This window comes from Nonomuraea longispora, from assembly GCF_004348345.1.
Classification (GTDB): domain Bacteria; phylum Actinomycetota; class Actinomycetes; order Streptosporangiales; family Streptosporangiaceae; genus Nonomuraea; species Nonomuraea longispora.
This window is the reverse complement of the sequence record NZ_SMJZ01000031.1, coordinates 1-53296: the sequence shown is the minus strand read 5'-3', so window position 1 is coordinate 53296 and position 53296 is coordinate 1. Positions and strand designations below refer to the sequence as shown.

Annotated in this window: 57 protein-coding genes and 1 pseudogene; 40 read left to right on the top strand and 18 right to left on the bottom strand. The window is 70.1% G+C overall.

The annotated features are described in order from the left end of the window. The 7 genes and pseudogenes from E1267_RS44215 to E1267_RS11260 all read left to right on the top strand — a co-directional run. A pseudogene (locus E1267_RS44215) lies at positions 1-262 on the top strand (hypothetical protein); the annotation flags it as partial. Between the two features lie 88 nt (positions 263-350). Further along, positions 351-719 carry a hypothetical protein gene (locus E1267_RS11285; RefSeq protein WP_132332374.1) on the top strand — a complete coding sequence of 123 codons (369 nt, stop codon included), beginning with the start codon at positions 351-353 and terminating at the stop codon, positions 717-719. Further along, entirely contained in the window at positions 716-1168 is a 453-nt protein-coding gene (dut, locus tag E1267_RS11280) for a dUTP diphosphatase (RefSeq protein ID WP_132332373.1), read from the top strand. Before E1267_RS11285 ends, dut begins: the two co-directional genes overlap by 4 nt. A 74-nt stretch (positions 1169-1242) precedes the next feature. Continuing rightward, entirely contained in the window at positions 1243-1881 is a 639-nt protein-coding gene (locus E1267_RS11275; protein ID WP_132332372.1) for a DUF3710 domain-containing protein, read from the top strand. Between the two features lie 29 nt (positions 1882-1910). Beyond that, positions 1911-2297, top strand: a complete 387-nt coding sequence (locus E1267_RS11270; protein WP_132332371.1) for an OB-fold nucleic acid binding domain-containing protein — start codon at positions 1911-1913, stop codon at positions 2295-2297. 4 nt (positions 2298-2301) lie between these two features. After that, positions 2302-2970, top strand: coding sequence for a DUF3159 domain-containing protein (locus E1267_RS11265; protein ID WP_246063727.1), 669 nt, complete (start codon positions 2302-2304; stop codon positions 2968-2970). 110 nt (positions 2971-3080) lie between these two features. Beyond that, positions 3081-3614, top strand: coding sequence for an NUDIX domain-containing protein (locus E1267_RS11260; RefSeq protein ID WP_132332370.1), 534 nt, complete (start codon positions 3081-3083; stop codon positions 3612-3614). Between the two features lie 52 nt (positions 3615-3666). Here E1267_RS11260 and E1267_RS11255 read toward each other — a convergent pair whose 3' ends face one another. Then, complete coding sequence (locus E1267_RS11255) at positions 3667-4689, bottom strand: LLM class flavin-dependent oxidoreductase (RefSeq protein ID WP_132332369.1); 1023 nt, start codon at positions 4687-4689, stop codon at positions 3667-3669. A gap of 50 nt (positions 4690-4739) precedes the next feature. Further along, on the bottom strand, positions 4740-5807 hold the full coding sequence (locus E1267_RS11250; RefSeq protein WP_132332368.1) for a methyltransferase: 1068 nt from the start codon (positions 5805-5807) through the stop codon (positions 4740-4742). Positions 5808-6281: 474 nt separating this feature from the next. Between E1267_RS11250 and E1267_RS11245 the strand changes: the two genes are divergently transcribed. Beyond that, positions 6282-6749 (top strand): hypothetical protein, encoded by a 468-nt coding sequence (locus E1267_RS11245; RefSeq protein WP_132332367.1) that lies wholly within the window; start codon positions 6282-6284, stop codon positions 6747-6749. Between the two features lie 116 nt (positions 6750-6865). Here the strand turns inward: E1267_RS11245 and E1267_RS11240 are convergent, their stop codons facing one another. Continuing rightward, a complete protein-coding gene (locus tag E1267_RS11240) occupies positions 6866-7663 on the bottom strand; it encodes an SDR family NAD(P)-dependent oxidoreductase (protein WP_132332366.1) in 798 nt (265 codons plus the stop codon). 189 nt (positions 7664-7852) lie between these two features. Here E1267_RS11240 and E1267_RS11235 point away from each other — a divergent pair, with 189 nt between their 5' ends. The 18 genes from E1267_RS11235 to rfbA are packed head-to-tail and all read left to right on the top strand — an operon-like array spanning position 7853 to position 20298. Further along, positions 7853-9049, top strand: a complete 1197-nt coding sequence (locus E1267_RS11235) for a nucleotide disphospho-sugar-binding domain-containing protein (protein WP_132332365.1) — start codon at positions 7853-7855, stop codon at positions 9047-9049. 58 nt (positions 9050-9107) lie between these two features. Continuing rightward, positions 9108-9446, top strand: coding sequence for a TcmI family type II polyketide cyclase (locus tag E1267_RS11230; RefSeq protein ID WP_132332364.1), 339 nt, complete (start codon positions 9108-9110; stop codon positions 9444-9446). Further along, entirely contained in the window at positions 9439-9897 is a 459-nt protein-coding gene (locus tag E1267_RS11225) for a cupin domain-containing protein (RefSeq protein WP_246063725.1), read from the top strand. The genes E1267_RS11230 and E1267_RS11225 overlap by 8 nt, the downstream gene beginning before the upstream one ends. Next, positions 9894-11159, top strand: a complete 1266-nt coding sequence (locus E1267_RS11220) for a beta-ketoacyl-[acyl-carrier-protein] synthase family protein (protein WP_132332363.1) — start codon at positions 9894-9896, stop codon at positions 11157-11159. The genes E1267_RS11225 and E1267_RS11220 overlap by 4 nt, the downstream gene beginning before the upstream one ends. A 4-nt stretch (positions 11160-11163) precedes the next feature. Further along, on the top strand, positions 11164-12387 hold the full coding sequence (locus E1267_RS11215; protein ID WP_132332362.1) for a ketosynthase chain-length factor: 1224 nt from the start codon (positions 11164-11166) through the stop codon (positions 12385-12387). A gap of 30 nt (positions 12388-12417) precedes the next feature. Further along, positions 12418-12669: an acyl carrier protein gene (locus E1267_RS11210; protein ID WP_246063724.1), complete on the top strand. Its 252-nt coding sequence runs from the start codon at positions 12418-12420 to the stop codon at positions 12667-12669. A gap of 10 nt (positions 12670-12679) precedes the next feature. Then, on the top strand, positions 12680-13147 hold the full coding sequence (locus tag E1267_RS11205; RefSeq protein WP_132332361.1) for an SRPBCC family protein: 468 nt from the start codon (positions 12680-12682) through the stop codon (positions 13145-13147). A gap of 1 nt (position 13148) precedes the next feature. After that, entirely contained in the window at positions 13149-13619 is a 471-nt protein-coding gene (locus tag E1267_RS11200) for an anthrone oxygenase family protein (protein ID WP_220449420.1), read from the top strand. Positions 13620-13629: 10 nt separating this feature from the next. Further along, positions 13630-14361: an SDR family NAD(P)-dependent oxidoreductase gene (locus E1267_RS11195; protein WP_132332360.1), complete on the top strand. Its 732-nt coding sequence runs from the start codon at positions 13630-13632 to the stop codon at positions 14359-14361. 1 nt (position 14362) lies between these two features. Further along, positions 14363-14689 (top strand): antibiotic biosynthesis monooxygenase family protein, encoded by a 327-nt coding sequence (locus E1267_RS11190; RefSeq protein ID WP_132332359.1) that lies wholly within the window; start codon positions 14363-14365, stop codon positions 14687-14689. Then, positions 14686-15027, top strand: a complete 342-nt coding sequence (locus E1267_RS11185; protein WP_132332358.1) for an antibiotic biosynthesis monooxygenase family protein — start codon at positions 14686-14688, stop codon at positions 15025-15027. Before E1267_RS11190 ends, E1267_RS11185 begins: the two co-directional genes overlap by 4 nt. 7 nt (positions 15028-15034) lie before the next feature. Then, a complete protein-coding gene (locus E1267_RS11180; RefSeq protein ID WP_132332357.1) occupies positions 15035-15487 on the top strand; it encodes an anthrone oxygenase family protein in 453 nt (150 codons plus the stop codon). Between the two features lie 24 nt (positions 15488-15511). After that, the gene (locus E1267_RS11175) at positions 15512-16252 is read left to right on the top strand and encodes an SDR family NAD(P)-dependent oxidoreductase (RefSeq protein WP_342774801.1); all 741 of its coding nucleotides are present in this window, start codon (positions 15512-15514) and stop codon (positions 16250-16252) included. Then, a complete protein-coding gene (locus E1267_RS11170) occupies positions 16252-16641 on the top strand; it encodes a SchA/CurD-like domain-containing protein (RefSeq protein WP_132332355.1) in 390 nt (129 codons plus the stop codon). The genes E1267_RS11175 and E1267_RS11170 overlap by 1 nt, the downstream gene beginning before the upstream one ends. Further along, on the top strand, positions 16638-17543 hold the full coding sequence (locus E1267_RS11165) for an NAD(P)-dependent oxidoreductase (RefSeq protein WP_132332354.1): 906 nt from the start codon (positions 16638-16640) through the stop codon (positions 17541-17543). The genes E1267_RS11170 and E1267_RS11165 overlap by 4 nt, the downstream gene beginning before the upstream one ends. Further along, positions 17540-18553, top strand: coding sequence for a methyltransferase (locus tag E1267_RS11160; RefSeq protein WP_132332353.1), 1014 nt, complete (start codon positions 17540-17542; stop codon positions 18551-18553). The genes E1267_RS11165 and E1267_RS11160 overlap by 4 nt, the downstream gene beginning before the upstream one ends. Before the next feature lie 3 nt (positions 18554-18556). Next, positions 18557-19405, top strand: a complete 849-nt coding sequence (locus tag E1267_RS11155; RefSeq protein WP_132332352.1) for an LLM class flavin-dependent oxidoreductase — start codon at positions 18557-18559, stop codon at positions 19403-19405. After that, a complete protein-coding gene (rfbA, locus tag E1267_RS11150) occupies positions 19402-20298 on the top strand; it encodes a glucose-1-phosphate thymidylyltransferase RfbA (RefSeq protein ID WP_132332351.1) in 897 nt (298 codons plus the stop codon). The genes E1267_RS11155 and rfbA overlap by 4 nt, the downstream gene beginning before the upstream one ends. Positions 20299-20477: 179 nt before the next feature. Here the strand turns inward: rfbA and E1267_RS11145 are convergent, their stop codons facing one another. Next, positions 20478-22463: an AfsR/SARP family transcriptional regulator gene (locus tag E1267_RS11145; RefSeq protein WP_132332350.1), complete on the bottom strand. Its 1986-nt coding sequence runs from the start codon at positions 22461-22463 to the stop codon at positions 20478-20480. Positions 22464-23050: 587 nt separating this feature from the next. Next, a complete protein-coding gene (locus E1267_RS11140; RefSeq protein ID WP_132332349.1) occupies positions 23051-24652 on the bottom strand; it encodes a DHA2 family efflux MFS transporter permease subunit in 1602 nt (533 codons plus the stop codon). 129 nt (positions 24653-24781) lie between these two features. On the opposite strand from E1267_RS11140, the gene E1267_RS11135 reads away from it, so the two are divergent. Next, positions 24782-25306 carry a MarR family winged helix-turn-helix transcriptional regulator gene (locus tag E1267_RS11135; protein WP_132332348.1) on the top strand — a complete coding sequence of 175 codons (525 nt, stop codon included), beginning with the start codon at positions 24782-24784 and terminating at the stop codon, positions 25304-25306. Between the two features lie 118 nt (positions 25307-25424). Here the strand turns inward: E1267_RS11135 and E1267_RS11130 are convergent, their stop codons facing one another. The 3 genes from E1267_RS11130 to E1267_RS46255 form a co-directional block, all read right to left on the bottom strand. Then, positions 25425-26393 carry an amidohydrolase family protein gene (locus tag E1267_RS11130; protein ID WP_132332347.1) on the bottom strand — a complete coding sequence of 323 codons (969 nt, stop codon included), beginning with the start codon at positions 26391-26393 and terminating at the stop codon, positions 25425-25427. A gap of 23 nt (positions 26394-26416) precedes the next feature. Next, a complete protein-coding gene (locus tag E1267_RS11125; protein WP_132332346.1) occupies positions 26417-27031 on the bottom strand; it encodes a class I SAM-dependent methyltransferase in 615 nt (204 codons plus the stop codon). A 142-nt stretch (positions 27032-27173) separates the two neighbouring features. Continuing rightward, complete coding sequence (locus E1267_RS46255) at positions 27174-27389, bottom strand: hypothetical protein (protein WP_246063731.1); 216 nt, start codon at positions 27387-27389, stop codon at positions 27174-27176. On the opposite strand from E1267_RS46255, the gene E1267_RS11120 reads away from it, so the two are divergent. Both E1267_RS11120 and E1267_RS11115 read left to right on the top strand, forming a co-directional pair. Continuing rightward, positions 27288-27896, top strand: coding sequence for a dTDP-4-dehydrorhamnose 3,5-epimerase family protein (locus tag E1267_RS11120; RefSeq protein WP_246063729.1), 609 nt, complete (start codon positions 27288-27290; stop codon positions 27894-27896). The genes E1267_RS46255 and E1267_RS11120 overlap by 102 nt on opposite strands. After that, complete coding sequence (locus E1267_RS11115; RefSeq protein WP_132332345.1) at positions 27893-29023, top strand: DegT/DnrJ/EryC1/StrS family aminotransferase; 1131 nt, start codon at positions 27893-27895, stop codon at positions 29021-29023. Before E1267_RS11120 ends, E1267_RS11115 begins: the two co-directional genes overlap by 4 nt. Here E1267_RS11115 and E1267_RS11110 read toward each other — a convergent pair whose 3' ends face one another. Together E1267_RS11110 and E1267_RS11105 are read right to left on the bottom strand one after the other, a co-directional pair. Next, entirely contained in the window at positions 29024-30004 is a 981-nt protein-coding gene (locus E1267_RS11110; protein ID WP_132332344.1) for an NAD-dependent epimerase/dehydratase family protein, read from the bottom strand. A 4-nt stretch (positions 30005-30008) separates the two neighbouring features. Next, a complete protein-coding gene (locus E1267_RS11105) occupies positions 30009-31361 on the bottom strand; it encodes a nucleotide sugar dehydrogenase (protein ID WP_132332343.1) in 1353 nt (450 codons plus the stop codon). A 224-nt stretch (positions 31362-31585) separates the two neighbouring features. Here E1267_RS11105 and E1267_RS11100 point away from each other — a divergent pair, with 224 nt between their 5' ends. From E1267_RS11100 to E1267_RS11075, 6 genes are all read left to right on the top strand, one after another. Continuing rightward, entirely contained in the window at positions 31586-33259 is a 1674-nt protein-coding gene (locus E1267_RS11100; RefSeq protein ID WP_246063722.1) for an acetyl-CoA carboxylase carboxyltransferase subunit alpha, read from the top strand. Next, positions 33256-33738, top strand: a complete 483-nt coding sequence (accB, locus tag E1267_RS11095; RefSeq protein WP_132332342.1) for an acetyl-CoA carboxylase biotin carboxyl carrier protein — start codon at positions 33256-33258, stop codon at positions 33736-33738. The genes E1267_RS11100 and accB overlap by 4 nt, the downstream gene beginning before the upstream one ends. A gap of 13 nt (positions 33739-33751) precedes the next feature. Then, positions 33752-35173 carry an acetyl-CoA carboxylase biotin carboxylase subunit gene (locus E1267_RS11090; protein ID WP_132332341.1) on the top strand — a complete coding sequence of 474 codons (1422 nt, stop codon included), beginning with the start codon at positions 33752-33754 and terminating at the stop codon, positions 35171-35173. A gap of 42 nt (positions 35174-35215) precedes the next feature. Continuing rightward, positions 35216-37234 (top strand): KedN5 family methylcobalamin-dependent radical SAM C-methyltransferase, encoded by a 2019-nt coding sequence (locus tag E1267_RS11085; protein ID WP_132332340.1) that lies wholly within the window; start codon positions 35216-35218, stop codon positions 37232-37234. Positions 37235-37310: 76 nt separating this feature from the next. After that, positions 37311-38795 (top strand): peptide MFS transporter, encoded by a 1485-nt coding sequence (locus tag E1267_RS11080; RefSeq protein WP_165959555.1) that lies wholly within the window; start codon positions 37311-37313, stop codon positions 38793-38795. Then, positions 38792-39481, top strand: a complete 690-nt coding sequence (locus E1267_RS11075; protein ID WP_220449418.1) for an SDR family NAD(P)-dependent oxidoreductase — start codon at positions 38792-38794, stop codon at positions 39479-39481. The genes E1267_RS11080 and E1267_RS11075 overlap by 4 nt, the downstream gene beginning before the upstream one ends. Positions 39482-39540: 59 nt before the next feature. Here E1267_RS11075 and E1267_RS11070 read toward each other — a convergent pair whose 3' ends face one another. After that, positions 39541-40566, bottom strand: coding sequence for a methyltransferase (locus tag E1267_RS11070; RefSeq protein WP_132332338.1), 1026 nt, complete (start codon positions 40564-40566; stop codon positions 39541-39543). Between the two features lie 41 nt (positions 40567-40607). Next, positions 40608-41789, bottom strand: coding sequence for a nucleotide disphospho-sugar-binding domain-containing protein (locus E1267_RS11065; RefSeq protein ID WP_132332337.1), 1182 nt, complete (start codon positions 41787-41789; stop codon positions 40608-40610). A gap of 169 nt (positions 41790-41958) precedes the next feature. Here E1267_RS11065 and E1267_RS11060 point away from each other — a divergent pair, with 169 nt between their 5' ends. The 3 genes from E1267_RS11060 to E1267_RS11050 are packed head-to-tail and all read left to right on the top strand — an operon-like array spanning position 41959 to position 44519. Beyond that, positions 41959-43101 carry a cytochrome P450 gene (locus E1267_RS11060; RefSeq protein ID WP_132332336.1) on the top strand — a complete coding sequence of 381 codons (1143 nt, stop codon included), beginning with the start codon at positions 41959-41961 and terminating at the stop codon, positions 43099-43101. A gap of 24 nt (positions 43102-43125) precedes the next feature. Next, positions 43126-44319 (top strand): cytochrome P450, encoded by a 1194-nt coding sequence (locus E1267_RS11055; RefSeq protein WP_132332335.1) that lies wholly within the window; start codon positions 43126-43128, stop codon positions 44317-44319. A 5-nt stretch (positions 44320-44324) separates the two neighbouring features. Then, a complete protein-coding gene (locus tag E1267_RS11050) occupies positions 44325-44519 on the top strand; it encodes a ferredoxin (RefSeq protein ID WP_132332375.1) in 195 nt (64 codons plus the stop codon). A 6-nt stretch (positions 44520-44525) separates the two neighbouring features. Here E1267_RS11050 and E1267_RS11045 read toward each other — a convergent pair whose 3' ends face one another. The 3 genes from E1267_RS11045 to E1267_RS11035 form a co-directional block, all read right to left on the bottom strand. Further along, positions 44526-44990 (bottom strand): MarR family winged helix-turn-helix transcriptional regulator, encoded by a 465-nt coding sequence (locus E1267_RS11045; protein WP_132332334.1) that lies wholly within the window; start codon positions 44988-44990, stop codon positions 44526-44528. A 9-nt stretch (positions 44991-44999) separates the two neighbouring features. After that, entirely contained in the window at positions 45000-45830 is an 831-nt protein-coding gene (locus tag E1267_RS11040; RefSeq protein ID WP_132332333.1) for an SDR family oxidoreductase, read from the bottom strand. 207 nt (positions 45831-46037) lie between these two features. Beyond that, positions 46038-47768: an HAD-IIB family hydrolase gene (locus E1267_RS11035; protein ID WP_132332332.1), complete on the bottom strand. Its 1731-nt coding sequence runs from the start codon at positions 47766-47768 to the stop codon at positions 46038-46040. A 134-nt stretch (positions 47769-47902) separates the two neighbouring features. Here E1267_RS11035 and E1267_RS11030 point away from each other — a divergent pair, with 134 nt between their 5' ends. Beyond that, a complete protein-coding gene (locus E1267_RS11030; protein ID WP_132332331.1) occupies positions 47903-48124 on the top strand; it encodes a hypothetical protein in 222 nt (73 codons plus the stop codon). Positions 48125-48143: 19 nt separating this feature from the next. Here E1267_RS11030 and E1267_RS11025 read toward each other — a convergent pair whose 3' ends face one another. Continuing rightward, on the bottom strand, positions 48144-48803 hold the full coding sequence (locus E1267_RS11025) for a potassium channel family protein (RefSeq protein WP_132332330.1): 660 nt from the start codon (positions 48801-48803) through the stop codon (positions 48144-48146). Beyond that, positions 48803-49468 carry a potassium channel family protein gene (locus tag E1267_RS11020; RefSeq protein WP_132332329.1) on the bottom strand — a complete coding sequence of 222 codons (666 nt, stop codon included), beginning with the start codon at positions 49466-49468 and terminating at the stop codon, positions 48803-48805. Before E1267_RS11020 ends, E1267_RS11025 begins: the two co-directional genes overlap by 1 nt. 102 nt (positions 49469-49570) lie before the next feature. On the opposite strand from E1267_RS11020, the gene E1267_RS11015 reads away from it, so the two are divergent. After that, entirely contained in the window at positions 49571-51613 is a 2043-nt protein-coding gene (locus tag E1267_RS11015) for an APC family permease (protein WP_132332328.1), read from the top strand. Between the two features lie 14 nt (positions 51614-51627). Here E1267_RS11015 and E1267_RS11010 read toward each other — a convergent pair whose 3' ends face one another. Beyond that, the gene (locus tag E1267_RS11010; RefSeq protein WP_246063720.1) at positions 51628-53265 is read right to left on the bottom strand and encodes an alpha/beta hydrolase; all 1638 of its coding nucleotides are present in this window, start codon (positions 53263-53265) and stop codon (positions 51628-51630) included. Positions 53266-53296 lie beyond the last annotated feature (31 nt).

Here is a 53296-nt window from a genome sequence, read left to right as displayed (position 1 = left end):
ACCCCCGGACGGCACGTCCGTCACCCCGGCCGGACCAGAATCCCCCACTCCGGGCGACACCCCCGGCGACACCTTCGACGCCCGTCCGGCCACCGGCCAGGGTGAGGCCGGAGAGGTCCCCAGACCCAGGGACGGCGACGCCGGCGAGCCGTCCGACGGCACGGAGCCGCGCCACGAAGCCCCCGGCCGGCAGGACCGGACCACCACCAGGCCACGTGGCGAAGACGGGGAACACGGGGACGACACCCGCCCGCGCGACTAGACCGCCGTGACAGGGCCACGGGATGCCGCAGGCCATCGGGCCGTGATGATGACAGCGGATGGCCGGACACGGAGTACCCTCGTCACCCGTGACGCGTTCTCCCCTGACCACCCCGCCGCAGGGCGCGGCCGCGCCCGCGGCGCACCCTGAGGCGCCACCGCCGGAGGTCATCGGGATGTCCGTCTACCTGTTCCGCAAGCCTTATGCGACGGGACGCCTGGATACCGACTATCTCCTCCCCGTCCCCGTGGGCACGACACTCCACCTGCGTGCCTGGTGCAACGGCATCGCGGGCAGAAAGGCGTACCTTGAGGCTGAGGGGCGGATCGGCGCCACCGGCGGACCGGTCGCCGTCCGCGCGGCAGCGCTGTTCATCGAGGTGAACATGGAACACTTCGCCAAGCACGGCGATCTGGCCGCGGTCGCCGCCGAACACGACTACGAGGTGAACCCTTGACCAACGCAGGTGCGGGCCCCGAGGTCCTCATCCACCGGCTCGACGACGGTCTGCCGATGCCGTCCTACGCCCACCCGGGTGACGCGGGCGCGGACCTCTACGCGGTGCGGGACGTCGAGCTGATGCCGGGCGAGCGGGCCGTCGTCGGCACGGGAGTGGCGATCGCCCTTCCCGACGGATACGCGGCGTTCGTTCACCCGCGGTCGGGGCTCGCGTCACGGCACGGTGTCACCCTGGTCAACGCGCCCGGCACGGTCGACGCCGGATACCGCGGCGAGATCAAGGTGACGCTGATCAACACCGACGCCAAGGAGCCGTTCCGCCTCCAGCGGGGCGACCGGATGGCGCAGCTCGTGGTGCAGCGGGTGGAGCGCGCGGCCTTCTACGAGGTCGAACGCCTGCCCGGTTCGGTGCGCGGCGCCAACGGGTTCGGATCGACAGGACGTTGACCGGCGGGCCGCGCCCGCGGCCCTTCGACATGGCGGGCCGCCAGGCGGCCCGGTGAGCAAGGAGAGTGAGGAACGTGTTCCGACGTCGTCGTCGTGAGCAGCCGGAACAGGCGACCGAGCAGGAGGCTGCCGCGCCCACCCGAGAGTCCGGCCCGTGGGACGCCGACGAGCCCCACCCCGACACGGACAGGATCGACCTCGGCGGCCTGCGGCTGCCGCACAATTCCGACTTCGACGTACGGCTGGCGTCGGTCGGCGACCAGCACGTCGGCGTCGTGGCCTTGTACGAAGACAGCTCGCTGCAGTTGCAGGCCCTGGCCGCGCCCCGCAGCTCGGGGTTGTGGGACGAGGTGAAGGCCAAGATCCGGGCCCAGGCCAAGCACCTGGAGGAGCAGGAGGGCCCATTCGGCAGCGAGCTGACCGGCGAGATGAAGGTCGACGGCGCCGCCAGGCCGGCCCGCTACCTCGGCATCGACGGGCCGCGCTGGTTCCTGCTCGCGGTGATCTCCGGCAAGGCGGCCACCGACGAGACGATCGCGACGGCGTACATCGACTTCATCAAGGACGTCGTGGTCGTGCGGGGCGATGAGCCGATGGCCCGCGAGGAGCCGATCCCGCTGCGCCGGCCCAGCGATCCGGGTGCCGAGCAGCAGGAGGACGAGCAGGGGTTCAACCCGTTCAGGAGAGGGCCGGAAATCAGTGAGATTCGCTGACGGCTGACATCACATAGGCTGGCTCCATCATGAGTACGGCAGAGCCCCGGAAACGCAGGGGATTGCGCGGGTTCCTGACTCGGCTGGCGTCGTCCCAGTCCGAGATCGAGGCCCAGGAGCTGCGGGAGGACGCCGATGAGGTCGGCGCCACCCCCATCGCCTCGTGTGGCGGGCGCCGGCGCTTCTGCGTGGCGGGTACGCTACGTACGGTGACACTGCGCCCGAGGGGCGGTGCTCCCGCGCTCGAGGCCGAGCTCTACGACGGGTCGGACGTGATCGACCTGGTCTGGCTCGGCCGTCGCAAGATCGCGGGCATCGAGCCCGGCCGCACGGTCAAGGCCGAGGGCCTGGTCAGCATGCAGGACGGGCGCAAGGTGATGTTCAATCCGCGTTACGAGCTGCGCCCAGGGAGTTGATCGAGTGAGTGCCGAGGCAGAAGAGGTCGCCCACGACACGGTTGAGGCGGCGGTGCGAGCCCAGCTCGCCAAGGCCTTCGGCGGAGTGCGCGGCATCATCGAGGCGGCGGTCCCGACGATCGCCTTCACGGTGTCCTGGATCACCACCGAAGACCTGAAGCTGTCGCTGATCATCAGCGTCGCCCTGTCGGTCCTGCTGCTGGTGGCGCGGATCGTGCAGCGGTCCACGCCGCAGTTCGTGATCAACAGCCTGATCGGCATCGCGATCGGCGCGTTCTTCGCCAGCCGCACGGGCGACGCGAAAGACTACTTCCTGCCCGGCATCCTCTGGAACGCCACCTACATGGTCGCCATGCTGGTGTCGATCGTCACGCGCTGGCCGGTCGTCGGGTTCCTGATCGGCTCGGTCACGGGCGACCCGACGGCCTGGCACAAGGATCCGGGCGTCGTGCGTCTCTGCTCCCGGCTGACGTGGCTGCTCATGTTGCCGTGCGCGGTGCGGGTGGCCGTGCAGGGGCCGGTCTACCTGTTCGGGGGCGGCGACCAGGCGGTGGCGGCGCTCGGCTTCGCCAAGATCGTGATGGGCTGGCCGCTCCAGGTGGCCGCGTTCGCCGCGATGTTGTGGGTGCTGGGGCGCGGCCGCACCCCGATCAAGCCGGTCGCGCCGGCCTGACCCGCTCTCCCGGGAGGACGTGGTTCCATGGTGGACGCCGTGGTGGACGCCGTGGTGGGCCCGCGTGTGCGGGCCGCGGCAGGTCCTGATCCGGCTGCGGGCTGTGCGGCATGAACCATCCCTCGATCCGGCAGGTCTCCACCGAGGTCATCTATTCCAACACCTGGATGACGCTGCGCGAGGACGAGATCGAGCGGCCCGACGGGTCGCGCGGCGTCTACGGTTACCTGGAGCGGCCCAACGCCGTGCTGGTGATCCCGCTGGAGGACGACGGGTTCCATCTCGTCGAGGAATACCGTTATCCGATGCGGCGGCGCTCGTGGAGCTTTCCGCAGGGGTTCGCGCCCGCGCCCACGCTCGAGGAGGCGGCACGTCAGGAGCTCGAACAGGAGACCGGATTATGTCCTGCCGCTCTCACGCTGCTCGGCACCATCGACGTGGCGCACGCCATCAGCACCGAACGATCCAACGTCTACCTCGCGACGGGCCTTGAGCACGGCGCCAGCGCCCGCGAGCACAGTGAACAGGACATGCGCCAGCGCTGGGTGCCACGGGCCGAGTTCGAGCAGATGGTCCGCGCGGGCGCGGTCAGGGACGCCGGTTCGCTGGCCGCCTATACGTTGTTCCTGCTGTCGCGGGCGTGACCCTTGCCCGGAGCCGGTGCCTGTCCACGGGCCCCGCCCCTGGCTGCTCGTCCTAGCGTTCGATGCTCTCGCGGGCGGCGGCCACGGCGTGAAGGATGTCGAGCTGCCCGTCGCCGGTCGTGGCGAAGGGCGAGACGACGAGGGTCGTGGCCCCGCTCTTCAGATAGTCCCGCATCCGGTCGGCTATCCGGGTGACCGGGCCCAGCAGGGAGACACGGTCGACGAACCCGGCGGGTACGGCCGCCCGCGCCCCCTTGAGGTCGCCAGCGGCGTAGCGCTCGTGGACAGCGGCGGCCTCCTGACCGAAGCCCATCCGCCCGGCCAGCTTGCAGTAGAGGTTCCGCCTGCGATCGCCCATGCCGAGGAAGTGCGCGAAGTAGCCGCGCACCGCGTCCACGGCCTGCTCCGGGTCGTCGTTCACGGACACCGGCAGCCCGGGGAGCACCTCGAAGCCGTCGAGGTTCTTTCCGGCTCTGTTCCGGCCGGCCCGCAGGTGGTCCAGGGCCTGCGTGACCGATTCGGGGGTGCAGAAGACGCCCAGCCAGCCGTCGGAGACCTCGCCCGCCAGTTCCATGTTCCGCGGGCCGACCGCCGCCAGGTAGATGGGGATGCGCCGCCGGACCGGCTGGGTGAGCAGCGTGAAGGGCGTCGCGGTGCTCCCCGGGGGCGGCAGCTGGTAGTGCTCGCCTGCGTGGATGACCTGCTCGCGATTGAGGGCGCGTCGCACAATGTCCACATATTCGCGGGTACGTCCCAACGGTCGGTCGAACGGCACGCCGTACCAACCCTCGCTGATGTCGGGGTTGGAGACGCCCAGTCCCAGGCGGAAGCGTCCGTCGGACAGGGCGTCCAGCGTCGATGCCGTCAAGGCGGTGAGCGCCGGGGTCCGGCCTGGGATCTGGAACACACCGGACGCCAGGTCGATGGTCCGCGTGCGCATCGCCACCGTGCCGAGCACGGTGGCGGCGTCGGACCGGTACCCTTCGGGCGCGAGCGCGAGGTCGTAGCCGATCCGCTCGGCCTCCTGTGCCACCCGTACCGCGCTCTGGTAGGTGAGGTTCACACCGAGCCTCATGGCCATGGCTCCTTCCGGGGGCTGACCGGTAGCGGGGAAGGTCACACGGCTCAGGCGGGCCTGCCCTCGACGATGCCGTGCGGCGGAGCAGTCGGATGGATGCCGACCAACTCGAACCCGGAGACCTGCAGCAGCCGGCGCCACTCCTCAGCGGTGCGCTCGGCGCCCTTGTCGTTCACGAGCATGGCGAGGTCCATGAGCTTGCTGTAGTGCCATGCGTTCAACTCGGGCAGCACCCCGTCAATGATCAGCAGCCTCGCCTCCGGCTTGCCGCCGATCGCCTGGCGCACGCGGCGCAGGATGCCTGCGCACTCGGCGTCGCTCCAGTCGTGCATGATCGCCTTGAGGACGTACGCGTCGGCGCCGCTGGGGACGCTCTCGAAGAAGCTGCCCTCCTCACAGTGCACCCGTTCGCCCACACCCTCACGCGCGAGCAACTCGCGGGCGCCCTTGATGGCGGTGGGGATGTCGTACAGGATGCCGCGCACCGCCGGGTGGCGCCGCAGGATCGCCGAGAGCAGTTGCCCCTGCCCGCCACCGATGTCGGCGACCACCGGGAAACGGCCGAAATCGAAGGAGCCGGCGATGCGCGGAGCGCGGGCGTCGTTGAGCGCCGTCATGGACCCGTGGAACACCTCGGCGAATTCCGGCGCGTCCTGCTCGAGGTACTGGAACCAGGTCTTGCCCCCGCGCAGTTTCGGGCCCACGGCCTCGCCGGTGCGGACCGTGTCCATCACGTGGCCCCAGCAGTTCCACACGGTCGTCTCACCGTAGAAGTGGGCGAGGTTGCGCAGGCTCCCGGGGACGTCGCTGCGCAGGTATTGAGCCTTGGGCGTGAGCTCGAAACGGCCGTCGGGTCGCTCGGCGAACACCCCTACGGAGGCCGCCGCGCGCAGGAAACGGTAGAGCGTACGCTCGTGCGCCTCGGTGGCCCCGGCCAGGTCTTCCACGGTGCGCGGCCCGTCGGCCAGCAGGTCGGCGATGCCCAGGCGGGCGACCACGTGCAGCACGCCCGTGATCCACTTGCCCGCCAGCATCAGCAGGACCTGCTCCTGGTCGGGACGGTCGTCGCTGTACGGCGGCGTGCTGAGCGCCATGGGCGAGGGCTCGTTCGTCATGTTCCCTCCATCGGGTGCCGAAGGTCTCCTCGTCGAGGACACCGGAGCTGTTGGGACCGGTGCCGTCGTGATGCTGACAGTCACCGCTGGAGATCTGGTGGTTACCGGATAGAGCCGTCCTCACCACCGCTCGGGAAGGGAGGCGTGCCGCGGTCCTGCGGCCAGCAAGGCTCGACCGAGCTTGGAGAACGGGTTGCCACACTCGCCTGATGACGGTTCGGACGAGGAGGCGGGATATGTCTGACCAGGCGCGTTGGCGGCGTGCGTACGACGTGGTGACCAGGTGGTTGACCGAGGGGCTGGTGCTGACCGGGTTCGCTTTCCTTGATCCGCCGGCTGCGGACCGGGCGCTGTTCGAAGACCAGCGAGGCTCGAGTGATCGCAGAGGCGGCGGTCCTAACCTCCCAGACACTCCCGGGAGGAGACGTCCAGAACAGGCTGGGGGTCACGGGGTGGATTCACGTTGGAGGGTCAGTGGCTAAGACGATCGATCGTCGTAGGCTCTTGTCGAGGAGCGCGGTCCTCGCGCCCGCCGCGGGACTGGCGGCGCTGCTCAGCGCCGACGTGGCGGACGCGGACATCGAAGGGCGGGCGCACTCCCTCATCGGCACCTGGCACGTGGACATCGTGTTCCCCGGGCCCAACCCGCCGGAGAAGGGGCTCTTCCTGTTCACCAACGCGGGGCTGGTCATCTGCACCAACACCCGGATCAGAGATCTCGGGCTGGGCAAGTGGACGGCACGCGCCTCGTCCCGCTTCGACTTCACCTTCAGGCACCACATGTTCATGCCTGACGGCACCTGGGTGGGCACCCTGGACATCGCTCATTCAGGCTCCGTGACACAGAACACCTTCTCGTCGTCGGGAACCGGCACGGTCTACGACACGAGCGGGAACCAGACCGAGACGATCGAGTCCCGCACCACGGCGGTGCGTTACTGATCGCCGCCCCCGGCCGATCCCGGCCCGCGAGGCCGGGATCGGCCGCACCCATGCCCGGAAACCGGACCCTGGCTTCCGGAGCCGGCCCGGAACCGAACCCCGGGCCGGCAGGGCGCCTAGTTGCCTCCGGCGACGTGCACCACGCTGCCCGTGACGTTGCCGTTGACGGTGGAGGCGAAGTACAGGACGAGCCCGGCTATGTCGTCGGGCGTGGAGATGTGGCCGGCCGGTCTGCCCTTGTTGAGAGCGCGCTTGATCTGCTCCGGTGACTTGCCGGCCAGATCCTTGCCGAACTCCTCCGGGACCCGGGCGAGGAAGCCGCGCGTGACGGTGGGGCCCGGCGCCACGACGTTGACGAGGATTCCCTGCGGCGCGAGCTCGGTCGCCAGCGTCCTGCTCAGCCCGTGCAGAGCCATCTTGCTCGCGACGAACGCCTCGTCACCGGCGGCCCCGCGCTGGACGATGTTGGCCGAGATGAACACGATGCGCCCCCACCCCTGCTTCTTCATCCAGGGGAGGGCCGCCTGCACGGTGTGGAAGGAGCCCTCGACGTCGGCACGCAGGAACGGCTGCCACTCCTCGACGGGGACGTCCTCGAAGGCGACGGGATGCACTTTCGTACCCGGGATGGCCGAGGCGTTGACGATGACCACGTCCACGCCACCCCACTCTGTGGCGACGGCGTCGAAGGCGGCGTGAATGGAGCCGCGATCCGTCAGGTCGTACCGGACGGTGGTCGCTTTGCCACCCAGGGCCCGCACGTCCTCCGCCACCCGGTACGCGCCGGGCTCGTTGCGGTGGTAGGTGACGGCCACACTGGCGCCTTCTGCGGCGAACGCGCGCGCGAGGTGGCCGCCGATCGAGCCGCTGCCACCCGTGATCAGGACGACTTTGCCGGCGAGGCCGAGATCCATGAACCACTCCCTGACGATCGACGGGCGAACGAGTTGGATGTCGAGTCACGCTAAGGAGCTTCGCTCGCAGAATGCTCGAATAGCGGTCGATGACGCCGCTCCGGGCGGGCCGCGTCATCGTCCGGCCTTCGAGGGGGAGCTGTCAGGGTCTGGAGGACCGGATCCCGACACGACAGGAGGCGTCGGTCCATGCGCGTGCTGTTCACAGGGTGGGCCTGGCCCTCGCACCTGTATCCCATGGTCCCTCTGGCCTGGGCCTGCCTGGCGGCGGGGCACGAGGTACGCGTGGCCGTCCCGCCGGACGCCCAGGACGTGATCCTCCGAGCGGGCCTCACCCCCGTCAGCGTCGGCCGGGCGGTGGACGTGACGGGTGTCATACGCGGCTTCGTCAAAGGGCCGAAGACGGGCAGCGGACGGCCGTCACGCCCGGTGGCGGGCGACCCGTCGGCGCGGACGCCGCGTGCGCTGAGCATGTTCGTCGACCTGGCCGTGGCGATGGCCGACGACCTGGCGGCCTTCGCCCGCGACTGGAAGCCGGGCCTGGTCGTGTACGATCCCACCGCCTGGGCAGGCCCACTGGCGGCGGCGGCCGCCGGCGTGCCGGCGGTCCGTCACCTGTACGGCACGGACCTGCTCGTCCCGGCGAGGGACGCGATCATCAGGGCGCTGCAGCCCGTCGGTGACAAGCTCGGCGTCGGCCCGGTGGATCCCGTGGGCGCGCTGACCATCGACCCCTGCCCCGTCACGCTTCAGGGCCCGGTGCCCGGAACCAGGCGGCGGATGCGCTATCTGCCCTACCAGGGCGTGCACGACGGCGTCCCCGCCGAGCCGCCGGAACGACGGGACCGCCCCGTCGTCTGCGTGACCTGGGGGACGACGATGGCCAGGCTCGGCCATGAGTATTTCCTCGCCGGGCACGTGGCCCGCGCCCTGGCCGGCCTGGACGTGGAGGTCGTCCTGGCGATCGCCTCCGGGCAGCGCGCCCTGCTCGGACCGCTGCCACCTGGCGTACGGGTGGTGGAGTCGGTCCCGCTCCGCCTGCTCACGCGCGGCGCCGACCTGCTGGTGCACCACGGGGGAGCGGGCTCGATGCTCACCGGCCTGGTGACCGGGCTGCCACAGCTCGCGCTGCCGCAGCTCCCCGACCACATCGGACACGCCAGGCGGCTGGCGGCCACCGGCGCGGGGGCCGCCATGGAGCCGGCTGACGGTTTCGGCATGGCGGAGATCCGCGACACGGTCTCAGGCCTGCTCGCCTCAGCCGATCACGAACGTGCGGCCAGGCGTCTCGGCGTGGAGATGGCCGCGCACCCGGCCCCGGCGACTCTGGTCACCGAACTGGAGCAGCTGGCCGGGGCCCGTGACGGTGGCAGGGCAGCGGTATGAGCGCACCGGCATCAGGAAGGGCCCCCGCGCCGTCGTGCTGGACTGAAAGGAGACGCACATGCGCCGTACCTTGATCGTCGCCAGGATGGAGCCTGCCGACGCCGACTCGGTGGCGGACATCTTCGCCGACTCCGACGCCACGGAACTGCCAGGGCTGGTCGGCGTCACCCGTCGCACGCTCTTTCACTTCCACGACCTGTACTTCCATCTGGCCGAGGCGGAAACCGACGTTCCCTCGCGCGTGGACGAGGTGCGGCAGCACCGCCTGTTCCGGGACGTCAGCGACCGGCTGGCTCCGTACGTACTGCCCTACGACCCCAGCTGGCGTGGCCCGCGCGACGCGATGGCCACCCCGTTCTACGAATGGGAGAAAGGACAAGGTGGTCGGCGTGTCTGACACCGGTGTCGCGCCTTCCGAGGCGAGCCCGACGACGGACGAAGGACCTCTCAGCAAGGTCGGCCTGGCCGAGACAGTGGTGAACAGGCGCCGGGGTGGTGAGATCCGTGTGCTGCTGAGCCCCAAGACCACGCGGACCAGCTCCGGTTTCATGGGGGTGCTCACGCTCCAGCCCGGCGAGTACGTCTCCGAGCACTACCACCCGTACTCGGAGGAATTCCTTTATGTGTCCCGCGGGACGATGGTGGTGCGGATCGACGGCGACCAGGAGCTGGAACTCGCCGAGGGCGAGGGCATGGTGATCCCCAAGAACGCCCGGCACCGTGTGATGAACCGCGGCGGCGGAGAGGCGTTCGCGATCTTCATGATGTGCCCGCTCGCTCCGAGGCCGGACCTGGGCCATGTCGACACCGAGCCGTACCCGGAAGAGGCCGGCGAGGTGGAGCCGTGACGGGCGGACGGCGGGTGGTCATCACCGGCATCGGCACGGCGACCCCAGGGGGCATCGGGACCAAGGCCTTCTGGGAGCTGCTCATGGCGGGGCGGACGGCGACCCGGACGATCTCCCTCTTCGACCCCACGGGCTTCCGTTCCCGGGTTGCCGCCGAGTGTGACTTCGACCCGCGCGCGGAGGGGCTGTCGCCGCAGGAGGCCCGGAGGATGGACCGCGCCGCGCAGCTCGCGGTGATCTCCGCGAGGGAGGCGTGGCAGGACAGCGGGCTGGACGGGGAGAGTGTGCCGCCCGAGCGCCTCGCGGTCAGCGTGGGCAGCGCGGTCGGCAACACGATCAGCCTCGAGCAGGAGTACGTCGTGGCCAGCGACGGAGGCAGCCGATGGCAGGTCGACCACGCGTACGCCGTCCCGCACCTGTACGACTACCTGGTCCCCAGCACCCTGGCCGTCGAGGTGGCCTGGGCGTGCGGGGCGGAAGGACCCGTCTCGCTGACCTCGACCGGGTGCACGTCGGGGCTGGACGCCGTCGGACACGGCTACCACCTCATCCAGGAGCACGCCGCCGACGTCGCCGTGGTGGGCGCCACCGACGCCCCCATATCGCCGATCACCGTGGCGTGCTTCGACGCGATCAGGGCCACCACTCCCAGGAACGACGATCCCGAGCATGCGGCCCGCCCCTTCGACGCCAGCCGCAACGGTTTCGTGCTCGGCGAGGGCGCGGCGGTGATGGTGCTCGAAGACCGGGAGCTGGCGATCCGCCGGGGCGCCCACATCTACTGCGAGGTGGTGGGCTTCGCCGCCCGCGGCAACGCCTTCCACATGACCGGGCTCAAACCCGACGGCAGGGAGATGGCCGAGGCGATCAGGGCCGCGATGGACGAGGCCCGTTTCGCACCCGAGGACATCGACTACGTCAACGCGCACGGCTCGGGCACCAAGCAGAACGACCGCCACGAGACCGCCGCGTTCAAGCGCAGCCTCGGCCCGCGTGCCCACGAGGTGCCCGTGAGCTCGATCAAGTCGATGGTCGGTCACTCGCTGGGCGCCATCGGCTCCATCGAGGTCGCCGCGTGCGCGCTGGCGATCGAGCATCAGGCCGTCCCTCCCACGGCCAACCTGCGCAATCCCGACCCGGAGTGCGATCTGGACTACGTGCCGCTGGCCGCCCGGGAGCAGGTCGTGGAGGGCGTCCTGACGGTGGGCAGCGGGTTCGGCGGCTTCCAGACCGCGATGGTGCTCGCGCACCCCGGGAGGTGAGCGCGTGACCACGAGGTACGTCGTCACCGGCATCGGCGCGACCGCTCCCAACGGGCTCGGCAACGAGGAGTTCTGGTCCGCCACGCTCGCGGGCCGCAGCGGGATCGGCCGCATCACCCGGTTCGACCCCGAGCCGTATCCGGTCACCCTGGCCGGTCAGGTTCGCGGGTTCGCCGCGGACGAGCACCTGCCCGCGAAGATCACGGTGCAGACCGACCTCATGACCCATCTCGCGCTGGTGGCCTCCGAGATGGCCCTCGCCGACGCCGGGATCGACCCGGCGCGGCAGCCCGAGTACGAGATGGCCGTGATGACGGCCAACTCCTCGGGAGGCAACGAGTTCGGGCAGCGAGAGATCCAGGCGCTGTGGAGCAACGGCCCCCGCCACGTGGGCGCGTACCAGTCCATCGCCTGGTTCTACGCCGCCTCCACCGGCCAGATCTCCATCCGGCACGGCATGCGCGGCCCCTGCGGGGTGATCGCCACGGAGCAGGCCGGCGGCCTGGACGCCCTGTCGCAGGCGCGGCGGGCGTTGCGCCAGGGGGCCGGGATGGTGCTGACCGGCGGGACCGACGCCTCGCTGAGTCCGTACGGTCTGGTCACCCAGCTTCCCACCGGGATGCTGAGCCGATCCGCCGACCCCGCCCGCGCCTACCTGCCCTTCGACGCCGAGGCCTGTGGTTACGTGCCGGGGGAGGGCGGCGCGATCCTCGTCATGGAGGAGGAGAGGGCCGCCAGGGCACGCGGCGCAGCACGGATCTACGGCGAGATCGCAGGGTACGCGGCGACCTTCGACCCGGCGCCGGGCTCCGGCCGGCCGCCGGGACTGCTCAGGGCCGTCAAGGGGGCGCTCGCGGACGCCGGGATCGCGCCCGGCGACGTCGACGTGGTCTTCGCCGACGCGAAGGGCGTTCCGGAGGCGGATCTTCAGGAGGCCGGGGTGCTGGCCGAGATCTTCGGGCCCGGCGGTGTGCCGGTGACGGCGCCCAAGACCATGACGGGGCGGCTCTACGCCGGCGGCGCGGCACTCGACGTGGCCGCGGCGCTGCTGGCCGTGCACCACTCCGTCATCCCCCCGACCACCAACGTCACCCGGCCGGCGCCGGGCTGCGACATCGACCTCGTCCTGGACGTGCCCAGGGCGGCCGGGGTCAGGACCGCGCTGGTCGTGGCCCGTGGCCACGGCGGATTCAACTCCGCCGTGGTGGTCCGCGCGGCAGGCGGCTGAGGCCGCACATCACCACAGAAGGAGGAAGACGTGGACAAGACAGAACTCCGGCTGGACGAGCTGAAGCGGATCATGCGCGAATGCGGCGGACCGGCCGACCTCGACGCCGACATCCTCGACGTGTCGTTCAAGGAGCTCGGCCTGGACTCGCTGGCGGTTCTGGAGATGGGGGCCCGCGTCGAGCGCGACTACGGCATCGAGGTGCCCGACGACGCCATGGAGGAGCTGAAGACGCCCCGCCAGACGCTCGACTTCGTCAACCACCGCCTGTCGGCTGCTTAGGAGTGACGTCATGGCAGGTCACACGGACAACGAGATCGTCATCGCGGCGCCTTTCGACCTGGTCTGGGAGATGACCAACGACGTGGAGTCGTGGCCGGGGCTGTTCAGCGAGTACGCCTCGGCGGAGATTCTGCACCGCGAAGGGGACATGGTGCGCTTCCGGCTGACGATGCACCCCGACGAGAACGGCAAGGTCTGGAGCTGGGTCTCCGAACGCGTGATCGACCGGCAGGCCGGCACCGCCCGCGCGCAGCGGGTCGAGACCGGGCCGTTCGAGTACATGAAGATCCGGTGGGACTACACCGCCACCCGGGACGGGGTGCGGATGCGCTGGATCCAGGACTTCCACATGAAGCCCGAAGCCCCCGTCGACGACGCGGCCATGACCGATCGCATCAACCACAACACGGTCGTGCAGATGCGCCGCATCAAGGAACGAGTCGAGAGCGCCGCCCGCGCGGCGTCGACTCCGGCATGACGTGGTCGTCCAGGTATTGGTGCCGCTGGCGCTGGTCGGCAACGGTCTCGCGGCCGGCGTCATGCTTTCGACCGTCATCGGGGTCGTGCCGTGGATGCTGGCGCAGCCGTACGACAGGTACGTCGTGGCGACCCGCTTCCTGTGGTCGCGGTACGACCCGTTCATGCCGATCGTCAACGCGCTCACGTGCGTGCTGGATGTCGTGCTGATCTTCGTGGTGCCGGCGGCCGTGCCACGGACCCTGTTCGCGGCCGCGGCCGGGCTGCTGCTCCTCGTGATGACGATCTCCATCGTCAGGAACGTGCCGATCAACCGGTACGTGACCTCGCTCGACCCCGCCGCCCGCCCGCCCGACTGGGAGCGGCGGGATCCGCGGATGCGCTGGCGCGGCTGGAACCTCACCCGCACGGTCCTGGCCCTGGTGGCGTTCGGCGTGAACGCCTGGGCCGCGACCGCCCTCATCTCAATGTGAAGGGACGACCATGGAACTGCGACTCGCCGGGAAGAAGGCGATCGTCACCGGCGGCACCCGGGGCATCGGACGGGCCATCGTGCTCGGGCTGGCCCGGGCGGGCGCCGACGTCATCACATGTCACCGGCAGGAGGGCGAGGCGGCCGAGCAACTCGCCATGGAGCTGAAGGAACTCGGTGGCGACCACCACGTGATCAGGGCGGACGTCGGCCGGCCGGAGGAGGTCGAGCGACTCGTGGAGGAGTGCCGGTCCCGGTACGGCGCGCTCGACGTCATCGTCAACAACGCGGGCGCGATCAGCCACATCCCGTTCGAGGAGCTGACGGCCGAGGAGTGGCGGCGCGTCGTCGACACCAACCTCACGGGTGCCGCCTTCGTCGTCGGCAAGGCGCTCCCGCTGCTGGGACAGGGCGCTTCCATCGTCAACGTGGGCTCCCGGGTGGCCACCGTGGGAGTGCCGCTGCGCGCCCACTACACCGCGGCCAAGAGCGGCCTCATCGGGCTGACCCGGTCGCTGGCCAAGGAGCTCGGTCCCCAGGGGATCCGCGTCAACGTCGTCGCGCCCGGACCGGTGGACACCGGGATGGACATCCCCGCCCCGGTGCGCGAGCGCTACAGGAACCTGATCGCGCTCGGCCGGCTCGGCGCCTCCGAGGAGATCGCCAACGTGGTGCTCTTCCTGGCCGACGACCTGTCGAGCTTCGTGAGCGGCGAGACGATCCACGTGGACGGGGGAATCTGACATGACCGCCGGGACCTTCCGGGTGATGTTGCGCATGCAGATCAAGCCCGGCATGGACGAAGAGTTCGAACAGACGTGGTACGAGGTCGGCGACGCCGTGACGCAGCACCCGGCCAACCGCGGCCAGTGGCTGTCCAAGAGCGCGGAAGAGGCGGGCGTCTACTACATCGTCAGCGACTGGGTCGACGAGCCGCGCTTCAGGGAGTTCGAACGGAGCGAGCGCCACCTGGAGCACCGTACGAAGCTGCATCCGTACCGGTCGGGCGGCTCGATGACCACCATGAACGTGGTCTACGACATGTCGCGCGAGAGGGTACGGCGGCCATGAGCGGCCGGGTGCGCGTCCTCGTCTTCGTCACGGCGGCCGGCGCCGGGACGCAGGCCGTGGAGGACGCCTATCACCGGATCAGCCGCGGTCTGGCGGGAACGCCCGGACTGCTCGGCAACGAACTCCTCCGCTCCGAGCACGACCGCGACGGGTTCGTGGTGCTGAGCGAGTGGCGTGACCTCGACGCCTTCCGCGCCTGGGAGGAGGGGGAGTCGCACCGCTCGACCACCGCGCCCCTGCGTCCCCTGCAGGACCGCTCGCGGGGCGCGTCGTTCGGCGTCTACACGGTCCAGGCCGAGTACAGCGGCAGGAGCACGGCGTACGCCGAGGGGAGGTGAGGCGCGCATGCGGGAGCTGTTGGGCGCCGTGGCGGTGCTGGGCAGTGGCCTGACCGCGGGAGTGCTCTTCTGCGTCGCGCTCAGCGTCGTGCCGGCGCTGCGTGCCCTGCCTCCCGACCGCTACGTGCAGACCCACGAGCTGCTCGGCCGCAACTACGACCCCACGATGCCGCTGATCGTGCTGACCACGGCGCTGGTGGACGTGCTGCTGGCCATCATGACGCCGGCGGGCGGGCCGCGGTCGCTGTTCGCGGTCGCCGCCGTGCTGACGGTGGGGGTGTCGCTGGTGTCGCACCTGTGCAACGTGCCCATCAACCGGCGCGTCAAGGTGCTCGACCCCGCGGCGATCCCGGCGGACTGGGCGGATCCACGCCCGGTGTGGCGCAGGTGGCACCTGCTTCGGACCGTACTCGCCGTGGTGGCACTGGCCGTCAACGCGGCCGCCGTCGCGGTGGCATGAACCGGATCGCAAACGAACGGAGGAATGATGGACCTGGCGATATCCGGCAAGCGCGTCCTCGTCACGGGCGGGACGCGGGGTCTGGGAAGGGCGAGCGCGCTCGCCCTCGCCCGTGGCGGCGCCAAGGTGGTGGCCTGCCACGGCAGAGCCGGCGCGGCGGCCGACGACCTGGCCCGGGAGCTCAAGGAGCTCGGCGACCACCACCACGTCGTCCGCGCGGACGTCACCAGCGAGGACGACGTGGACGGGCTGGCCGGTGCCTGCGCGGACGCGTACGGCGGACTCGACGTTGTGATCAACAACGTCGGCGTGACCGGCGAGGCGCCCGTGGGCGAGCTGACGGGCGAGGAGTGGGACCGCGTGATGGACGCGAACCTCACCGCCCCGTTCCTGGTCACCCGGGCGACGCTGCCGCTGCTGCCCGAAGGCGGATCCGTGGTCTACGTGGGCGCCTCCGCCGCGCTGCGCGGACGCCCGGCGACCGCCCACTACACGGCCTCCAAGGCCGCGCTGATCGGGCTGACCAGATCCCTGGCCAAAGAGCTGGGCCCCCGCGGCATCCGGCTCAACACCGTAGCCCCTGGTGTGATCGACAAGGGGGAGGGCCTGGGCCCGCCGCCCCCGCTGCGGGAGCGGCTGGCCGGGATGACCGCCCTGGGGCGGCTGGGCACGACCGACGACGTGGTCGGCGCCGTGCTGTTCTTCGCCAGTGACCTGTCCCGGTACGTCACCGGGACCACTCTGAACGTCGATGGAGGAATCTGATGCCGTACGCAGCCATCACGTACGCGGTCAAGCCCGGCCACGAGGACGAGATCGCGGAGATCTTCGCCGCGTTCCAGCGTGTCCCCACGCCGGTGCTGGTCGACGACGAGGGCAAGGAGGCGGGCCGCCTGGTGGGCACGGCGGTGTTCATCAAGGGCGAGGTGATGATCCGGGTCATCCATTACGAGGGCGACCTGGTGCACGTGGCCAGGAACATGGCCAGGCACAAGGGCGTGCACGAGCTGGAGGCGAAACTGGCGCCCTATCTCGCCGAGACCCGTGACACCGGCACGCCCGACGCGTTCGGGCGGTATTTCCGCGACGCGACCATGCGCTGCATCTCGCAGCTGTCCGCCGACACCCTGCCGGCCGGAGCTCGGACGCCATGAGCCTGCCACACGTCGCACTCGTCGGGAGCGGCGCGATGGGTGCGGGCATGGGACACCGGCTGATCGAGGCGGGCCATCCCCTTTCCGTCTACAACCGCACCCCGGCCAAGGCCGCCTCGCTCGTGGAGGCGGGCGCGCGGGCGGCCGCCAGCCCGCGGGCCGCGGCGGACACGCCGATCGTGCTGCTCAGCCTGAGCGACGAGTCGGCCGTCGAGCAGGTGCTGTTCGAGGCCATGCTGCCGGAGCTGAGGAGGGGCACCGTGGTGGTGGACACCACCACCACCTCACCGCTGTACGCCCGCATGGCGGCCACGCGGCTGTCCGCCGCGGGGATCGCCCGGGTCGAGGCGTGCGTCCTGGGCAACCCGGCGATGGCGCGCAGCGGCGGTCTGCGCATCTTCACCGCGGGCGAGCACGACGAGGTGGAGGCCGCCGGCGGGCTGCTCGGAGTGCTCGGGCAGGACATCCGCTACCTGGGCTCGGCGGGCGCGGCCGCCACGATGAAACTGGCCTTCAACCTTCTGCTCGGCGTGCAGACCGTGGGCTTCACCGAGGCGATCTCGTACGGCGTCAGCGCCGGGCTCGACCGTGACCTGCTCATCGACGTCATCGCCAACAGCGGATTCAGCTCGCCGGTTCTGGCCTTCCGCGCCGCGTTCATGCGCGAGCGCTGCTACGAGCCCGCGGCCTTCAAGGCGCGGCTGATGGAGAAGGACCTCCGGCTGGCCGCCAACGACGCCATGGCCAGAGGGATCTGCCTTCCGCTGACGGAGGGCGCGGTCGACCTCATGGCCGACGCGGTCGCCGCCGGCCTAGGCGACCAGGACGCCGCGGTGATCAGTGAGCTGCCCAAGCGCCGGCTCGGAGAGAGCCTGCCACCGAAGAACGGAGCCACACGATGACCACGCAGCCACCGCAGATCACCAGCCCCGCCGAGCTGATCCGGCTGGGCAAGACCGCCTTCTGCACGGCCAAGGTGCTGCTCAGCGCCCTTGAGCTCAGGGTGTTCGCCGTGCTCGACGGGCTGTCGCTCACCGGGCCGCAGCTCGAGGAGCGGCTCGGACTGCATCCCCGGGCCTCCGGGGACTTCTTCGACACCCTGGTGGCCCTCGGGCTGCTGGTGCGGGCGGAGGGGCGCTACTCCAACGCCCCCGCCGCGAAAGAGCACCTCGTGCCGGGTAAGGCGGCCTACGTGGGCGGCTTTCTCGAACGTTCCGACCGGGTTCTGTACCCCGCCTGGGGCGACCTGACCGGGGCGCTGCGCACCGGCAGGCCTCGCGTGACGAACGCCTTCCGCGGGATGCTCGACGACCCCGACCGGCGGATCAGCTACCTCGGCATGATGGACGCGCTGAGCACCATGCTGGCACCGCTGATCGCGCAAGCCTTCGACTGGGGCACCGTGAAGTCCTACGCCGACATCGGCGGTGCCAGGGGCAACCTCGCGGGCCGGGTCGCGCGGGCGCACCCGCACTTGTCCGTGCACGTCTTCGACCTGCCTCCGATGGAGCAGCCGTTCCACGAGCACGTGGAGCGACTCGGAGTGGCCGAGCGCGCCACGTTCCACGCGGGCGACTTCTTCGCCGACCCGCTGCCGGAGGCCGACGTGCTGACCATCGGCCACGTCCTGCACAACTGGGCTCCGGCCGAGCGACGTACGTTGATCAAGAAGGCGTACCAGGCGGTCAATCCCGGTGGCGCGCTGATCGTCTACGACCGGATGCTGGCCGACGAGCCGGTCGACGCCGAGAACCTGGTGATCAGCCTGGACATGCTGCTCACGACGGACGGTGGGTCGGAGTACCTCGCAGGGGAATGCCGCGACTGGCTCGAAGAGGCGGGGTTCGCCGTCGAGCCTGCCCGGCCGCTGGGCGAGCACGACACGCTCATCGTGGCGAGAAAGGGGAGCTGATCCGTGGACGTCGGAGTCGGCCTGCCGACGACGGTGCGCGGAGTGGACGGCGCCACCCTCCTCGAGTGGGCACGTCGCGCGGACGCCCGCGGCCTGTCCTCGCTCGGGGTGCTCGACCGGTTGGTGGCCGGCAACCACGAACCCGTCGTCACGCTCGCGGCCGCCGCCGCCGTGACCCGGCGGATCAGGCTCGCCACGACGATCCTGATCGCCGCGTACAGAGGCGGGGCCGCGGTCCTGGCCAAGCAGCTGGCCACCGTGGACGAACTGTCGGGCGGGCGGCTGGCGGTCGGGGTGGCCGCGGGAGGCCGCGCCGACGACTTCGAGGCCGCGGGGCAGCCGTACCGGCGACGAGGCAGGCGGCTTGACGTCCTGATCACGGAGCTGCGCGAGGCCTGGGCGCCGGGCTCCGGGATCGGCCCGGAGCCCGCCGCCGGCGGGCCGCCCATCTGGGTCGGCGGGCACACGGACGCGGCTCTGCGGCGGGCCGCCCGCCTGGGACAGGGCTGGATCGCCGGCGGCTCGTCGTCGGTCCCGTACGCGGAACTGGCGGCGCGCGCCCGCGCCGCCTGGTCGGCCGAGGGCAGGACGGATCGGCCGCGCATGGTGGCGCTGGCCTACTTCTCGTTCGGCGCGGACGGCGCCGAGCGGGCCGTCGCGCACATGCGCCGCTACTACGAGCAGGCGGGCCCCTACGCCGACCGCGCGGCCGCCCAGACCGTGACGACCGAGAGCGAGCTCCAGCGCACCATCAAGGAGTACGAGTCCGCAGGGTGCGACGAGCTCGTCTTCTTCCCCTGCTCCGGCGACCCGGATCAGGTGGACCTGCTGGCGCGGGCCGCACGGACATGAAGGGGATCATCCTGGCGGGCGGGCGGGGAACCCGCCTGCACCCCATCACCCTCGCGGTGTCCAAGCAGCTGCTGCCGGTGAACGACAAGCCGCTGATCTACTATCCGCTGTCGGCCCTGATGCTGGCGGGCATCCGCGACATTCTCATCATCTCCACGCCGGTGGACCTGCCGCAGATCCAGCGGCTGCTCGGCGACGGCGCGCAGCTGGGGCTGAGCCTGCGGTACGCCAGACAGCAGGAGCCGCGCGGGCTGGCCGACGCGTTCATCGTCGGCGCTGACCACGTCGGTGACGATCCGGTGGCCCTGGTGCTCGGCGACAACGTCTTCCACGGGCACAGGTTCGACGACATCCTGCAGGAGCAGGCCCGGGACATCGACGGTTGCGTGCTCTTCGGCTACCCGGTGACCGATCCCGAGAGGTACGGGGTCGGCGAGACCGACGCGGCGGGCAAGCTGATCTCGATCGAGGAGAAGCCTGCCAGGCCGCGGTCCAACCGCGCGATCGTCGGCCTCTATCTCTATGACAACGAAGTGCTCGACATCGCCAAGAACCTGTCGCCGTCGGCCCGTGGCGAGCTGGAGATCACCGACGTCAACCGCGACTATCTGGAACGCGGCAAGGCCCGGCTGGTGGATCTGGGACGCGGATGCGCGTGGCTGGACGCGGGCACGCCGGCCTCGCTGTTGCAGGCCGCGCAGTACGTCAGCGCGCTGGAGAGCAGACAGGGCGTACGGATCGCCTGCATCGAGGAGGTCGCGCTGCGGATGGGCTTCATCCGGGCCGAGGAGTGCCGCGAACTCGGGGAGAGACTGGCGCCGTCCGACTACGGGCGGTACGTGTGCGCCGTCGCGGAGGAGTTCGCCGCCCATTCGACGGTCCCGCATCCATGACGCACCCTGTACGGACCCGGCTGTCTCGTGGCCACGCCCGGAGCACCGGTGCTCCGGACGTGGCCACGTCGCCCCGCCGGGCGATTGAGGACCCCGCGCCGGTGTTCGGGCGAAAAAATTTTCATGGAAAAAAATTTCAGTGCTCGGTGTTCGGGGGCAGGGTTCGCCTCCACAGCGAATCAGTTGTTCCAGCGCAGATCACGGCGTACGAGCCGGCCCGGGGCGGCGGGAGGGCCTGAGCCGGCGGGCGCCTCGATCGCGGTCGTCTCCCCGGCGTCCAGGCTCGCCTCGGCCGGCGTGCCTCGCTCGGCCAGCTCGTTCTCCAGCTTCTTCTCCGCGTACAGGTGGGCCAGCTCGTTGATGGCGTACACGACGTCGTCCCGTGCGCCGTTGTAGCCGACGATGCGGAGAAAGTGGGCTGAGACCAGCCGGGTGAGGATCGTCTCGCTCGTGTCGATGTCGCAGCCGACCGTTTCGGCGGCGCTCTTGAGGTTGAAGCGCGTGCTGCGTCGCAGGTAGAGCAGCCACAGGGCGCCGCGTTCGCGGGGGTCGAGCTCCTGGTAGTTGAGGTCGAAGCTGTGGTAGATGTCGAAGTCGGTGGAGTTCAGCTCTTTGAGGCGCAACTCCGGATCGGCCAGGCGGGCGGCCAGGGTCCGCAGCGGCAGGGTCGGCGACGCGGTCAGCCGGGCGCCTGCGGCGCGCACCGCCAGCGGCAGCCCCTCGCAGAAGCGCACCACGCTCTGCGCGTCGCCCTTCTCGCGCTCGATGCGCTGCCTGCCCGCGACCGCGCCCAGCAGGCGTACGCCTTCCTCCAGGGTGAGCGGCGCCAGGTCGAGGCGCTTCCTGCAGGGGAACCCGTATAAGCCGGACCTGCTGGTGATGATCGTCGTGCAGTGCTCGCTGCCGGGCAGAAGCGGAGAGATCTGCGCGGCCGAGGCGGCGTTGTCGAGGACGATCAGCACACGATGCGCCGAGCACCAGCTTCTGAACATCTTCGAGCGTTCCTCGGTGCTGCTCGGCAGCTTCTTGGTGTACATGTCGGTCGCTATCAGCCAGTTGTAGAGCACCTGGCCGGGGTCGGCGGGCTCGCCGTCGCTCCCGCGCAGCGTGCAGTAGAACTGGCCGTCGGGGAAATCCCGCTTGATCAGGTGCGCCAGGTGCACCGCGAGGGCCGTCTTGCCGACGCCGGGCATTCCCGCGATCAGCACGGTCGGCGGCGTGGTGGCCGTGGGCTCCGTCATGGTGGCGGCGGCGACCAGGTCGTTGATGCTGGACTGGCGGCCGGTGAAGTCCCAGATGTCCGGTGGCAGCTGGGCCGGCAGGAGCGTCCTCACAGCGTGCCTCGGCCTTTCGATCACGGCCGTGCTCCTGCGGCCCTGGCCGGCCTGCGGCTCCAGCTTGGCGGGGTGTGCGGTGGTCTCCTCCGACAGGAGCGACTGGTGCAGCCGTTGTGTGTCCGCGGACGGCTCGATGCCCACCTCTTCCACCAGGGTCGCCCGCAGCCGCTGGTACACCTCCAGCGCCTCCCAGCGCCGGCCTGAGCGATGCAGGGCGTTCATCAGCTGCGCGTAGAAGGCCTCATGGAGGGGATGCACCGAGATCAGGTGCTTGAGCTCGCCCACGACCTCGCGATGCCGGCCGAGCCGCAGATCGCTCTCGACGCGCAGCTCGAGCGCGCGCAGCCGGCTCTCCTCGAGGGAGGCCACGTAGGCCGACAGCAGGTTGCCCGCGGCCACATCGGCCAGTGCCAGGCCGCGCCACAGCGAGAGGGCCTCGGCCAGGCACTTGGCGGCCATCTCGGTCTCATTCCGCTTCAGCGCCGCCACGCCTTCGGCGAGCAGCCGTTCGAACTGGTTCAGGTCGAGCTGGTCGTGGTCGATGGTCAGCATGTATCCCCACGACTGCGTCTGCAAAATCTCCTCGAACGAGTCGACCTCGTCGTTGGAGAGGATCTTTCGCAGCTTGTAGATGTAGGTCTGCAGAGTGGAGAGCGCGCTGCTGGGTGGATTTTCTCCCCACAGTTCGTCGATGAGCTCGGTGGTCTGTACGATGTTGTTGCGCCGCAGGAGAAGAAAAGTGAGCACCTGCCGGAGTTTTGGGGCCGAAGGAGTCACCTCCCGGCTGCCGTCGAGCACTCTCAGAGTTCCCAGGACACAGAATCTCATCTTGATCCCCAAGCGTGAAGGCAATCGACCTTTCTATGGCAGGCGAGGTCGGTATGCGCGATGCTTGCGCGGTGCATCCGACCTCGCTAGAATCTCCTAACCGTCGTCGGAAAGAGTTACTGCGGCCCACTGGTTCGGTGGGTTCCGTCGGCGTTCACCTGGCAAGAAGTGCAGGTCCAGGAGCGACGCCCGCGTACGCGCCGCCAGGCGGGAGTTTCACCGAAAGGCGGCTCGGCCGCCGCCGGCAGCTCCTCGTCGAATTGTCGCGCGATAGGGTTTCGCCGGCCGATTCGCTCGATTTCCAGCAGGTAACACAAGCGCGAACTGTCCGCGGCATTGAATCAACCCCCGTTGGTGTGCCGTCTGCTGTGACTGGTGACCGGGGAGCGCTTATTCCTTGTTGAGAACGCGCCTTTATTTTCTTGATCGGGACACCGGAGACGATCCTCGAGCATTACCCTTGATTATTACTAGAGAAACGCTCGAAGCCGAGGCCGGAAGTGATCGTGGCAGGCGCCGACTTCCTCCCGGTCCGTCCCCCTGTGATGTCGTGAACGGATGCGTGGCGGCAACGACCGGCTGACCGGTCACATCAGGGCCGGTTCCTCCTCGGCCGTGGGCGCCTTCGCGGGGTCCGGCCGCTTGGCGGCGAAGCTGAGCAGGCAGGCGACGACCACCACTGCGGCGCAGGTCAGGAGCGTGAAGCGCAGGGCGCCGACGAAGGCCTGGTCGAAGACCGACTGGGCGATCTCCCGCATCTGCTGGGCGAGCTGACCGCTCGCGCCGGCGGGCAACCGCACGTCGCCGGCTCCCGCATCGATGCTGCCGCCCGCCGAGGTGACGGCGTCGACGAAGCCCTCCCTGAACTCACCGGGCAGCTGTGCCGCCTGGCGCTCCGCCTCGCCGTGCAGCTCACTGGTCAAGCGGCTCTGCAGCACCGCGCCCATCGCGGCGACGGCGATCAGGAAGCCCAGCTGGCGGACCGCGTTGAAGGCGCCCGAGGCGGCCCCCGCGAACTCCGTCCGCACGTCCTGCATGGCCATCGTGACGGTCGGGGCGAATGCGGCCGCCTGGCTGATGCCCGCCAGGATCAGCGGCCCAAGGAGCGACCACTGGCCGGAGTCGGTCCGCGCCGTGTTGCCGATGAGCGCGAGGCTGACCGGGTAGAGGGCCAGGCCGCAGATGAGCACGTACTTCCCGCCGATCTTGTCGATCAGGAAGCCGACGACGGGGAACGAGAACATCATGGCCAGCGCGGTCGGCGCGAGCGTGAGTCCGGCCTGGAGCGCGCTGAGCCCGAGGACCTGCTGCAGGTAGATCGTGAGGGTCAGCGACAACCCCATCATGCCGAAGGAGACGGCGACGACCACGAAGCTCATCAGTGAGAAGCCGCGGTCCCTGAAGATCCCCAGAGGCATCAGGGGGTCGTTCACGCGCGCCTGCGTCGCCAGGAACACCACGAGGAGCACGAGGCCGGCCGCGAGGACCAGGGGAATGCTGAGGAAGGAGGTGATCGTGCCCCATCCGTAGCGGTCGCCCTCCAGCAGCCCGTACGTGATCGCCCCGAGCGCCGCGCTGGCCAGGACGACCCCGGTGATGTCGAGCCGGAGGCGCTTGTCCGGGCGGACGTCGGGGATGAGGGCGAAGGCCATGGCGATGGTGACCAGCCCGAGCGGCACGTTGACGTAGAAGACCCAGCGCCAGTTGCCCTCGGCGACGAGCAGCCCGCCGAGCGTCGGGCCGGCCAGACCGGCCACGCCCGCCGTGACGCCCCAGATGGCGCTGGGCAGGCCGCGCTTCTCGGGTGGGAAGACCCCGGTCAGGATGGTGAGGGTCTGCGGTGTGATCAACGCGGCGCCGATGCCCTGCAGGGCCCGGGCCGCGATGAGCTGCCAGGGCTCCATGGCGGCTCCGCAGAGCGCGGAGGCGACCGTGAAAAGGACCATGCCGGCGATGAAGACCTTGCGGGGTCCGACGATGTCGCCCAGGCGGCCGGCCGTGATCACGAGTACGGCGACCACGAGGATGTAGGCGCTCATCACCCACAGCACTTCGCTGATCGTCGCGTCCAGATCTTCGAGGATGTCGGGGATCGCGATGTTGACGATCGTGGTGTCCAGGATGGTCATGAAGAACCCGATGCAGAGCGTCACCATGACGATCCATGGGTTCCCGCGGCGCTGGCTCATCCTCACACCTCCTTGGAGGGATTGGTCCCGGTGCGTCCTGTCGAGGTCGTCACCTCGCGACAGGCTGTACTCCCAGGAAGATAGATGTATACTTTGACAATTAATAAGTCTAATCCATGGATATTTTAAATGTCAAAGGATGTGTGGAAGTCGCTTGTCGACGAGGTCCAGGTCGCCGTCATGCAGTTGCAGAACGTCTCGGACGCGGTGGACGAGGCAGCGGCGGCGCGTTTAGGTGTCAACCGGACAGACATGCGTTGCATGGGCTGTGTCTTCGCGCTCGGCCCGATGACGGCCGGCGAGTTGGCCGGCGCGGCCCGCCTGTCCCCCAGCGCGGCCACCATTGCGATCGACCGGCTGGAGCGGGCCGGCTACGCCCGGCGGGTCCGCGACGTCAACGACCGGCGCCGGGTGACCGTCGTGCCGACCCCGCAGGCCGAGTACGTCGCGCAGGCTGTGTGGGGGCAGCTGAGCGAGGAGGACGAGGCCGGGCTCGCCGGGCACACCGTGGAAGAACTCGTCCTCATCCGTGACTTCCTGCGGGCCACGGTCAGCCGGCACGCGCGCCAGGCCGACCGCATCAGGCAGGGCGAGACCCTCGTGGAGGGCAACGGTGTGTCGCCGGTACGTGGCGCCGAGACCCCACAGCCGTGACCCGTAACCGTGACCCGTAAGCGTGACCCGCAGGCGTGACCGGGATGAGGCGGCCGAGCGGTTCCGGCCCGGTGCCCGGGGGTGCGGCGGGCCGCCGAACTCGCGCGGCGGCCCGTGGTCAGACGGTGACGCTCATCCGCTCGGCCAGCGACGGGAGCAGGCGCAGCGCGTTGTCGCGCTCGATCGCGCGGTGCAACTGCGGCCCGATCACCGGGTCGCCGGCCAGCCCGTCCGTCACGTATCGGGTGGCTTCGGCCGTCCGCATGCTGTAGTCGGTCCCGTAGAGGATGCGCGAGTGGTCGGCGGCCGCGAGCAGTGTCGGCGTCGCGTACGGCGAGGTGGGCATGGCGGTGTCGTAGTAGAAGCGCCGCACGTAGGAGCGCAGGGTCGCGGGGTCCACGCCTTCCTCGTCATGCGAGCGGGAGTCGATCCGCGCCGCCATGTACGGCAGGAAGCCGCCTCCGTGCGACAGGATGACCGACAGGTTCCTGTGCCGCTCCAGGGTGCCCCCGATCATCAGGCTCAGCGCCGCCCTGGTCGTGTCGAGCAGGAAGTCGCCCATGAAGTCGGGAATTCCCGGCGGTGTGCCTCCTGGCAGGAACTGCGGGTGCACGAAGAGCACCGCGCGCCGCCGGTCGAGTTCGGCGAAGAGCGGCTCGAACGACGGGTCGCCGAGATAGGTGCCGTTCACGTGCGTCAACAGGAGCACGCCCTCGGCTCCGAGGGTGCCGAGGGCGTAGTCGGCCTCGGCCAGCGCGGCGTCGACGTCGGTCAGCGGCAGATAGGCGAAGAAGCCGAACCGCTGCGGCTGCTCCCTGACGAGGTCGGCGAGCGACTCGTTGATGACCCTGGCGCCGGTCGCGACCTGGGCGGTGTCCTTGAAGACCTCGAACGGCGCGGGGGAGGAGGTCACCGCGGCTGCGATGTCGTTCTCCTCCATGACCTGCTCGGTGGCGGCCTGGCTCCAGCGCGCCCAGGTCGGCCACTTCGACTGGTCGGGCGGCAGGATGCCGGCCTGCACAGCCCACCGCTGCATCTTCGGTGGTACGGCGTGATTGTGGGTGTCGATGCGCCATGGGCCGGTCACGCTGCCTGCCTTTCCGTGTGCGTTCACTGACGGGTCATGAGGAATCCGGCGAAGTACGATGACGGCGGGGGCGAGGGCAGCCGCTCGATCTTGAAGACGTCGCCGAAGAGGTCGTCCTCCTCGCCCGGCACCAGCTTCGGGTTGAGCCGCAGCAGGATGCCCTTGAGGGTGAACGGCAGATCGCCGTCGTGGTGCACGCACCACAGGAAGTACAGGCTGCCGGGGCCCGACAGCCGCTTGACTGTGGCGGCCATCGCCTCCCGGGCCCGTCCCTGCAGGTCGTCGAGCGTTCCCAGGTCGAGCACCAGGTCGAAGGCCCCCTCCACGCCGGGGATGTGCGCAGCGGTCAGGTCGCCCTCGACGAACCGGCAACGGTCGGCGACTCCCTCCTTGGCCGCGGCCGCCCTGGCCTCGTTCAGCGCCATGGAGGAGAAGTCCACTCCCACGACCCGGAAACCGTGCTTGGCGAGGAAGATGGCGGCCTCGCCGCGCCCGCAGCCGAGGTCCACGACCCGTGGATGCGTCTCGGGGGATATCCGGCCCGACGTCACCAGGTCCCGCAGTTCGAGTCCCAGGCGCCCGGCCCAGCGGGCCATCCCGGTCTTGTACTGGAAGCTGTACGACCATGACTTAGGCATGACGTCCCTTTACCGCGATCGCATTTTCGGAATGCCGGACGGCTGGGTCCGCTGTCCGGCGCCGTTTCTGGGAACGGTGCACGGCGTTATCCTGGTGACTTCCGCTAGAAACGGAATCTCTTCTCACTGGTGCCGCGCTCGACTATCGGCAGAGCCGCGTACGGGGATTGCCCGCGCCCATCGACGCTGGCATATTCACTGTTGTCGGATGACGATCAGGTGAGAAAGGCGCGAAATGCAAATCGACCCACTCGGAATCGACGGTGCTTTCCTGATCAAGCCGGAGATTTTCCCGGACGCCAGGGGTGAGTTTCTGGAGGTTTTCAGCGAGCCGGCCTTTCGCGAGGCCGTCGGTCACCCGCTGAGGGTGGCGCAGGTGAACTGCTCGCGATCGCGGCGCGGCACGATCAGGGGCATCCACGCCTTCTCGCTGCCGCCCGGGCAGTCCCGCTACATCACTTGCCCTCATGGCGAGATCCTGGACATCGTCGTCGACATCCGGGTCGGCTCGCCCACGTTCGGCGAGTGGGAGGCGGTCCGGCTGGGCGACGGCAACAGGCACGGGTTGTACCTCGCGGAGGGGCAGGCCCATGCCTTCGCGCCGCTGACTGAGGAGGCCACCGTGGTCTACCTGGTTTCCAGCACGTACGCGCCCCACAAGGAGATCCTGGTCGACCCGCTCGACCCCGAGCTGGCGCTGCCGTGGCCGCCGGAGAGCGAGCGGCTCCTGTCCACCAAGGACCGCGGCGCTCCCAGCCTGCGTGAGGCGAGGGAACGCGGTGTGCTGCCTCGCTACGCCGACTGCCGCGCACGCCATGAGGAGCTGTGCGGGGAAGCCGACGCGCTCGCGGGGAGGCACGCGTGATCCCCTTGATGCGGGTGGAGATGTCGCAGGAGGCGGGCGCCGCGGTGTCCCGGGTGCTCGCCGGCGGGATGATCGGCCAGGGGCCGGTGGTCGACGAGTTCGAGCAGGCGCTGCGCGAGCGCATCGGCAACCCGTACGTCGCCACGGTCAACAGCGGCACCTCGGGCCTGCACCTCGCCCTGCGGCTGGTGACCGACCCTACGGGAACCGGCACGGGCGCGGACGGAGGCGAGGTCCTCACCACGCCGCTGACCATGGTCGCGGCCAACTGGGCGATCCTCGCCAACGGCCTGCGTCCCAAGTGGGTCGACGTGGATCCCATGACGCTCAACGTGGACCTCGACGACCTGGCCAGAAAGATCACCCCGGCCACCAGGGCGATCGTCATCGTGCACTTCGCCGGCTATCCGGTCGACCTCGCCCGCCTCAGCGACATCCTGGACGAGGCGGAGGCCGCGTACGGTTTCCGCCCGCCGGTGATCGAGGACTGCGCGCATGCGTGGGGCGCCACCTACCGCGGCACGCCGCTGGGCAACCACGGCAACGTGGCGGTCTACAGCTTCCAGTCGGTCAAGCACTTCACCACCGGCGACGGAGGGCTGATGGTGCTGCCCGACGCGCAGCTCGCCGAGCGGGCCAGGCGGCTCAGGTGGTTCGGCATCGACCGTTCGGCGCCCGGACGCGGCCTGGTCCGCGCCGACATCCCGGAGTGGGGCTACAAGTTCCACATGAACGACATCAACGCGGCCATCGGTCTGGCGAACCTGGCGGAGACCGACGAGGTGATCCGCCGCTACCGCGACAACGCCGCCTTCTACGACCGCGAGCTGGCCACGGCCGACGGGGTGCGGGTCACCGAGCGCGCGGCCGACAGGCAGTCCTCCTTCTGGGTCTACCCGCTGCTGGTGCGGGGCAAGGACGCGTTCATCAAGCACATGACCGAGGCCGGCGTCATGGTGAGCCAGGTGCACGAGCGCAACGACCGTCACACGGCGCTGCGCCGGTACGCGTCCCTGCTGCCAGGGCTCGACCGGGCCGTCGAGCAGCTGGTGTGCCTGCCGGTCGGGAGATGGGTGTCCGACGAGGACCGCCGGCACATCGTGGACACGATCAAGGCCGGATGGTGATCAGTCGGCGGGCCCGTGCAGCCACCAGGGATTCTGCCGGGCCCACTCGATCGTCCTGGCGATGCCCTCCCGCAGCGGGACGGCGCACTGCCAGCCGAGCATCGCGCGCGCCTTGGCCGTGTCGGGGACCCGGCGCTCGATGTCCTGGTAGGCGGCCCCGAAAGCGGCCCCGGTGTCCAGGTGGTCGTTGCGGCCGGTGAACCCCGCCGCCTCCCCTACCAGCTCGATCACCTCGCGAATGGTGGTCTCCTTGTGGGAACCGAGGTTGAAGCACTCGCCCACCGCGGCCGGGCTCGACGCGGCCCGGACGGTGCCCTCGATCGCGTCGTCGACGTAGGTGAAGCAGCGGGTCTGGTCGCCGCCGTCGTACATCTCCGGCGCCCGGCCGGTGAGGACGTGCTGGATGCTCCGGCTCACCACGTACGCCGGCCTCTGGCGCGGGCCGTACACGTTGAAGTAGCGCACCACCGTGGCGCGGAGCCCCTGCTCGCGGACGAGGGCGAACGTCATGTGCTCGGCCAGCGCCTTGCTCGTGGAGTAGGTCCACCGATCGGCCGACGTGACGCCCAGCACGCGGTCGGACTCCTCGGACCACGGAACCTGGGGGTTCTTGCCGTAGATCTCGCTGGTGCTGGCCACCACCACCCTGACGCCGGCCTCCAGCGCCCTGCGCAGGACGTTGCGGGTGCCGAGCACGTTGACGTCGATGACGTCGAGCGGCTGCCGGAGGTAGCGGTCGACCCCGACGACGGCCGACAGGTGGTACACCAGGTCGACGTCGGAGGTGATCACGTTCGCCAGCGACGACTCGTGGGTGATGTCGTCCTTGACGTAGCGGACGCTGCTCAGGTTGTGCAGCGGCGTGTCGGGCGGTGGCGACGACGTGTCATAGGCGATCACCTCGTGCCCCTCCACGGCCAGCCGTTCGACGAGATGGCTGCCGATGAACCCGCATCCTCCGGTGACCACGATCCTGGACATGCCCTCACCGTCCGATTCCGCGGTAGGTGAAGCCCAGCCGCCGCACGTGCTCGATGGTTTCCTGCGGGTAGTAGGCCCGCCCGTCGAAGATCAGGCATGGCGTCGAGACCCGTTCGCGCAAGGCGGCGAAGTCGAGCTGCTGGAACGGCTCGTGGCCGGCGAGCACGGCCAGGCAGTGGGCGCCGGCCACGGCCTCCTCCAGGGACGCCGACGGCTCGACGCCCGTCAGCGCGCGGAGCTCCTCCGCATCGGCGAGCGGGTCGTGGAGCGACACCGTGACGCCGGCGGCGAGCAGGCCGTCGACGACCGGTTTGACCGGCGTGCTGCGCAGATCGCCGGTGTTGTTCTTGAACGCGGCGCCGAGCACCGCGACCTTCGCGCCGTCCGGGTGCCGTCCCGCCCGTGCCAGCTCGGCGCAGATCGTCTCGTGGGTGTAGCCGGGCATCGCGTCGTTGACCGCGCGCACCGTCTCGACGGTTCTGAGGCGTACCCCGTGCTCGCGGGCCGCGTTCCAGGTGATCCACGGATCCTTGGTCAGGCAGTAGCCGCCCACCCCGACGCTGGGCAGCAGGATGTTGACGTGACCGCCGCCTTTGGGCAGCGAGTTGGCGCCCCCGATCACCTCCAGGACGTCGACATGGAAGGCGTCGCACAGCCGGGCCAGATCGTTGGCCAGGGCGATGTTGTGATCGATCCACCAGTTGTCGGCCAGCTTGACGATCTCGGCCACCTCCGGGGAGGTGTACTCCCACGCCGGTACGTCAAGTGCCCGCTTCCAGAACTCGGTGGCCGAGTGCGTGCTCTCCGGGTCGCAGCCGCCCACGATGATGGGCAGCGCCCGCAACTCGGACAGGGCGTTGCCCTCCGACAGCCGTTCCGGGCAGAAGACCAGGCCGAAATCGTCGCCCTGGACCAGCCCGCCGGTCTCCAGCCGCGGCCGGACGAGACCGCGGGTGGTGCCAGGGGCGACGGTGCTCTTCAGCACCACCAGGTGGCCGCGGCGCAGCCGGGGCGCCAGCTCGGCGCAGACCTCCTCCAGCTGCCGCGTGACGAGTGAGCGGTCCTCGCCGATCGGGGTGCCGACCGCGATGACGATGACGTCGGCGCCCTCGATCGCGTCGTAGCCGGTGCTGAAGGCGAGCCGTGAGGTGCCGCGCAGCCGCGTGAGGGCCTCGGCCAGCCCGGGCTCGGAGATGTGGCACCGCCCCTCTTCCAGCTGGGCGATCAGCCGCGCATCACGGTCGATGCCCGTCACGTGCAGGCCCTGTTCGGCCAGCGTCACGCCGAGGCAGCAGCCGACGTAGCCGAAACCCACGATCGCCACTCTCGGCTCGCGCGAGTCGGGAAGAAAACGCATAGGGAACTCCCTGCGGTTCGATGTACGGGGCCCGTCGCCGCGGCATGTCGTCGTGCGGACGCATGACGTGCGATCCCACCGAAGTTCCGACGGACACAGGCCGGAGTGTCGAAGGTCGCACTCCACGGTCGCTCGAGGACCCGTGGAGCGACGGCCGCCGCCGGACGCCGCCCCTACAGCCGTTGACCAGTGGTCGTTGAGAGGCCCGGATCAAGCTGCTGGGCGTGGGAGTGCATACGGAGACCTCCGAGGCGGCACAGTGGATCAGTTGTCCCGAGTGCCGCGAACTCGTCTATGTCAAGCGACACCAGCGCGATCTGGGCGTCTGCCCGGGCTGCGGGGCGCATTCCCGGCTGCACGCGTCGGAACGGATGGCGCACCTGCTGGACGACCGTTCGATCGTGCCCTTCGAGTCCCCCTCGACCGTCGATGACCCGATCGGGTTCACCGACTCCCTGCCGTATCCCGACCGGCTCAGGCAGGCCCGCGAGCGTACCGGCGCGGGTGAGGCGGTCACCTGCGTCACCGCCTCGGTGATGAACCACCCGGTGATCGCCGCTGTCATGGACTTCCGGTTTCTCGGCGGCAGCCTCGGTGCGGGCGTCGGTGAACGCATCGTCCGGGCCTGCGAGACGGCGCTGCGCACGCGCACGCCGCTGCTCCTGGTCACCGCCTCCGGCGGCGCTCGTATGCAGGAGGGCACCTACGCCCTGATGCAGATGGCGAAGACGGCACAGGCGCTGGCCGAGCTGGACGAAGCGGGGATCCTGACCATCTCGCTCGTCACCAACCCGACCTACGGCGGCGTGGCGGCGTCCTTCGCGACCTTGACCGACGTCATTCTGGCCGAGTCGGGGGCGCGCATCGGCTTCGCCGGGCCCCGGGTGATCCAGCAGACGATCCGTCAGGAGTTGCCGGAGGGCTTCCAGAGCGCCGAGTTCATGCAGGCGCGGGGCTTCCTCGACGCCGTCGTGCCGCGGTCGGCCCTTCGGCCCGTGCTCGGGGCGCTGCTCGGTATGGTGCGCCAGGACGCGCCGCACGCCCGCGGGCCCAGGACCGCGCGGCTGGTCCGTGACCCCGGCGAGTTGCCGGAGCACGAGCCCTGGCACGTGGTGCGCCTGGCCAGGCATGAAGGCCGCCCCACCACGCTCGACTACGTCTACCACCTGCTCGACGACTTCCAGGAGTTGAAGGGCGACCGGCTCTCCGGCGACTGTCCCGCGATCATAGGCGGCCTCGGCCGCCTCGACGGCCGGCCGATCGTCCTGGTCGGGCACCAGAAGGGCCACGACACCGCCCAGCGGGTCAGCCGCAACTTCGGCATGGCCCTGCCCGAGGGCTACCGCAAGGCGGCCCGGCTGATGCGGCTGGCGGAGAAGTTGGGCCTGCCGGTCGTCACGCTGGTGGACACGCCGGGGGCGCATCCCGGCGTCGAGGCGGAGGAGCGCGGCCAGGCGTGGGCGATCGCGGAGAACCTGCGGCTGATGTCGGGGCTCAAGGTGCCCGTCGTGTCCGTGATCACGGGCGAGGGCGGCAGTGGCGGCGCGCTGGCGCTGGCGGTCGCGGACCGGGTGCTCGCGTTCTCCAACGCGGTGTATTCGGTGATCAGCCCCGAGGGCTGCGCGGCGATCCTGTGGAAGGACCGGGGCGAGGCGCCCCGCGCCGCGGCGGCACTGCGGCTCGACGCCCGCGACCTGCTCCGGCAGGGCATCGTCGACGCGGTCCTGCCGGAGCCCGCGGGCGGGGCGCACGAGGACCCGGTGGCCGCGGCCGAGACCCTGCGCGCCGCCCTGGGCGCGATGTTGTCCGAGCTGACCCCGTTGCCCCCCCGCGAACTGGTGGAACGCCGCAGGCGCCGCTTCCGCCGCTACGGCATCGAGGACGCGAGGAACACATGACCGACGAGCACACCAGCATCGGCGAGCTGTGCAGGCACGCCGGCGAAATCCTCAACACGGCCCCCGGCCCGCTGAAACGTGTACGCGTGCAGGCGGGCGACATGAGCGTCGAACTCGAATGGCCCGGTACGGTCGCGGTCCAGGCCGGTGACCCCGGCGCACCCCAGGCCGACGGCGCGGCGGCGGGGACCGCGCCGGCCGACGCGCGCGACTCGCCCGACGCCATCGTGATCGAGGCGCCCCTGGTCGGCACGTTCTACCGCGCGATCTCCCCGGAGAGCAGCGCGTTCGTCGAGGTCGGAGACACGGTCGAGGCCGGACAGCAGGTGGCGATCATCGAGGCGATGAAGCTGATGAACGCGGTCCACGCCGACAGGCCAGGCCGTGTGGTCGAGGTGCTCGTGAAGAACGGCGACCCGGTGGAGTACGGCGAGTCCCTGTTCGTGCTCGAACCCCACGACCCGGACAGCGGCCACTGAACGAGAGGAACGCATGTTCTCGACGGTTCTCATCGCCAACCGCGGCGAGATCGCGCTGCGCATCGCCCGTACCTGCCGTGAGCTCGGCATCCGCACCGTCGCCGCGTGCTCCGACAGCGACCGGGACTCCATGGTGGCCCGCTTCGCCGACGAGACGGTCTGCATCGGGCCGTCGGAGGCGCGGCGCAGCTACCTCAACCCGGCCGCGCTCGTCACGGCGGCCCTGCAGGCAGGGGCCGACGCGGTGCATCCCGGCTACGGCTTCCTGTCCGAGGACCCGGACTTCGCCGAGATCTGCCAGGACGCGGGGCTGATCTTCATCGGCCCAGCCCCTTCCGTGCTGGCCAGGCTCGGCGACAAGGCGGAGGCGCGCAACATCGCCAGGGCGGCCGGGCTGCCGGTGCTGCCGGGCAGCTCCAAGCCGCTGGCGACGCTGGCGCAGGCACGCTCGCTCGCCGCCGAGATCGGCTATCCCGTGATCCTCAAGGCCGTCGCGGGCGGCGGGGGACGGGGCATGCGCGTCGTACGGGATCCCCGCGACATGGCCCGCGAGTACGCCCAGGCCAGGGCCGGCGCCCAGACGGCGTTCGGCGACTCCCGGGTGTACCTGGAGAAATACCTGGACAACGCCCGGCACATCGAGGTGCAGATCCTCGGCGACGGCCACGGCAACGTGATCCACCTCGGCGAGCGCGACTGCTCCGTGCAGCGCCGGAGGCAGAAGCTGGTCGAGGAGACCCCGGCGCCCGGGTTGTCGCGCGAGCTGGCCGACCGCATCTGCGCCGCCACCGTACGGGCCGCCCAGGCCGTGGGATACGCCGGCGCGGGGACGTACGAGTTCCTCGTCGACGACGAGGACGGGTTCCACGCGATGGAGGTCAACTGCCGCATCCAGGTGGAGCACCCGGTGACGGAGATGGTGACCGGCATCGACCTCGTGCGCGAGCAGTTGCAGGTGGCCGCCGGATACGGGCTGGCCCATCGGCAGGAGGACATCGTCCCCCGGGGGGTGGCCATCGAGTGCCGGGTCAACGCGGAGGACCCGCGCCGGGGCTTCCTGCCCACGCCGGGAACCGTGCGGCGGTTCGTGACCCCGGCGGGGCCGTTCGTCCGGGTGGACACCCATGGGGAGCCTGGCATGCGGGTGACGCCGGACTACGACCCGCTGCTCGCCAAGGTCGCCGTCTGGGCTCCCGACCGGCGCCAGGCCATCGCCCGGGCGGAGCGCGCGCTGGAGGAGTTCCACGTCGAGGGACCGGGAATGTGCACGACCCGCGATTTCCTCCGCGAGGTGCTCGGCCATCCGGTGTACCGGGCGGCCAAGCACACCACGGCGCTGATCGACGAGATGGGAGTGATCCAGCCGGGCGACGTCGCATTCGACCGTCGCGCCAACCCGGCTCCAGTTATTCGCGAGCGGTCCGTCGTTTATTGATGGGACTGTTCGGGATTTAGTAGATCGCGATGGGAGATCTACATGCAAGCCGATGGCCGGATCGTCGTCAACATTCTTCAGCAAGGCGTCTGGGACATGCCGTACGAGTCCATGCCGCTGGCCGCTGGATATCTTAAGTCCACGGCTTTGTCCGAGCCCCGGATAGCGGCTGGGGCAGATATCAGAATCTGCAACTACCGAGGCGCGGTGACGCTGCCCGTCATGGCCGCCGACCTGTTCAGGGGAGAGATGCCGGATATTCTCGCCTGCTCGGTCCTGGGCTGGAACTACCGGGCCTTCGGCACGCTCGCGGAGACCTTCAGACAGCTGAACCCCGACGGCTGGATCATCTTCGGCGGGACGCACGTGGCCAACCAGGCCGACCGCGTCTTCGGCATGTTCCCGGACGTCGACGTCATCGTCAACGGCGAGGGCGAGCTCGTCTTCCGCGACCTGCTCGGCGCCTGCCTGGACGGCCGCTCGCGGCACGACCTCCACGCGATCTCCGGAATCTCCTTTCGCGACGTGTCCGGCGCCACGGTGACGACGGCGGAACGGGAACGGATCAGTGACCTCGACATCATCCCGTCGCCGATCCTCACCGGGGCCATCGAACTGACCGGCGACGACGGCGGATTCCGCTACGACGTGGCGCTGATGGAGACCAACCGCGGCTGCCCGTACAAGTGTTCGTTCTGTTACTGGGGCGGCGCGACCGGGCAACGCGTGCGGGCGTTCTCCAGGCACCGGCTGCGGGAGGAGCTGGAGCTCCTCGCCAAGCTCAACGTGCACACGATCGCGTTGTGCGACGCCAACTTCGGCCTGCTGCCCATCGACGAGGAGTTCGTCGACGACCTGATCGAGATCCGCGGGCGGTACGGCTATCCGAAGGCTCTGGAGAGCTCGTGGGCGAAGAACAAGTCCAAGGTCTTCTACTCCATCGTGCGGAAGATGAAGCAGGCCGGGCTGCGCAGCTCCTTCACCCTCGCCCTGCAGACGCTGAGTGACACCGCCCTGGGCGAGATGAACCGGAAGAACATGAAGGTCAACGCGTGGGAGGACCTCGTCGCCTGGTTGAGCGAAGAGGGCCTCGAATGCTACGCCGAGCTGCTGTGGGGAGCGCCGGGCGAGACGATCGACTCCTTCTTCGAGGGCTACGACCGCCTGGCCCGCAAGGTCTCGCGCATCGCCGTCTATCCGCTCCTGATGTTGCCCAACACCGAGTACTCGGAGAAGAAGGCGCAATACGGCATCGTCTCCGTCCGCGGTGACACGGACGACTTCGAGTACGTGCTCAGCCACAACACGATGACGTTCGAAGAGAACGAGCGCATGCAGCGCTTCCTGTACTGGGCGCGGATCATGGCGGAGTACATGGTGCTGCGCAACATCTGGGTTCCGGCGTTGAGGCTGGCCGGCCTGACCCAGTCCCAGATCCTGCGTGACTTCGAGTCGTGGGTGGAGAAGAGCGACGACCCGCGGGCGGCGCCGCTGCTGACGGCGCAGGCCCTGGCCGCCGCCGACCAGCAGGCGTACGGTCCCGCCCTCGGTTACCTCTACGGCAGCGAGGACGCCCGCGACCTGCTGGGACGGTGGTGGGCCGAGTCGATGAGCCCGACGCTGCCCGGCGGAACCGCCGCCCTGCTCGACGAGATCTTCAGGTACGACCTGCTCACCCTGCCGGTCTACCACAAGGAGGGCGAGCGCCGTACGGCTCCGCCGCCGCCCCTGGTCGAGGTGGAGGGCGAGCGCTACCACCTGCGCAGAGGGGTCGAACTGGGCTTCCCGGTGCCGCAGATCGTGGCCGAGTTGCGCGCGGGCCGTGACCCGGATCTGTCACCGCTTCCGACGCGGGTGGATCTCTACTACAAGACGGGGTTCGAGAGCTTCGCCGAGACGACGAACCACGAGGAGATCGTCTACTTCATGGGCACGACCCTGGACCAGGTGACGGCTGCCAAGACCGCGACCATGGCCGCCGAGGACGCCGGACCGGACCTCCTCCCCACCGAGCCGAACCGGCTCCTGCCCATCCTGCGGGAGCACGGCGGCTGCTCGTGAGCCGCTGAACAGGGGTCGTCAGACCCGCTTCAAGATCATGAGGAGCATGCTCCTCGATTGCCGCCTGGAGCGCGACATGAGTGGAAGATCAGCTTTTGGCTACCCGCGATGGTTCACCACCATCTTCCTCACCGACATCTGGGAGCGTTTCAGCTTCTACGGGATGATGGCCATCCTCACGTTGTACGCCGCCTCCGGCAGGGACGAGGGCGGGCTCGGACTGTCCATGGGCGAGGCCTCGGCGTTGTTCGGCGCCTACATCGGCCTGGTCTTCGTGCTCTCCCTGCCCGGCGGATGGCTCGGCGACCGGGTCTTCGGCGCCTGGCGGGCGGTGTTGTGGGGCGGCGTGCTCATCGCGCTCGGTCACTACAGCATGGCCGTCCCGGGAGACGTCGGCTCCTACGCGGGCCTGGTGCTGATCGCGCTGGGCACCGGCCTGCTGAAGCCCAACATGTTCGCGCTGATCAGCGGGTTCTTCGGTACCGGTCAGCGGGCCAAGCGCGAGGCCTCCTTCTCCATCCTCTACGTCAGCATCCAGATCAGCGCGCTGATCGCGCCCCTGGTGGTCGGTTTCCTCGGGGAGACACTCGGCTGGCACTGGGGTTTCGCCGCCGCGGGCGTCGGGATGACGTTCGGTGTCGCGCAGTTCGCGATGGGCTCGCGCCACTTCGGCGAGGTCGGTCAGCACGCGCCGCATCCGGCCGGCGAGGAGGAGCGCGCGAAGATGTTGCGCCGTGGGGTCACGGCCGTCGTCGTGCTCGCCGCCCTGATCACGGTGGACGTGGTCGCCGGCACCTTCGCCCCCATGCACCTCATCGGCCTCTTCGGGCTGGTCGCGCTGACCGTGCCGTTCCTCTACTTCCGGCTTCTCTCGCGCAACCCGGAGCTGGACGGCGGCGGCCGGCAGCGTCTCCGCGCGTTCTTCTGGTTGCTGCTGTCGTTCTCGCTGTTCTGGATGCTGGCGGGACAGGCGGGATCGATGCTCAACCTCTTCGCCAAGCACTCCACCGAGCGCGAGCTGTTGGGCTTCGTTCTCCCAGGCAGCTGGTTCCAGTCCGCGATCCCGTTCTTCATCCTGGTTTCCGCGCCGGTGTTCGCCTGGTTGTGGGTGCGTTTCGACGCCAAGATCAGTTCGGCCATGAAGTTCGGAGCGGCCCTGATCCTGGCCGGCACCGGCTTCGTCATCATGTGCGGCGCCGCCGCGTCGGCCGAAGGCGGGAACACCGTGTCGCCCCTCTGGCTGTTGTCGGTGTTCTTCCTGATCGCCTGCGGCGAGGTCATCATCGGCCCGGTGGGGATCGCCGCCGCCGCCGAGGTCACCTCCTCGACGTTCATCGGGCGCACGATCGGTCTCGTCTGGCTCTTCAGCGCCCTGGGCGCGGGGCTGAGCAGCCAGATCGTCCACATCGCCGAGGTGGTTCCCGACGAGTACTACTACCTGGGCGTCGGCGCGCTCGCCATCTGCGTCGGTTTCCTGGTGGCCGGCTTCGGACGCCGTCTGCGCTTCACCGCGGAGGGCGAGGCGAAGCAACCGGTCGCCGACAGGGCCGGATCGGCGTGAGCACGCCGATCCGCAGGACCGCACTGGTGACGGGGGCCGGCCGCGGCATCGGAAAGGCGGTCTGCGAGGCGCTCGCCGGGCTCGGGCACCGGGTGATCGCAGCCGGGCGGGACGAGCGCGGCGTCCAGCGCGTCGCAGCCGCGTGCGGCGACGGCGCGCTGGCGGTGGAGCTCGACATCACCGACGGCGCGAGCGTGCGCCGCTGCTTCGAGCAGGTCAAGGCGGTGGACATCCTGGTCAACAACGCCGGCGTGCTGCTCGACGGCGGCACCTCGCCGGCGTCGGTGCCGCTCGAGCTGGTGGAGCGGCATCTCCAGGTCAACACGCTGGGCGCCTGGCGGATGAGCCAGGCGTTCCTGCCCGGCATGCTGGCGCGGGGCTGGGGCCGGATCGTCATGGTGTCGAGCGGCGCGGGCGCGTTCAGCAACGGCCTGTTCGCGGGCGCCCCCGCCTACGCGGTGTCGAAGGTCGCGCTCAACGCCGTCACGGTGCTGCTCGCCGCGGAGGCCCGGGACCGTGGCGTCCTGGTGAACGCCGTCAACCCCGGCAGGGTGCGCACCCGGATGTATCCGGACGCGGAGCAGACGCCGCAGGACGCCGCCACGGACGTCGTCTGGGCGGCGACCCTCCCCGACGACGGGCCCACGGGGGTCTTCCTCCGGAGCCGGCGGAAGATCCCCTGGTGACATCGGGAACATGAAAGGGCGGGCGGCCGCGTGTGCCGCCCGCCCTGTGACCTGCGGACTCAGCCCACCACTTCGCCCTCCGCGAGGAACAGCACGCTGTCGGTGGGTGTCACACCGCGAAAGCGCATCCCGGCCCGCTCGAACACGGCCCTGTAGCCGCTCTCCGTGCGTTCCCGCCCGCCCATGACCAGCAGCATGTGCAGGTCCATGCTCGGCGCGAACGGATGTTGCGGGGGATCGGTCAGCATCGGGTCGGCGATGACGACCCGTGCGCCCGCCGCCGCGGCCGCCGCGCAGTTGCGCAGCGCCCTGGCGACCTTCTCGTCGTCGTACATGTGCAGGGTCAGCTTGAACAGATACAGGTCGGCCGCGTGCTCCACCTTCTCGAAGAAGTCGCCGGACGCCAGCCGGCAGCGGCTGGCCAGCTCACCGGTCCTGAGGTCGTCCATGACCACGCGCAGCGTGCGCTCGTCCTCGTACAGCAGCCCTTCGACGTGCGGGTGGCGCTGGAGCAACAGCCGGAGCAGGGCGCCCTTCCCGCCTCCCATGTCGGCGAACGTGCGCACTCCCGTGAGGTCGAGGGCGTCCACGATGCTCGGCAGCATCTGGTCCGACCAGGCGGTCACCCCGTTGTAGATCATGTCCTGGGCGTCCGGGTCGGCATCGAGATAGGCGAAGAAGTCGGTGCCGTACTCCTTGTCGAAGGCGCGCTCCCCGGTCCGGATCGCCTCCGGGAGCCTGCCCCACATCGTCCAGCCCCAGTCGCCGCCGGTCATCAGCCTGTCGTGCAGCCGCTCCGGGTGGTCCGTACGCATGGCGCGCGACATCTCGGTGTGAACGTACGTGGTGGGGTCCACCTGACGGAAGATGCCGAACGCGGCCAGCGCGCGCAACATCCGGGTCAGGGCGTCCTCGTCGGCGCCGAGTCTTGCCGCGATGTCGCTCACGGACCGGGGTCCGTCGCCGACCGCGTCCGCGATCCGGAGGCGGGCCGCGGCCAGCACGATGGCTGCGACGGACATGCCGTTGGACAGTCGGAAGACCGCCTCCGCGGGAGAGACGGGCTGCTGGGTTGATTCGATCACGGGCTGGCACCTTCCTATCGACGTGACGGGCTTCGGGACGTTCAGCCCCGGACGAAGGCTTCGAGCTCCTTGACGGTCTCGGTGGGGGAGGGCTGCCGCCTGATCTCCTCGCGCAGCCTGCCTGCGGCCTCGCGGTAGGAGGGCACGGTGACCAGCTCGGCGGCGCGCTCGGCGATCGTGTCGAGCCCGGCCTCCGGGGCCACCGCGATGCCGGCCCCGGCGGCGATGAGCGGTCGCGACTCCATGAGTTCGTCTGGCATCTGCGGCAGCACGAGTTGCGGCACGCCGTAGCTCAGCGCCGTCAGCATCGTGCTGATGCCGCTCTGGTGCAGCATCGCGTCGCACGACGGCATCAGCAGGTGCAGCGGCAGCGACTCCACCACCCGCGCGTTGCCCGGCAGTTCGCCCTCCGGCAGGTTCCTGCGGTCGGCGGCGGACAGGGTCACGACGACCTCGACGTCGAACTCGGACAGCGCCTTGACCAGCTCGGGCACCAGGAACCCGCGACCGCGGTCCGAGGCGCACAGGCCCCAGCTGACCCCCACCCGGCGCCGGGGCGACGGCTCGAGCAGCCAGTCCGGCATCGCCCCCGAGCCGTTGTACGGTACGAACCGCGTTCTGATCCGGTTCACCTGCGACGGCAGCTGCATGGCCGGCGGGCAGTTGTCAATCGTGGCCAGGCCGAGGATGTCCACGTCGCCGACGCCGAGCCGGTCCGCGAGCGGACGCAGCACGGGCGGCACGATGTTACGCGCCATGTAGATGACGTCCACCCCCAGCACATGGCGGACCGCGGGAATCCCCATGGCCGCGCCGACCAGGGGCGCGACGAAGCTGGTCGGCTCGTACACGATCACGTCGGGCCGCAACGCCCGGGTCTGCCGCAGCACGTCGCCGGCGAGTTCCCCGGCGAGCTCGGCGAACATCGGGAAAGCCCGCCGGGAGACGGCGCGCCAGCTGCCGTCCCACTCCTCCTGGGACACGCCCTCAGGGGCGATGTCCGGCCAGTCGGGCGGATCGGCCAGCACCCGCTTCATCAGCTCGTCCTGGTCGACGTCCCGGCTGGTCGGAACGGCGGTCGCCCCTGAACGCACGATCGTCTCTGCGAAGGACGGCTCGCAGCTCACGTACACCTCGTGGCCGGTGGCGCGCATCGCCCAGACGAGCGGGACGAGATGGTAGTAGTGCGAACCCCAGTTCGTGGTGACGAACAAGACACGCATGGGCCACCTTCCCTCGACGACGACTGCGTGATCGCGCTCACCATCTCAGGGCCTGTTAGAGGATGGCTGGAGGCGAGGGCCGGCACCTCCAGCGCTTCTCGGCCCGCCCTCAAGCGGCTCCCACCACGATGGGGATCACGGTGATCCGTCGTTGATGGGGAGACGATCCATGCAGTCCTCGCCGCTGAGGTTTCCGTTCGCCTGGCCGCGCGCCGCCGAGCCGCCCGTGGAGCTGGCCACGCTGCGCGAGGAGCCGGTCGTCCGGGTGACCCTGCCGAGCGGTGACGAGGCGTTCCTGGTGACGCGGTACGAGGACATCCGCCGGGTGCTCTCCGACCCCCGCGTGAGCCGTAACCGGGACCGTCCGGGGGCTCCGCGCATGACCGAGCAGAAGACGAAGGTGTTCCAGAACCCGCGGATCGATCGCGATCCGCCCGAGCACACCCGCATGCGGCGGCTGATGGCCAAGGCGTTCACCGCCACCCGTGTGGAGGCCCTGCGCCCGCACGTGCGGCAGGTCGCCGAGGAACTGGTCACGGACCTGCTCAAGCAGAGCCCGCCGGTCGACCTGCACGAGGCGTTCGCCGTGCCGCTCACCCTGCAGGTCATCTGCGGCCTGCTCGGCGTCCCGCCGCAGGACCAGGCACGTTTCCGCGGTTCGCTGGGCGGGGCCTGGCAGTACATGGGCGAACTGATCGAGGGCAAGCGCCGCGACCCCGGCGACGACCTGATCAGCGCTCTCATCGGGGTGCGCGACGAGGACGACGGCAGGCTGAGCGCCCATGAGCTGCACGTCTGGTGCGTGATCCTGCTGCTGGCGGGGTTCGAGACCACGGCGACGCAGCTCGGCAGCGGCACCGTCCTGCTGCTCACCCATCCGGACCAGCTCGAACGCCTGCGTGAGGACCCGGGGCTGATCCCCGACGCGGTCGAGGAGCTGTTGCGCTGCCAGATCGCCGGCCACTCGCTGTCGATGCTCCGCTACGTGACCGACGACATCGAGGTCGGCGGCGTGACGATCCCCCGGGGCTCCGGACTGATCCCGATCCTGGAGTCCGCCAACCTCGACGAGTCGGTCTTCCCGGACCCGATGCGGCTGGACATCACCAGGAAGAACAACCAGCACCTCGTCTTCAGCGCCGGGCCCCACTTCTGCATGGGGGCGGCGCTGGCCCGGCTGGAGCTGCAGGTGGCGCTGGAAGCCCTGATCCGCGAGGTGCCGACCCTGCGCCTGGCCGTGCCGCCGAGCGCGCTGCGCCACCATGACAGCCCGCTGGACCTGGGCCTGCGCGAGCTCCCCGTCGCGTGGTGAACGACTCAAGAGAGGCAGGCAGCCGTGAGCGCCAATCCCATCCCGTACCCGTTCAGCCGCCCTGGACCGCTCGCCGTCCCCAAGGAGCTGGGCACGATCCGGCAGGCGCCCGTACAGCGGGTGATCCTCCCCAGCGGCGACGAAGCTTACCTGGTCACGCGGTACGACGACGTGAAGAGCGTGCTGACGGACCCGAGGGTCAGCCGTAACCTCAACCGGCCGGACGCCCCGAGGGTGTCCAAGAACAACATGATGTTCCAGGACTCGAAGATGGATCCTGATCCACCGGAGCACACCCGTGTGCGGCGGCTGGTGATGAAGGCGTTCACGGCGACGCGGGTGGAGCGGTTACGGCCGCGGGTCCAGGAGATCACGGACGAGCTGGTCGAGGCGATGGCGGCCAAGTCCCCGCCCGTGAACGTGTCGGAGGAGCTGGCGTTCCCGCTGAGCATCCGCGTCATCTGCGACCTGCTGGGCGTCCCGCCGGAGGAGCAGGGCCGCTTCCGCCGGTGGACGGACCACTTCCTGTCCACCGGCAAGTACACCAGGGAGGAGATCCGCGGCGCGCTGGGCGAGCTGAACGCGTACATGAGCACGCTGATCGAGGAGAAGCGCGAACGGCCGGCCGACGACCTCGTCAGCGCGTTGATCCAGGTTCACGACGAGGACGACACCCGGCTGAGCGAGTACGAGCTGCACTGGTGGTGCCGGTTGCTCCTGCTCGTCGGTTACGAGACCACCGCCAGCCAGCTCGGACTGACCGTGGCCAAGCTGCTTGCCGAGCCCGGCCAGGTGCAGGCGCTGCGCGCCGACGAGTCGCTGCTGCCGGGCGCCGTGGAGGAGCTGCTGCGCTGGAAGCTCATGAGCGGCTCGTTGTCCATGCTGCGCTACGTGACCGAGGACATCGAGGTAGGGGGCGTGACGATCCCCAAGGGGTCCGGCGTCATCCCGGCTGTGGAGTCGGCGAACTGGGACGGGAAGGTGTTCCACCGGCCCGACGACCTCGACATCGCCCGCGCGGACAACCCCCATCTCACCTTCAGCGTCGGACCGCACTTCTGCGTAGGCGCCGCGCTGGCTCGGGTGGAGCTGGAGACCGCGCTGGGAACACTGCTGCGCAGGTTTGCGACCCTGCGCCTCGCGATCCCGCCTGAGGAACTGCGGCGCACGGAGGGGACCCTCATCGAGAGCCTGGTCGAGATCCCGATCACCTGGTGAGCGACATGCACGTCACCGTTGATCCGGAGAAATGCTGCAGCAGCGGGCTGTGCGCGCTGACCGTGCCCGAGGTGTTCGGGCTGGACGAGGAGGAGTGCGTCGTCATGGTGCTCCTTCCCGAGCCGCCGGCCGCGCTGCACGAGCGGGTGCGGGGGGCCGCCCGGCGCTGCCCCACGGGCACGATCGAGGTGCGGGGCTGAGGACCGTCACGCCCAGGTGGAGGAGTCGCGCACGCGCTCGGCGTTGCGCCGTTGCTGCGCCACCTGGCCCTTGAGGAACTCGGTGAGCAGGACGAGCTGCTCGTCAGTGTAGGCGGCGAACTGGGCCTCGGCCTCCTTGACCGCCTGCCCCCATGAGTCGCGGGCCAGCGCGCGGGCCTTTTCCGTGGGACGGATGAGCACCCGCCGCCGGTCGGCCTGGTCGCGGACGCGCTCGGCGAAGCCGGCCTTCTCCAGCCGGTCGACGGCGACCGTCAGGGCGCCGGGGGTGAGGCCCGCGAGCTCCGCCAGCTCGCCGGAGGCCATCGGACCTCGCGTGATCAGATAGGCCACGCACCGGGAGTCGGTGCGGTTGAGGCCGAGCCGCTCCGAGACGGCCGCGTCGGCCATCTCGGAGGCGTTCTGCAGGTCCGTCAGAGCCAGCATGAGCTCGTCGACGAGGTGCTGGCGCATGGACAGAGCTTAGCGGAACTCGGGCTCATGCTCAGCAACCCATTCGCGGAAGGTGAGCGGCCGGCGGCCGGTGACGTTCTGGACCGTGGTGGTCACCGTCGGTGGCTTGCCCACGGTCTCGGCGAGCCGGCCGAGCAGGGCGTCCACGATCTCCGGCGGCGCGTAGGCCACCATCTTCTCGCGTACGGCGGCGGCGGGGATCTCCTCGAACGCCAGCGGCCGCCCCAGCGCCGCGGAGATGTGGCCGACCTGGTCGCGATGGGTCATCGCCTCGGGGCCGGTGAGCACCAGTCTGGCGCCGTGGAGGTGGCCGTCGACCAGGGCGCGCACCGCCACGGCGGCGACGTCGCGCTCGTGGATCGGCGCCGACCAGGCGTCACCGTACGGCGCGCGGACCACGTCGCCTTCCTGGATCTGGGAGGCCCACTGCAGGGCGTTGCCCGCGAACTCGTTCGGCCGCAGGAACGTGCAGAACAGCCCGGACCGCTCGAGCGCGTCCTCGAACGCGGCGTGCCGGGCCGCGATGGCGCCGGGCTGCTCGTCGGTGTCGTCCAGCACTTCGCTGGTCGAGAGCAGGACGACCGTGGTGACGCCGGCGTCCGCCAGCACCTGCGCCGTCCTGTGCGGGCGGTCGCCCATGGCGACCAGGTAGACCGTCCTGACGCCGTCGAGCGGGAGCGCCTCGGGGGTCGCGAGGTCGCCCGCGACGACCTCGACCGATGGGGGGAGCTTGGCGCCGTCGGGGTTCCTGCTGATCGCGCGGACGAACTGGCCTTCCTCGAGAAGCCCGTCGACGACGTGGCGGCCGACACTGCCGGTGGCTCCAGTGACGAGGATCATGGTTGTCTCCTTGTTTGACTGAGAGTCGTGCGGTGAGTCAGCAACAGGCGCAGCAGTGCCCCCCCGGATGGGGTCGGTGCGGGTGCCGCTGGAAAGCCTGCGCTGCAACGCCGGATTGCCTTGACAATCAAAAACTCTAATCAATGTAAGGTTTGATTGTCAAAGCAATTCGCTGGACTACCGCTCGAGCATCGGTGGCGTGGCCGGTCAGCGGTCGTCGTGGTCCGGGTCGAAGGCGGTGGGTTCGGCGGGGAGCGTGTAGCGCTCACCGATGAGGTCGGCCACCCGCTGCCTGCTCCCCGCGGCCTCCGGCGCCTCCGCCCGCTCCAGCTCCGCCACCTCGTCGGCCAGGCCGGCGTCCCCGAGGCAGTCGCGGATCCACTGCGAGTAGTCGCCCCTGCGCAGGTGATGCAGCCAGGTGTCGTCGTCCACGCCCTCGGCCAGCTCGACGAAGGTGTGCAGGTTGCGCGCCCGCAGCCGCAGCCGCTCGCCCGGCCCGGTGAAGTAGAAGCTCTTGTCCTTGGCCATGGTGCCCGCCGCGTACTTGCGGCGGTGGCGGGTGCGGTCGACGGTGGCGGGAGTGAGGGTCAGGTGCCGGGCCGTCTCATCCCCGCGCTGCCACAGCGCGAGGTCGCCCCCGTCGACCGGCTCCAACGAGGGAGTCTCCTCGCCGAGGGCCTCGGCGAACGCGGCGAGCGTGCGTTCGGGCTCCTTGCCCACCGCGATCGTGGCCGTCACCAGGCGCAGCGCCTCGGCGCTGACCGCCTCGGGGTGCACGGTGATCAACAGCAGCGACCCGAGGTCGGCGGCCTCGCCCAGCGGCACGCGCCGCGCCTCGGCGGGCAGCAGGTGGTGCGCCTCGTCGATCACCACCCAGTGCGGGTGGCCGAGCTTGGCGCGTACGCCGGTCAGCCGGGGCAGCAGCTCGGCGAAGTACGCGGGGCGGTCGCGCAGTTGCAGGCCGATCAGGTTGACCACGACGCTCTGCCGCGGCTGCTCCAGCACGTGCGCGACCTCCTCGACGCCGGGCACCCGGTCGGGGTCGCCGAGCACGGTGACGCCGGGATAGTCGGCGTAGTCGCCCTCCGGGTCCACGATCACGCACTGGTAGCCCTCGCCCACGAGCCGCTCCAGCAGAGCCGTCGTCACCGTGGACTTGCCGCTGCCCGAGGGGCCGGCCACCAGCAGCCCGGAGCCGTACGGCCGCAGGCGCACCTCCTCGCCGTCGCGATGGCCGAGCAGGACGTGCCGGCGCGGCACCTCCACCGCGTCCAGGTCGCCCGAGAGCATCATCGCGGCCAGTTCGGCCACCCCGTCGCCGGCCTCGCCCGCCAGGCGCAGGTCGCACGAGTCCCTGAGCGCGGGCAGCGCGTTGGCGACGGCGGCGCCGCACTCGGCGGCTGTCAGGAACGCGTGGTCGTTCTCCCCGTCGCCGACCGCGACCGTGCCGCGCGGCGACAACGACAGGCGGTCGAGGGCGGCGGCCAGGCCGCTCGCCTTGTTCACGCCGGGCGGCAGCACCATGACGGCGCCCTTGTTGTAGATCACCTGCAGCTCCAGCCCGAGCTCGCGGATGGCCGCCAGCACGCGTACGTCGTTCGGCTCGCGCGTGGCGACCACCACCTGTCCCACACCCAGCGGGCTGACCCCTTCGCTGCGCAGCCGTTCGGTCAGCGCGGCGGGCGGAGATGGGGCCAGGGCGTCGCAGGTGCGCTGCCCCGGGTCGTACAGCAGGCCGCCGTTCTCGGCGACGATCGCATTGAACAGGCCGGGGTGCGGGAACACGGAGAGCAGGTCGTCGAGCTCGCGTCCGGTGACCAGCACGAGTTTGACGCCGGTGCGCGAGAGCCGCTCCAGCGCCTCGATCGTCGTCTCGGCCACGTGGCCGCCGCGGGCCAGGGTCTCGTCATAGTCACAAGCCAGCACGTTGTGGCGCATGGGCATCTCCTACCCGCCGATCGCCGGACATCCAGCAAAGTCGTAAAGACGCCTGGAAGAACCGTTAAGTGCACGATCCGCTACAGAGGGTAAGAAACCCGGCGAACTGCCGTCTCATTCGTACGGAGATCATCATGTTCCGATGTGTTGCCGCCGCGTTCGCCATGACCGCCGCGGCCCTGCTGCTCGCGGCCGTGCCCGCCATCGCCGGCGACGACCAGGGGAACCTGGTCTGCGGGAAGGACATCAGCGGCGCGATCGACGTGTACATTCCCGACCAGTCACCGAGCACCCACAGGTTCTGCGCCGACAAGGACGACCCGAACCGGGTCAACGAGTTCGTCTGGGAGTCCTGAGCACCGGCGCGGCCCGGCGTCAGTGTTGCGACAGCAGGTGGGCCAGCTCCTGCTCCACCTCCTGGTTGGCCACGAAGAGCAGCTCGTCGCCCGCCTCCAGCGGGTCGTCCGCCGTGGGGACCAGCACCCGGCCCTCGCGCAGGATCGCCACCAGCGCGGCGTCGACGGGCCACGGCACCGAGCCGGCCCGCTGGCCCACGACAGGGGCGTCGTCGGCGAGGGTGAGCTCGACGAGGTTGGCCTGCCCCTGACGGAACGTCATGAGGCGCACCAGGTCACCGACGCTCACCGCCTCCTCCACCAGCGCGCTCAGCAGGCGCGGGGTCGAGACGGCCACGTCGACGCCCCACGACTCGTTGAACAGCCACTCGTTGTTGGGGTGGTTGATGCGGGCGACCACGCGCGGCACGCCGTATTCGGTCTTGGCCAGCAGCGACACCACCAGGTTGACCTTGTCGTCGCCGGTGGAGGCCACCACGACGTGGCAGTTGTTGAGCCCTGCCTCGTCGAGGGAGGCGATCTCGCAGGCGTCGGCGAGCAGCCACTCCGCGCGGGGCACACTGTCGATCTTGATGGCCGCGGGGTCGACGTCGATGAGCAGCACGTCGTGGCCGTTCTCCAGAAGCTCGGCCGCGATGGAGCGGCCCACGGCGCCCGCTCCGGCGATGGCGACGCGCATCAGTCGTCCTCCTCCGGTGCCGCGGCGAGCACCTTGTTGATCCGGTCCATGTCGCCCTCGGCGGCGATGACGTGCAGCACGTCGCCTTCCTGCACCACCGTGTCGGGCCCGATGGTCACGGCCTCCCCCATGCGGTTGATGAAGGCGGCGCGCGTCCGCGCCCGCTGCTCCAGCTCGACGACGCGCGTGCCGATCCAGGCCGGGTTCACGGACACCTCGGTCAGGACGACGGTGCCGGTGGGGTCGCGCCAGAGCGGCTCGGCGCCCTCGGGGAGGATGCGGCGCATGATCTGGTCGGCGGTCCAGCGCACGGTCGCCACCGTCGGGATGCCCAGCCGCTGGTAGACCTCGGCCCTGCGGGGGTCGTAGATGCGGGCCACCACGTTGTCGACCCCGAACGTCTCCCGCGCCACACGGGCGGAGATGATGTTGGAGTTGTCGCCGCTGGAGACCGCCACGAACGCGGTGGCGGACTCGACGCCTGCCTCGGTCAGCACGCCGCGGTCGAAGCCCACGCCCGTCACCCGCCGCCCCCGGAACCCGGCCCGCAGCCGCCGGAACGCCTGCGGGTCGCGGTCGATGATGGCGACGGAATGCCCGCCGTCTTCGAGGATGTGCGCGAGGGTCGAACCCACCCGGCCACATCCCATGATCACAATATGCATTTCCCCCCGCATGTTCGCGGTCGGCAGGTTGCTCGACACCAGTATGGACCGACGGGGGCTGCCGCGTTCGGTCCCCCCGGCACAGGACTAGCATCTCGTTATGTGGCGAAGGTGACGGATCTCGTCAAACGCATGCTCGTGGGGCGTGCCTTGCGTAGCGGGCAGCTCCACGAGCAGCTCCTGCGAAAACGCATCGCCCTGCCCATCTTCGCCAGCGACGCGCTCTCGTCCGTGGCGTACGCGCCGCAGGAGATCTTCGTCATCCTCTCGCTGGCGGGCGCCTCCTTCTACGCCTACAGCCCGTGGGTGGCGCTCGCCGTCGTGGTCGTGATGCTCACCGTGGTGGCGTCGTACCGGCAGAACGTGCACGCCTACCCCAGCGGCGGCGGCGACTACGAGATCGCGACCACCAACCTCGGCCGCAACGCCGGGCTCACCGTGGCCAGCGCTCTCATGGTCGACTATGTGCTGACCGTCGCCGTGTCCGTCGCCAACGGCGTCGACTACGTCGGCGCCACCATTCCGTTCGTGGGCCAGCACAAAACCGCCGTCGCCATCGCCATCGTCGTCCTGCTGACCGTGGTCAACCTGCGCGGCATCCGCGAGTCGGGCGCCGCGTTCGCCCTCCCCACCTACGCGTTCATGGTCGCCGTGCTGGGGCTGATCGCCTGGGGCGGGTTCCGGCTGCTGATCCTCGATGAGCGGATCCAGGCGCCCAGCGCCCACTTCACCATCGAGCCCGAGCAGACCGACCTCACGGCCTTCGCCGCGGCGTTCCTGATCCTGCGCGCGTTCTCCTCCGGCTGCGCCGCCCTGACGGGAGTCGAGGCCATCAGCAACGGCGTGCCCGCGTTCAGGAAGCCCAAGAGCAAGAACGCCGCCACCACGCTGCTGATGATGGGCGTGGTGGCGATCAGCATGTTCAGCGGCATCGTCGCCCTCAGTCTGGCGTCCGGGGTGAAGGTGGCCGAGCCGTCGGTGGTCGCCGAGGACCTGCTCAGGCCGGACGGTACCCCCGTCGGCCCCGGCTACTACCAGCAGCCGATCATCTCCCAGGTGGCCGACGCGGTGTTCGGGGGCGGGTCGATGCCGTTCGTCGTCGTCTCGGCGGTGACCGCGCTGATCCTCTTCCTGGCCGCCAACACGGCCTTCAACGGCTTCCCCGTGCTCGGCGCGATCCTGGCGCAGGACCGGTTCCTGCCGCGCCAACTGCACACCCGCGGCGACCGGCTGTCCTTCTCCAACGGCATCGTCATCCTGGCGCTCGGCGCGTGCCTGCTGCTCTGGGGGTTCGACGCCGACGTCAGCCGCCTGCTGAACCTCTACATCGTCGGCGTCTTCGTGTCGTTCACCCTGAGCCAGACCGGCATGGTCATCCACTGGACCCGCCACCTCAGGACCGAGACCGAGCCCAGGATCCGGCACCAGATGCACCGCTCCAGGGCGATCAACTCCTTCGGCGCGATCATGACGGGGCTGGTGCTCATCGTCGTGCTGCTGACGAAGTTCCTGGTCGGGGCGTGGATCGTGGTGATCGTCATGCCGGTCCTGTTCCTCATGATGAAGGGCATCAGGCGCCACTACGACAACGTGGCGGCCGAACTGGAGATCGCGGAGGACGACGAGCCGGCCATACTGCCCGCGCGCAACCACGCGATCGTCCTCGTCTCCAAGATCCACAAGCCGACCATGCGGGCCCTCGCGTACGCCCGAGTCACCCGGCCGTCCACACTGGAGGCCGTCACCGTGGGCGTCGAGGGAGACGACGCTCGCAAACTGCGGGAGGAATGGGAGCGCCTCGGCATCCCCGTGCCGCTCAAGATGCTCGACTCGCCCTATCGCGAGATCACCCAGCCCGTCCTCGACTACGTCAAGACGCTGCGCAGGCGCTCGCCGCGCGACGTGGTGACCGTGTTCATCCCCGAGTACGTGGTCGGCCACTGGTGGGAGCACCTGCTGCACAACCAGAGCGCGCTCCGGCTGAAGGCGCGGCTGCTGTTCAAGCCGGGAGTCATGGTGACCAGCGTGCCCTGGCAGATGCACTCCTCCGAGCGGCTCAAGGGCAGGCCCGAGCCGTCCGCGCCCGGATCGGTGCGGCGCCCCGCGCAGCAGAGCGACGACGAGGGGCGGGTCAGCTCGAGCTGATCAGCTCGAGCTGATCAGCTCGAGCTGATCAGCTCGCGCAGCCGGCCGGTGTCGTCCGCGCTCCAGCCGGGTGGCGCGGCCACCGCCGCCCACCCGTCCACGATGTCGGAGTTGTAGCGGTGCCCGTGCCCGGGAGGCACCGACAACGCGGCCGTCATGTCGACCAGCACCTGCCAGAACGTCACCAGAGGAAACCAGTTCATCTGCGGGTTCATGCCTGGGGCGCGCGGCTCCTCCAGCCAGGCCGGCCTGCGGTAGATCAGCTCCGGCGTCCACCACACCACCGGGTCGGAGGCGTTCTGCAGGTAGACCACGCGCGGGTGCAGCCACGGGCCGGGCGGGCGGCTCAGGTCGGAGGGGCGCTGGGCGAACCGGGCCGTCCTGCCGCCTTCGTAGACCGGCCGCCACACGGGACTGCCTGGCTCGCGGCCCTCTGTGAGCCGCCGCCAGATCGGGTCGGCGTTGGGCGGGCCGACGAACAGCGCGCCGTCCGTCCTGGCCACCATGTCGTCGAGGTCGCTGAACGCCCGCTCCAGCTCGTACGTGCCGAGGCTCTCGCCGGACAGCACCAGCCGGGGACGGTCGCCGGGCGGTACCTCGGCCAGCCGGGCGTGCACCGCCTCGAACAGCGCCCTGCCCGCGGCCGCCGCCTTGCCCCTGTCGAGCAGGAACGACACCCAGCTCGGCAGGTAGGAGTACTGCACCGCGACCATGGCGGAGCGACCGTTGTACATGTACTCGAGCGAGTCGGCGATGTGCTCGTCCACCCAGCCGGTGCCGGTGGTGCCGAGCACGGCGATGATCTGCCGCTCGAACGCGCCGGTCCGCTCCAGCTCCCGCACGGCCAGCTCCGCCTGCGCCTCCGGCGTGGCCGCCGCGTCGAGGCCGACGTACACCCGGATGGGCTCGGCGGCGGGACGGCCGGAGAAGGCGGTCAGCAGGGCGGGGGTGACCGCGCTGCCGGCGAAACTGCGGCCCTCCCTGCCCAGCGACTCCCAGCTCACGAGCGAAGCGGGGCCGCCCGACAACTGGCGGGAGACGGGCGGGCGCACGCCCGGGTTGGTGCCCTTGTTGGCCACCGACGAGACGTCGCTCACCCGGGCGACGAACCCGTTGAACAGCACGTCGTTCGCCAGCACCGCCACCAGGAGACCGATGACGATCACCCCGATGGCGTGCCCCGCGTACGACGGCACGAACCGGTCCAGCCAGCCGATCAGCTTGCGGCCGCCGAGGCGTACCAGCCTGGCCAGGACCAGGAGCACGGTGAACAGGCTGAGGGCCACGGCGAGGATGACCGGCGGGAACCAGGTGATGTGCGTGTCCATGCCCATGAGCGCCCGCAGGTCGCGCTGCCAGTCGTAGCTGTACCAGAGCGTGATCGTCCCCACCGCGGCGCAGCCGGCGACCAGGAGCCGCCAGGCGATCGACCGCGCCCGCCCGGACGGCCGGTAGCCGATCACCGCGCGGCCCAGCGCGCCCAGCGCCGCGCCGGCGCCGTAGCCGATGATCCCGGTGACGGCGCCCATGACCCCTTGGTAGAGCCATGTGCGGGGCAGCAGCGACGGCGTCAGAGAGGCGCAGGCGAACAGCACGGCCAGCAGCGTCGCCCCGAACCCGAGCCGCCGTCGCACCACCCGCCCCTCTTTCACGATCACCTAGGGTAACGGCCCGCCCGTGACC

What these genes read in the sequence shown, in the direction of transcription:
- E1267_RS11025 (WP_132332330.1), bottom strand. Translation starts at nt 48,803, where the DNA reads ATGCGCGTCGCCATCGCCGGAGCGGGCGCCGTGGGCCGCTCCATCGCG.
- E1267_RS11205 (WP_132332361.1), top strand. Translation starts at nt 12,680, where the DNA reads ATGGCAGGTCACACGGACAACGAGATCGTCATCGCGGCGCCTTTCGAC.
- E1267_RS11170 (WP_132332355.1), top strand. Translation starts at nt 16,252, where the DNA reads ATGCCGTACGCAGCCATCACGTACGCGGTCAAGCCCGGCCACGAGGAC.
- E1267_RS11140 (WP_132332349.1), bottom strand. Translation starts at nt 24,652, where the DNA reads ATGAGCCAGCGCCGCGGGAACCCATGGATCGTCATGGTGACGCTCTGC.
- E1267_RS11080 (WP_165959555.1), top strand. Translation starts at nt 37,311, where the DNA reads ATGAGTGGAAGATCAGCTTTTGGCTACCCGCGATGGTTCACCACCATC.
- E1267_RS11125 (WP_132332346.1), bottom strand. Translation starts at nt 27,031, where the DNA reads ATGCCTAAGTCATGGTCGTACAGCTTCCAGTACAAGACCGGGATGGCC.
- E1267_RS11185 (WP_132332358.1), top strand. Translation starts at nt 14,686, where the DNA reads ATGAGCGGCCGGGTGCGCGTCCTCGTCTTCGTCACGGCGGCCGGCGCC.
- accB (WP_132332342.1), top strand. Translation starts at nt 33,256, where the DNA reads ATGACCGACGAGCACACCAGCATCGGCGAGCTGTGCAGGCACGCCGGC.
- E1267_RS11045 (WP_132332334.1), bottom strand. Translation starts at nt 44,990, where the DNA reads ATGCGCCAGCACCTCGTCGACGAGCTCATGCTGGCTCTGACGGACCTG.
- E1267_RS11065 (WP_132332337.1), bottom strand. Translation starts at nt 41,789, where the DNA reads ATGCGTGTCTTGTTCGTCACCACGAACTGGGGTTCGCACTACTACCAT.
- E1267_RS11175 (WP_342774801.1), top strand. Translation starts at nt 15,512, where the DNA reads ATGATGGACCTGGCGATATCCGGCAAGCGCGTCCTCGTCACGGGCGGG.
- E1267_RS11165 (WP_132332354.1), top strand. Translation starts at nt 16,638, where the DNA reads ATGAGCCTGCCACACGTCGCACTCGTCGGGAGCGGCGCGATGGGTGCG.
- E1267_RS11230 (WP_132332364.1), top strand. Translation starts at nt 9,108, where the DNA reads ATGCGCCGTACCTTGATCGTCGCCAGGATGGAGCCTGCCGACGCCGAC.
- E1267_RS11160 (WP_132332353.1), top strand. Translation starts at nt 17,540, where the DNA reads ATGACCACGCAGCCACCGCAGATCACCAGCCCCGCCGAGCTGATCCGG.
- E1267_RS11260 (WP_132332370.1), top strand. Translation starts at nt 3,081, where the DNA reads ATGAACCATCCCTCGATCCGGCAGGTCTCCACCGAGGTCATCTATTCC.
- E1267_RS11050 (WP_132332375.1), top strand. Translation starts at nt 44,325, where the DNA reads ATGCACGTCACCGTTGATCCGGAGAAATGCTGCAGCAGCGGGCTGTGC.
- E1267_RS11180 (WP_132332357.1), top strand. Translation starts at nt 15,035, where the DNA reads ATGCGGGAGCTGTTGGGCGCCGTGGCGGTGCTGGGCAGTGGCCTGACC.
- E1267_RS11020 (WP_132332329.1), bottom strand. Translation starts at nt 49,468, where the DNA reads ATGCATATTGTGATCATGGGATGTGGCCGGGTGGGTTCGACCCTCGCG.
- E1267_RS11190 (WP_132332359.1), top strand. Translation starts at nt 14,363, where the DNA reads ATGACCGCCGGGACCTTCCGGGTGATGTTGCGCATGCAGATCAAGCCC.
- E1267_RS11145 (WP_132332350.1), bottom strand. Translation starts at nt 22,463, where the DNA reads ATGAGATTCTGTGTCCTGGGAACTCTGAGAGTGCTCGACGGCAGCCGG.
- E1267_RS11250 (WP_132332368.1), bottom strand. Translation starts at nt 5,807, where the DNA reads ATGACGAACGAGCCCTCGCCCATGGCGCTCAGCACGCCGCCGTACAGC.
- rfbA (WP_132332351.1), top strand. Translation starts at nt 19,402, where the DNA reads ATGAAGGGGATCATCCTGGCGGGCGGGCGGGGAACCCGCCTGCACCCC.
- E1267_RS11085 (WP_132332340.1), top strand. Translation starts at nt 35,216, where the DNA reads ATGCAAGCCGATGGCCGGATCGTCGTCAACATTCTTCAGCAAGGCGTC.
- E1267_RS11255 (WP_132332369.1), bottom strand. Translation starts at nt 4,689, where the DNA reads ATGAGGCTCGGTGTGAACCTCACCTACCAGAGCGCGGTACGGGTGGCA.
- E1267_RS11135 (WP_132332348.1), top strand. Translation starts at nt 24,782, where the DNA reads ATGTCAAAGGATGTGTGGAAGTCGCTTGTCGACGAGGTCCAGGTCGCC.
- E1267_RS11040 (WP_132332333.1), bottom strand. Translation starts at nt 45,830, where the DNA reads ATGATCCTCGTCACTGGAGCCACCGGCAGTGTCGGCCGCCACGTCGTC.
- E1267_RS11090 (WP_132332341.1), top strand. Translation starts at nt 33,752, where the DNA reads ATGTTCTCGACGGTTCTCATCGCCAACCGCGGCGAGATCGCGCTGCGC.
- E1267_RS11060 (WP_132332336.1), top strand. Translation starts at nt 41,959, where the DNA reads ATGCAGTCCTCGCCGCTGAGGTTTCCGTTCGCCTGGCCGCGCGCCGCC.
- E1267_RS11195 (WP_132332360.1), top strand. Translation starts at nt 13,630, where the DNA reads ATGGAACTGCGACTCGCCGGGAAGAAGGCGATCGTCACCGGCGGCACC.
- E1267_RS11240 (WP_132332366.1), bottom strand. Translation starts at nt 7,663, where the DNA reads ATGGATCTCGGCCTCGCCGGCAAAGTCGTCCTGATCACGGGTGGCAGC.
- E1267_RS11035 (WP_132332332.1), bottom strand. Translation starts at nt 47,768, where the DNA reads ATGCGCCACAACGTGCTGGCTTGTGACTATGACGAGACCCTGGCCCGC.
- E1267_RS11235 (WP_132332365.1), top strand. Translation starts at nt 7,853, where the DNA reads ATGCGCGTGCTGTTCACAGGGTGGGCCTGGCCCTCGCACCTGTATCCC.
- E1267_RS11270 (WP_132332371.1), top strand. Translation starts at nt 1,911, where the DNA reads ATGAGTACGGCAGAGCCCCGGAAACGCAGGGGATTGCGCGGGTTCCTG.
- E1267_RS11030 (WP_132332331.1), top strand. Translation starts at nt 47,903, where the DNA reads ATGTTCCGATGTGTTGCCGCCGCGTTCGCCATGACCGCCGCGGCCCTG.
- E1267_RS11110 (WP_132332344.1), bottom strand. Translation starts at nt 30,004, where the DNA reads ATGTCCAGGATCGTGGTCACCGGAGGATGCGGGTTCATCGGCAGCCAT.
- E1267_RS11105 (WP_132332343.1), bottom strand. Translation starts at nt 31,361, where the DNA reads ATGCGTTTTCTTCCCGACTCGCGCGAGCCGAGAGTGGCGATCGTGGGT.